Source organism: Microcoleus sp. w1-18aA5 (assembly GCF_036701705.1).
In the GTDB taxonomy this organism is placed as follows: Bacteria; Cyanobacteriota; Cyanobacteriia; order Cyanobacteriales; family Microcoleaceae; genus Microcoleus.
In genome coordinates, this window is the sequence record NZ_JAUPTE010000057.1 from 1 (window position 1) to 41,107 (window position 41,107).

Annotated in this window: 34 protein-coding genes and 1 tRNA gene; 16 read left to right on the forward strand and 19 right to left on the reverse strand. The window is 44.4% G+C overall.

Annotated features, from left to right (window positions below; genetic code table 11):
• Window positions 1–191: 191 nt before the first annotated feature.
• Window positions 192–422 carry a DUF4365 domain-containing protein gene (locus tag Q5691_RS27760; protein ID WP_445305839.1) on the forward strand — a complete coding sequence of 77 codons (231 nt, stop codon included), beginning with the start codon at window positions 192–194 and terminating at the stop codon, window positions 420–422.
• Entirely contained in the window at window positions 419–964 is a 546-nt protein-coding gene (locus Q5691_RS19230) for a hypothetical protein (protein WP_333346378.1), read from the forward strand. Before Q5691_RS27760 ends, Q5691_RS19230 begins: the two co-directional genes overlap by 4 nt.
• Window positions 965–991: 27 nt before the next feature.
• On the opposite strand, the gene Q5691_RS19235 is transcribed toward Q5691_RS19230, so the two are convergent.
• From Q5691_RS19235 to nuoB, 4 genes are all read right to left on the reverse strand, one after another.
• Window positions 992–1,807 (reverse strand): alpha/beta hydrolase, encoded by an 816-nt coding sequence (locus tag Q5691_RS19235; protein WP_333346381.1) that lies wholly within the window; start codon window positions 1,805–1,807, stop codon window positions 992–994.
• A gap of 32 nt (window positions 1,808–1,839) precedes the next feature.
• Entirely contained in the window at window positions 1,840–3,039 is a 1,200-nt protein-coding gene (locus tag Q5691_RS19240) for an FAD-dependent monooxygenase (protein ID WP_333346384.1), read from the reverse strand.
• An 81-nt stretch (window positions 3,040–3,120) separates the two neighbouring features.
• Window positions 3,121–3,537, reverse strand: coding sequence for a VOC family protein (locus tag Q5691_RS19245; protein ID WP_333214141.1), 417 nt, complete (start codon window positions 3,535–3,537; stop codon window positions 3,121–3,123).
• Window positions 3,530–4,243, reverse strand: coding sequence for an NADH-quinone oxidoreductase subunit NuoB (nuoB, locus tag Q5691_RS19250; protein WP_333214173.1), 714 nt, complete (start codon window positions 4,241–4,243; stop codon window positions 3,530–3,532). The genes Q5691_RS19245 and nuoB overlap by 8 nt, the downstream gene beginning before the upstream one ends.
• A gap of 497 nt (window positions 4,244–4,740) precedes the next feature.
• On the opposite strand from nuoB, the gene cax reads away from it, so the two are divergent.
• Both cax and Q5691_RS19260 read left to right on the forward strand, forming a co-directional pair.
• The gene (gene cax, locus Q5691_RS19255) at window positions 4,741–5,862 is read left to right on the forward strand and encodes a calcium/proton exchanger (RefSeq protein WP_333214138.1); all 1,122 of its coding nucleotides are present in this window, start codon (window positions 4,741–4,743) and stop codon (window positions 5,860–5,862) included.
• 1,109 nt (window positions 5,863–6,971) lie between these two features.
• Complete coding sequence (locus tag Q5691_RS19260) at window positions 6,972–9,047, forward strand: serine/threonine-protein kinase (protein ID WP_333214136.1); 2,076 nt, start codon at window positions 6,972–6,974, stop codon at window positions 9,045–9,047.
• Between the two features lie 286 nt (window positions 9,048–9,333).
• On the opposite strand, the gene Q5691_RS19265 is transcribed toward Q5691_RS19260, so the two are convergent.
• Window positions 9,334–9,972, reverse strand: a complete 639-nt coding sequence (locus Q5691_RS19265) for a transaldolase family protein (RefSeq protein ID WP_333214134.1) — start codon at window positions 9,970–9,972, stop codon at window positions 9,334–9,336.
• Between the two features lie 279 nt (window positions 9,973–10,251).
• On the opposite strand from Q5691_RS19265, the gene Q5691_RS19270 reads away from it, so the two are divergent.
• Complete coding sequence (locus Q5691_RS19270; RefSeq protein ID WP_333214133.1) at window positions 10,252–10,476, forward strand: hypothetical protein; 225 nt, start codon at window positions 10,252–10,254, stop codon at window positions 10,474–10,476.
• A gap of 379 nt (window positions 10,477–10,855) precedes the next feature.
• On the opposite strand, the gene Q5691_RS19275 is transcribed toward Q5691_RS19270, so the two are convergent.
• On the reverse strand, window positions 10,856–12,019 hold the full coding sequence (locus tag Q5691_RS19275) for a quinone-dependent dihydroorotate dehydrogenase (protein ID WP_333214131.1): 1,164 nt from the start codon (window positions 12,017–12,019) through the stop codon (window positions 10,856–10,858).
• A gap of 230 nt (window positions 12,020–12,249) precedes the next feature.
• Here Q5691_RS19275 and Q5691_RS19280 point away from each other — a divergent pair, with 230 nt between their 5' ends.
• Window positions 12,250–15,171, forward strand: a complete 2,922-nt coding sequence (locus Q5691_RS19280; protein WP_333346388.1) for a GAF domain-containing protein — start codon at window positions 12,250–12,252, stop codon at window positions 15,169–15,171.
• A 173-nt stretch (window positions 15,172–15,344) separates the two neighbouring features.
• On the opposite strand, the gene Q5691_RS19285 is transcribed toward Q5691_RS19280, so the two are convergent.
• Window positions 15,345–15,803 (reverse strand): ABA4-like family protein, encoded by a 459-nt coding sequence (locus Q5691_RS19285; RefSeq protein WP_333346390.1) that lies wholly within the window; start codon window positions 15,801–15,803, stop codon window positions 15,345–15,347.
• A gap of 178 nt (window positions 15,804–15,981) precedes the next feature.
• Here Q5691_RS19285 and Q5691_RS19290 point away from each other — a divergent pair, with 178 nt between their 5' ends.
• Window positions 15,982–16,992, forward strand: a complete 1,011-nt coding sequence (locus tag Q5691_RS19290) for a leucine-rich repeat domain-containing protein (protein ID WP_333272137.1) — start codon at window positions 15,982–15,984, stop codon at window positions 16,990–16,992.
• Between the two features lie 139 nt (window positions 16,993–17,131).
• On the opposite strand, the gene Q5691_RS19295 is transcribed toward Q5691_RS19290, so the two are convergent.
• Together Q5691_RS19295 and Q5691_RS19300 are read right to left on the reverse strand one after the other, a co-directional pair.
• Window positions 17,132–17,497 carry a hypothetical protein gene (locus Q5691_RS19295; RefSeq protein WP_333346393.1) on the reverse strand — a complete coding sequence of 122 codons (366 nt, stop codon included), beginning with the start codon at window positions 17,495–17,497 and terminating at the stop codon, window positions 17,132–17,134.
• Complete coding sequence (locus Q5691_RS19300) at window positions 17,449–18,948, reverse strand: NAD(P)/FAD-dependent oxidoreductase (protein ID WP_333214121.1); 1,500 nt, start codon at window positions 18,946–18,948, stop codon at window positions 17,449–17,451. Before Q5691_RS19300 ends, Q5691_RS19295 begins: the two co-directional genes overlap by 49 nt.
• 70 nt (window positions 18,949–19,018) lie before the next feature.
• Between Q5691_RS19300 and Q5691_RS19305 the strand changes: the two genes are divergently transcribed.
• The 3 genes from Q5691_RS19305 (at window position 19,019) to Q5691_RS19315 (ending at window position 23,326) form a co-directional block, all read left to right on the forward strand.
• Window positions 19,019–20,710, forward strand: coding sequence for a hypothetical protein (locus Q5691_RS19305; RefSeq protein ID WP_333311542.1), 1,692 nt, complete (start codon window positions 19,019–19,021; stop codon window positions 20,708–20,710).
• Between the two features lie 183 nt (window positions 20,711–20,893).
• Window positions 20,894–21,889, forward strand: a complete 996-nt coding sequence (locus Q5691_RS19310; protein ID WP_333214117.1) for a pentapeptide repeat-containing protein — start codon at window positions 20,894–20,896, stop codon at window positions 21,887–21,889.
• 90 nt (window positions 21,890–21,979) lie between these two features.
• Window positions 21,980–23,326 (forward strand): serine/threonine-protein kinase, encoded by a 1,347-nt coding sequence (locus tag Q5691_RS19315; RefSeq protein WP_333311541.1) that lies wholly within the window; start codon window positions 21,980–21,982, stop codon window positions 23,324–23,326.
• Window positions 23,327–23,604: 278 nt separating this feature from the next.
• Here the strand turns inward: Q5691_RS19315 and Q5691_RS19320 are convergent, their stop codons facing one another.
• From Q5691_RS19320 to ndhL, 6 genes are all read right to left on the reverse strand, one after another.
• Window positions 23,605–26,016, reverse strand: a complete 2,412-nt coding sequence (locus Q5691_RS19320; RefSeq protein WP_333346408.1) for an ATP-binding protein — start codon at window positions 26,014–26,016, stop codon at window positions 23,605–23,607.
• Between the two features lie 242 nt (window positions 26,017–26,258).
• Window positions 26,259–26,486: a hypothetical protein gene (locus Q5691_RS19325; protein WP_333215592.1), complete on the reverse strand. Its 228-nt coding sequence runs from the start codon at window positions 26,484–26,486 to the stop codon at window positions 26,259–26,261.
• Between the two features lie 866 nt (window positions 26,487–27,352).
• The gene (locus Q5691_RS19330; protein ID WP_333215591.1) at window positions 27,353–27,988 is read right to left on the reverse strand and encodes a DUF6658 family protein; all 636 of its coding nucleotides are present in this window, start codon (window positions 27,986–27,988) and stop codon (window positions 27,353–27,355) included.
• Between the two features lie 505 nt (window positions 27,989–28,493).
• Window positions 28,494–29,291, reverse strand: a complete 798-nt coding sequence (gene trpA / locus Q5691_RS19335) for a tryptophan synthase subunit alpha (RefSeq protein ID WP_333215590.1) — start codon at window positions 29,289–29,291, stop codon at window positions 28,494–28,496.
• Between the two features lie 319 nt (window positions 29,292–29,610).
• Complete coding sequence (locus tag Q5691_RS19340) at window positions 29,611–29,916, reverse strand: DUF3007 family protein (RefSeq protein WP_333104690.1); 306 nt, start codon at window positions 29,914–29,916, stop codon at window positions 29,611–29,613.
• Window positions 29,917–30,132: an NAD(P)H-quinone oxidoreductase subunit L gene (gene ndhL / locus Q5691_RS19345; RefSeq protein ID WP_193972727.1), complete on the reverse strand. Its 216-nt coding sequence runs from the start codon at window positions 30,130–30,132 to the stop codon at window positions 29,917–29,919. It lies immediately after the preceding gene.
• A gap of 198 nt (window positions 30,133–30,330) precedes the next feature.
• Between ndhL and Q5691_RS19350 the strand changes: the two genes are divergently transcribed.
• Window positions 30,331–30,415, forward strand: a tRNA-Leu gene (locus Q5691_RS19350).
• A 284-nt stretch (window positions 30,416–30,699) separates the two neighbouring features.
• Here the strand turns inward: Q5691_RS19350 and Q5691_RS19355 are convergent.
• From Q5691_RS19355 to Q5691_RS19370, 4 genes are all read right to left on the reverse strand, one after another.
• Window positions 30,700–32,607 (reverse strand): ATP-binding protein, encoded by a 1,908-nt coding sequence (locus Q5691_RS19355; protein WP_333312326.1) that lies wholly within the window; start codon window positions 32,605–32,607, stop codon window positions 30,700–30,702.
• 149 nt (window positions 32,608–32,756) lie between these two features.
• Window positions 32,757–33,647 carry a phosphate/phosphite/phosphonate ABC transporter substrate-binding protein gene (gene phnD / locus Q5691_RS19360; RefSeq protein WP_333215587.1) on the reverse strand — a complete coding sequence of 297 codons (891 nt, stop codon included), beginning with the start codon at window positions 33,645–33,647 and terminating at the stop codon, window positions 32,757–32,759.
• A gap of 991 nt (window positions 33,648–34,638) precedes the next feature.
• Window positions 34,639–36,414 (reverse strand): ATP-binding protein, encoded by a 1,776-nt coding sequence (locus Q5691_RS19365; protein WP_333215585.1) that lies wholly within the window; start codon window positions 36,412–36,414, stop codon window positions 34,639–34,641.
• A 236-nt stretch (window positions 36,415–36,650) separates the two neighbouring features.
• Window positions 36,651–36,833, reverse strand: a complete 183-nt coding sequence (locus Q5691_RS19370) for a hypothetical protein (RefSeq protein ID WP_333215583.1) — start codon at window positions 36,831–36,833, stop codon at window positions 36,651–36,653.
• Window positions 36,834–36,975: 142 nt separating this feature from the next.
• Here Q5691_RS19370 and Q5691_RS19375 point away from each other — a divergent pair, with 142 nt between their 5' ends.
• From Q5691_RS19375 to Q5691_RS19395, 5 genes are all read left to right on the forward strand, one after another.
• Window positions 36,976–37,899 carry a radical SAM protein gene (locus tag Q5691_RS19375; protein WP_333230298.1) on the forward strand — a complete coding sequence of 308 codons (924 nt, stop codon included), beginning with the start codon at window positions 36,976–36,978 and terminating at the stop codon, window positions 37,897–37,899.
• Window positions 37,892–39,205: a photosystem II assembly protein gene (locus Q5691_RS19380; protein ID WP_333346401.1), complete on the forward strand. Its 1,314-nt coding sequence runs from the start codon at window positions 37,892–37,894 to the stop codon at window positions 39,203–39,205. The genes Q5691_RS19375 and Q5691_RS19380 overlap by 8 nt, the downstream gene beginning before the upstream one ends.
• A 62-nt stretch (window positions 39,206–39,267) precedes the next feature.
• Window positions 39,268–40,143: an urease accessory protein UreD gene (locus tag Q5691_RS19385; protein ID WP_333346404.1), complete on the forward strand. Its 876-nt coding sequence runs from the start codon at window positions 39,268–39,270 to the stop codon at window positions 40,141–40,143.
• A gap of 162 nt (window positions 40,144–40,305) precedes the next feature.
• Complete coding sequence (gene ureA, locus Q5691_RS19390; protein WP_006635319.1) at window positions 40,306–40,608, forward strand: urease subunit gamma; 303 nt, start codon at window positions 40,306–40,308, stop codon at window positions 40,606–40,608.
• 33 nt (window positions 40,609–40,641) lie between these two features.
• The gene (locus Q5691_RS19395; RefSeq protein WP_333158442.1) at window positions 40,642–40,959 is read left to right on the forward strand and encodes an urease subunit beta; all 318 of its coding nucleotides are present in this window, start codon (window positions 40,642–40,644) and stop codon (window positions 40,957–40,959) included.
• The last annotated feature ends 148 nt before the right edge of the window (window positions 40,960–41,107 follow it).

Here is a 41,107-nt window from a genome sequence, read left to right on the forward strand (position 1 = left end):
TCTGGTTGCTGGGGGCTTTTTCATTGGTTTATTTTACCAGCTTTTGTCACCGAAGTTTTTTTGACCTGAATCCTTACCTAACGCTCACCTTTTACAAAAAAACATTTTTAAAGAGGGATTGATTAAAATGTTCGCGATAATATTTTATTGACAAGTAGCTTCAAGTCATCTTAAGAAGGGATAACTTCGCCATTCCCCGAATTTTAGTTGTCGTTTTAATCCCCGAAACACCCGAAGAATGGTTAACCCAGTCGGAAACAGAACTCTGCATCAGAGGCTGCGGATATTGGATATCGCTGCGGGGAAAGCCAAAAACACCAAACACAAACGCTGTCACCGTCCCCATCCCCAGAACCCACAAATTTACAGTCGCCGCCCTTCAGTCAATTATGGAGGGAATTAGCCAAGGAGTTCAACCATGAAAGTCACCGTAAAAGATAGCCAAACTCTCGAAACAATCAAGCTAAATCAACTGAGAAATTACTTACAAACTCATGGCTGGCATGAAGACCAACCTTTCTTAGATAATGCCACACTTTGGCACAAACCAACAGCCGATGCAGAAGAATTTGAAATATTGCTACCTAAGCGGGAAAACCTGGGAGATTATGCCGCCCGCATCCGCGAGGCAATTCAAACCCTAGAAAACGCAGAAAATCGCCCTCAAATTGAAATTTTAAGCGAACTACTTACCCGCATTCCCAACACGACTATTCAGGGAATTGTTATGCAAATTCACAACACCCCAAATCCCAAAAAATTAAGTGGCGAAATTACTCTCCTCGGCCTTGTAGTTGCCAAATTGCGGAAAATTCAAACTTCACTCGCAGACAAAGATTATATCCTGGCGATTAAAGCTTACCAAGAACGCTTACCGATTCTCTGTAGCGGTGACTTAATCAAAGACAACAACGCCTTCATCCTCCAAAATCCCCACAACTTAACTCTCGATGAATTGTGGTAAAACTAACAGATTTTGTCGAAATCTATATTAAACACCTTCCAAACAAATATCCAGTTCTCTAGCAAAGGCCTCTGGCGCATCCAGCATCAGCCAGTGTCCAGTATCGGCGATCGTAGTTGTCGTCAGTGTGGGACGGAGGATGTGGAGGCTAAACGGAAAAGTGTTTGAGGGAGCAATAATGGCGTGGGCCCGTGTTCCAGGGGCTGCTAGGTAGCGATCGAGAGGATCAACTGCTTCAAAGGCAAACATCCCGCGAGACATTCCAGACAGACAATCCTGTGGAGTCGCCGCCAAGCAAGCGAGTATCCGATCGCACGTCTGGGCCCTGCTTCCTGTCAGCGCCTCGTTGAAGCTGGTTTCCACAGCAGCCCGCCAATCCTCCGTCTCCAGAGCTCTCTGGTAGGGGACGATCCGTGCCTCGTGCACATCTGGAGGCACCTTGGTAAAGTCTCCAGGTGGATCTACCAGGATTAACTGCGCGATGCGGTGTGGTGCTGTGGCTGCTGTGGCGAGGGCAATACAAGCACCGAAACTGTGCCCGACGATCGCCACTCGATCGAGTCCTAGCCCATCCAGTACCGCCAAAACATCCGCTGCACAGGAGGCGGGCGCATAGTTGCCGTCTTCCGGCGGTGCAGAATCGCCGTGTCCCCGCATATCAAGGGCGATCGCGCGTCGGGTACGGGCGACATGGGCAAGCTGCGCCTCCCAGATGCTCGCGGAAACCGTCATACCGTGCACAAACACCACCGGCAGCGCCTCGGATTCCGCAGCGGTGACAGGGGGGCTGGCTTCGATGATGTGAATAGTGCCGATCGGTCCTTTGATATTTGTCGATCGCATACAATTTTCTCCTAACTTTGAATTTCCTCTTTTCACACAACCAATTTTACATCTGTTACTCCTTGGCGCAATTCATACTGTCCTTTCACCCAAAATTGTTTAATATTTTCACCCAAAAAGGGAGCAGTTTGCATCATCAATAAACGCAATAATCCATTTTTTCGCAGTTGTTCGCCTTTCCACGCTTCTTGTGCTTGCAGTTGTTGGGCGCGAATAATTTCTGGTTCGCGTTCTGCCTGAATCCCCGATAATGCTAAGTCAATATCCTCGTAATTAGCCCCTGCTTTCAATAAAGGTACAAGGTGATTGGCCGCAACAATGACATCGCGGAACGCCATGTTAATTCCTTGAGCGCGAACCGGAGACATGGGATGTGCAGCATCCCCCAAAAGTATGATTCCTGGTCGATGCCAGCACGGACAGCGACCAACCACAACAGATAATCGCATCGGAGATTCGATCGTATCGGCACAGTTGCGGAAATGTTCTGCCATCCACGCAGGCGATAGCGATGCGAAAGTTTCTGCCCAGTCTGTGTGTTTCCAATCGGTTTTGTCATCGGCAGATAAAACCCAAGCCAGATGAAGTTTTCCTGATTCTGCCCCATGAAAAACACTAAATCCGCTACCGCCATTCAGGATGGAATAAAATACATTATCCGCCACAAACCGAGGATGAGCGGCAAGTTTAAACCACAGAACATCTACACTATTCTGCTGTTTTACTAACTCTAATTCTGCACGCTGTCGTACAACCGAGTTTCTACCATCTGTACCAATCACAAGTGCAGCAGGAATCTCTCGCCCATCTCCTAGCTTTACACCCGCAATGCGATCGTTGCTGTACAGTAAATCTTTTACGGGAACACCTGGGATAAATTCAAACTCTGGATGCAATTGAGCTTCTGCAATTAGTGCTTCAAGGAATGGCGGTTGAGAAACTAGCGTACAAGGTCGATTTGACCCCATTGGCTCATCAACTCGAAATAGTTGCCGATCGCCCACAATGAACTCCCAGGCATCAATTTGTCGGTGTGGAACACCTTCTAGCATTGTGGATAAGCCCATTTGGGCGATCGCATCCAATCCGCTGGGCATTAACCCTTCACCGCGAAACACTCGGTAGGAATCTTTTGCCGCCTCAACCAAAGTTATGGCAATACCTCGTTTCACCAGCAGTAAGGCAAGTGCCGCACCAGTTGGCCCCGATCCCACAATTACAACTTGCCTCATTGCCATTCCCCATTGCTTTTTAATGTATTCCCCAGCTTAATTTACATCCTCAGAGATAAAGCACTGCCGCAGCTCTATACATCAAGTAGCATTCTCCACTGTAAATCCGATTTCTTGCCCGTAGGATAGTTCCAGCGTGTGACCGTCCGGATCTCGCAAAAAAGCCCAGTAGCCGATCGGATATCCATCATCTTTTGGTTCCTCAAGCAATAGGCCTTCTTGACGTGCTTTGTCGCAGAGATCGTCCATATATTCGCGGCTTTTGCAGCCAACTCCGAGGTGTGCCCAGGGAGACAGAACGGGATGTACGGAGTCTGTTTGAATTAGCACAATTACAAAAGGGCGAGTGCGGTCAGAAAGCCAGACCACAGCAACACCAGTTTCTGCATCGATGCGGCGGTGAACTACTTGCATTCCAGCATACTTGAAGTAAAATTCGATACTGCGATCAACATTTGAAACCGGAAGGGCTATATGAGTCAGTCCAATATCAATCATGAGAGGTATAAGAAGTTAATTGAAACTGTTGGACTGTTGGCAATCCCGATGATGTAATTTCTTTTGGCGCCATCTGTCGCGCTGAAGTCTCCAGGTATTTTCCCTCGTGGGTTGGTGAGACGATTTTCATCCCGTGAGGGCGACTGTAATAGCGGTGGGTTGGTTCCCTCAGTGCCTGTTCTTGGAAGCTTTCGTTGGCAATTTTTTTGCGGAGTTTGACGATCGCATCCATAATCGCTTCGGGGCGGGGCGGGCATCCTGGCACATAGACATCCACGGGAATTAACTTGTCTACACCGCGGACAGCAGTCGGAGAATCTGCACTGAACATTCCGCCTGTAATCGTGCAAGCACCCATTGCAATCACGTATTTGGGTTCTGGCATTTGTTCGTACAGGCGCACCAAAACTGGAGCATACTTCATCGTGATGGTGCCAGCGGTAATCATCAAATCTGCCTGTCGGGGAGACATCCGGGGAAATACACCTAATCGATCCAAATCGAAACGGGCTGCCAGCATGGCGCTAAATTCAATGAAGCAACAGGCAGTCCCAAACATCAGCGGATACAAGCTGGACATTTTTGCCCAGTTATAAAGGTCATCGACTGTTGTGAGGATGATGTTTCCAGATAGCTGATGCGTGACTTCAGGAGCAGCGATCGAATTGGCGATCGGCAAATCTTCAGAAGGAATATGCAGTGTCATGTCAGGTAAGTTCATTTTGACAAACTCCTTAATTAATCTAGCGGTTGGTTATCGGTAGTTGCGTGTTTATTTGTATCTGAATACTAAAAATTTTATAAAAAATTGAATAAAAAACAACTGATAAATACAGTTTTTCTTTGATTATGGTATGGCATTTTAGATGTGGCAACCAACTGTAATATACTGTAAAATATCGGATAAAAATAGCGATTTTGGAAGTTATGCTTCAACTGCGTGGGATTCGCGATTGCGCTGTACAAAAGCTCGATCAATCGGCGACCAACAGCTAGCGGGCCAAAGAGGGCGATCGTCTCAGAGTATCAGCCTCCGAATTTATCGGTGCGGGTCGCTTTCATCAATCTAAAACTTGTGCTAAGCGAAGTCGAAGTATCTAAAATCTAAAATCGATTGACGGAACGCTTAATTCCAGAACCCAAGCTTTTTTTTTTATTTGCCCGCAGGCTATCATTGTCAGTTGACAGCTTTTGAGAATCTAAATGCTAAACACAAATACAATAATTTCCAGCCTGCTGTTATTTATCCCGGTTTCCATCGCCGGACACTTTCTCGGCTGGGAATCCTCCACAATCTTCGTCACCTCGGCTTTAGCCATCATCCCCCTAGCCGCCTGGATGGGGACAGCCACCGAAGAAATCGCCGTCGTCCTCGGCGCCAACTTGGGGGGTTTGCTGAACGCTACCTTCGGAAATGCCACGGAACTGATTATCGGCATCGTCGCCCTCAACGCCGGACTAATAGATGTTGTCAAGGCCAGCATCACCGGTTCAATTATGAGCAACCTGCTGCTGGTGATGGGATTTGCGATGCTGCTGGGCGGCTTGCGCTACAAAGAACAAGAATTTCAGCCGACAGTCGCCCGGTTGAACGCTTCAGCGATGAACTTAGCGGTGATTGCCATTTTGGTGCCGACGGCAGTTAATGCCACCTCTATTGGCATCCCTCCCGAAACTATGCAGAACCTCTCTAGCGCTGTTGCTGTAGTCCTGATTATCGTCTACGTGCTGACGCTGCTGTTTTCGATGAAAACCCACAGTTATCTGTACGATGCAGGGGTGGCAGAAATAGGAATGCTTGAAGAATTAGCCGAAAGTAACTTAGCACCAGACAGTCCTGACCACAAAGTCAATCTGCCACTGTGGATTGGGGTGCTATTGGCCTGTACCCTGATGGTAGCTGTCGAGTCGGAACTGTTGGTGGGTACTCTCGAAGAAGCGACAGCGCGTTTGGGGCTGACATCACTGTTTACCGGGGTGATTTTAGTGCCGATTATTGGCAATGCTGCCGAACATACGACGGCGGTGACGGTAGCGATGAAAAATAAAATGGATTTGTCGGTTTCTGTGGCCGTGGGTTCCAGTTTGCAAATTGCTTTGTTTGTTGCGCCCGTGTTGGTTTTGGCAGGTTTTGTCTTGGGCAAACCGATGGACTTGAATTTCAACCCGTTTGAACTTGTAGCGGTTGCGGTGTCGGTGCTGATCGCCAATTCTATCAGTTCTGACGGCAACTCTAACTGGCTAGAAGGTACTTTGCTGTTGGCAGCTTATACGGTTTTGGCGCTGGCGTTCTACTTCCATCCGGTAATTGAGGGACTTGTTTAAAAGGCTTTCTTCTGCTGAAGGAAGAGGGAAGAGGGAAGAAGGCCGATTTTTTCACTCCCTCACTCGCCCACTCTCCCACTCTCACTTCTTTCTTCGAGAGTGGTGGCTGCGATCGTACAATTGAAATGTGGCTGTTCTCTCGTTATTAGTTCTGGTCTGTTTGTACATTATGTGCTCTGATCAGGGATTTGTGACCTCGATCGGCTATGACAAACAACAAAAGCTTTGACCTCAACCCGATCGTTAGATCGCAGTGCTCCCGGTTATAAAAAACACGGAATGCTGAAGTCAAGCGAGACTAAAACCTCCCTTGACTTCAGAGACGGTGCAAGATTTAAATCAAGGGTGCTGATGAGTCTTTTACTAGGTGTGCTACGATCGTCATAAGTTGAAAACTGAGTTGGACTTGCCTAGCCAAAAAGTTCACCAAAGTTAGTCATACTTAACTTGACTGATTAACATTCTGGGCGATATGATTAAATCAATTCCGAAAAAAAGGCTTAATTATCTGGGAGAGTAAACCGAGCGTGCAAGTCAAAAATGACCAGCCTGTCACAAGGTAGAACGGGAGCCCGCGTTTCGTTAAATTGGTGGAAAATAGTTGATGAATAATGGCTACAAGCTTCAACTAAAATTAATTCAATGAGGGCGTTGCTCCGCCCGAATTAACGCCTGTGGACAAGAAAGAGCCGACTCCCTTGGGTGAAGCAGGAAACAGACCCTTCAGGAGTAATTCTGATTGAATGGTGAGGCTTAAATAAGTTTGGCCAAGTTTGGTGTAGCAGTAAACGACGGTCGATTTAAAACTGACCAGCCTATAAAAAGGTCGAACGGGATACCACGATTCGTTAAATTGGTTGAAAATAATGGTTAAACAATGGCTAAAAGCTTCCACAATAATAAATAGTTGTATAGACTTCAAAAATAGGGTGCTGCTCCACCCGAATTTACGCCTGTGGACAAGTAAGAGCCGACTCTCTTGGCAGAAGCAGGAATCAGACCCTCTAGAAAATACTTCTAGTTGAATGGTAAAGCTTAGATAAGTTTAACCAAGTTTTGTATAGCAGTGTCAAAGTAAAACTTGATAGAGCAACCTCAATCAGGGTTATGTGGCTTCTGTGAGTTATTGCCTCAATCCCAAATGCCCGAATCCCTCCGATCCAGCCAACTCTGGCAAATCCGTGTGTATCCACTGCGGGTCTGAACTGTTGTTGCAAGGTCGATATCGGCTAGTCGCGCCTCTCGGAGGCGGTGGCTTTGGCCGAACATTTGAAGTGGACGACAACGGCGCCCGAAGAGTGCTTAAAGTCCTGCTCAAAGACCATCCCAAAGCTGTAGAACTTTTTAAGCAAGAAGCCGACGTATTGGTCAGGCTGAGACATCCAGGTATTCCTAAAGTCGATCGCGACGGTTATTTTACATTTACGCCAGCTCACAGCACAGAGTCTTTTCACTGTCTGGTGATGGAGAAAATTGCTGGGGCCAATTTGCAAGACTGGCTGAAACATCGGGGTCGCCCCATCAGTCAAGAACAAGCTCTGAATTGGCTCAAACAACTGTCGGAAATTTTAGACCAAGTTCACCGACTCAACTATTTTCATCGAGATATCAAGCCGCACAATATTATGTGCAAGCCCAACGGGCAGTTAGTGCTGATAGACTTCGGAACTGCTCGGGAAGTGTCGGGGACTTATTTCGCTAAGGTTGGCCAGGGGCAAAATGTGACTGGTATTGTTTCTCCTGGCTACACGCCGCCGGAACAAACTAATGGCAAGGCTGTTCCCCAGTCGGATTTTTTTGCTCTGGGGCGCACTTTTGTTTATTTGCTGACTGGGAAGCCGCCGACTGCGTTTCCAGAGAACCCGCGCACGGGCAGATTAATGTGGCGCAAAGGAGCTCCTCAAGTTTCCGACGCCGTGGCTAATGTGATCGATTACCTGATGGCGCCTTTTCCGGGCAATCGACCTCAAAGTCCCCAGATGGTTTTGCAGTGCTTGGAGGAAATTAATCTCGACGACGCAGAAACTCAGGTGCCGACTCAGTTGCCGACGACGGGGCAAACTAAAATTCGCGGAACTTCCGGGCCGTCTGGGGCGAAGAAGCAGAGTTCAATGAACCGCCTCAGACCTCTGAATTCGGGATTGAACAAGACCGATAAAGAAGTTTTTGATTGGAAAAAGAAGCTGCTGGCCGGCACGGCTGTTTTGATGCTGGGTATTGGCGCGTCTCAAATTTACGGTTCGCTGCGTTATGGGGTGTTCCCGGCAAACCCGGTGTGGCTGCTTTCTAGTTTACCTAGCAGTCAGTTTTTGCAAAGAAGTTTGGATAATAAAGGGAGTGTAAATGCGATCGCCCTGTCGCCTGACGGTCAAACTTTGGTGAGCGCAAGCTTTGGGACGATTAGAATTTGGAATCTGAGGACGGGACGCCTCCTGGTGCCGCCTCTCTATTCGGTGCATTCTAAAAAATCGGTCAAGACGTTGGCGGTGAGCCCGGACGGCTCGATTTTGGCCAGCGGGGGCGGCGATAATAATGTGATTCTCTGGGATTTGAAGACGGGGCGACGGATGCGGACGATTGCTGCTCACAAAGCCGCCGTCAACGCCATCGCTTTTAGCAGGGACGGTCAAACTCTCGCTAGCGGCAGCGATGACAAAACTGTTCGTTTGTGGAATGTCAAAACCGGCAGCAGGTTGCGGACTTTGAGCGGCCACGCCGGAGGAGTAAACGCGATCGCCTTGAGCAGGGACGGTAAAACTCTCGCTAGCGGCAGCCAGGACAAGACTGTGCGTTTGTGGAATCTCGATACCGGAGAAGTCAGAAGAATTATCACAGGTCACGGGGGCCCGGTTAATGCTGTGGCTTTTAGCCCGAACGGGCAAATTGTGGCTAGTGCTAGCAACGACAATACGATCCGTTTGTCGAACGTACAAGACGGGAAGCGCACCCGCACTTTTAAAGGGCATTCGAGCTGGGTGAGGACGATCGCCTTTAGCCCGGACAGCCGCACTTTGATCAGCGGGGGCGGAGATATTATAGTTTGGGATTTGAAGACGGGAAAAGAAAGAAGCACTCTTTCTGGTCACAGTCAGTTTGTGAGTTCTGTTGCTATTTCCTCCAAAGATAGCAAGACTTTTGTGAGCGGCAGTCCCGATCGCACTATTAAGATTTGGCGAATGCCATAGTCATACTATTTTAGATTTTAGATTTTAGATCTAAGAATTGGTAATGACTGCTTTTGTATAGGTTTGGAGTACGGGTCTACAGTTGCATTGTTTTTTTTTGCTGGCATCAGTAGTCATATCAATTTCGGTTGCATTAGAATGATTAAACCGCTCTTGACCCTCTCGGCGCAGAGGAATAGAACAGAGGGATGAATAATTCCGATGGTACCGGATTTAATATTATTCAAAACCCAGACCAATTACCCATTACCAATTCGTAATTTTCCAGTTTCACATAAATTGGGTATTATCCACAAATTCCGCGCCCGTTTTTCGCAAATTCATCCACAGTTTGCTGCGATAATTCATGAACTGTCATTGCTTGCAAAATGTCAAAAGGCAATGTCAAATGATGGGCGCCAGCTAACAAAGTTTTTACCGCTTCTTCCGGCGACTTAATGCTAGCTGCCAAAATCTCAGTATTACTTCTCTGCAACACATTGGCCATATCCCGCACTAAGGCAAAACCGTCTCCTAACAATCTGGTGGCGCGATTCACGTAGGCGATCGCATATTTGGCCCCCGCTTCTGCTGAGACAACTGCTTGTGATGCGTTGTAAATAGCTGTCACCGCGCAAGGAATTTCTGGTGACAAATGCGCTACTGCTTGAAAACCAGCCGCCGTTGCTGGAACTTTCAACACTGTTTGCTGTCCAATTAATTCAAAAGCCGCTTTTCCTTCTGCTACCATGCCATCAAAATCAGATGCAGTTAGCTGATAATACACTTCCCCCGGAATAAGTTTCGCCAGTTGTGTGAGCGTCACATCGGGAGCTAAATCGCTTTTTCCCAGGAGGGTTGGATTAGTAGTAATTCCCGAAAGCCAGCCGAACTTGCTCGCCTCTTTTGCTTCGGCTACAATTGCAGTATCGAGATATATTCCCATCAGCTCTACACCTTTATTTTCTTAGTTTATTCTGAGTTGTCCGATGTTTAGTTTCAATTTGATGTCACTGAGCGTCAAATTGATTGTTAGGTATTAACTGTAGCAGATTTGCAAAAACATCGCTAGTAAGTAAAAATAACAATTAAGTGATGGGTATCACCTCATTGGCTGATTACGATCGCCATGTAAGAAAACTTCGATCGCCAAATGCCGGAAACAAACAATTTATATTTGTAGTATGGGTTATGTATGCAATAACTCAAGGAGGTGACTCATAAAATGAGAGAAAAAGAAAATCATCAGTCACAAGTCAGTCTTGAGGAATCTTGTGACAAAGCGGAGTTGAAAAAAACCGCAGCCACTCAAGACTTACCAGAAAATGATAATTCTCAAACCGAGTCTAAAGCATTTGAAAATCACGGTGAAGATGGTTTGAAGGCTCTAGCACGGTTAATGATGGTGAGTCTAACTTGGTCGCTGGCAGGACTTTCTAAACCTAAGTAAATTTTTGGGATATTGGTTATATCGTTTCCGGTTGGATGGGAATGATCAAGTCAAGGTTGCACAATTCCACATTCCCCCACTCCCCACGAACCACTCTCCATCATAGAAAGTGTAACCGGAATTGATATTATTGGTTATTGGTAATCAAGACTGGTATTCTGCCAGAGTGCCATGAATCTTTAAGTTTTAATATCCAATTCCTAATCTCTCGCCTGTGCTTTTTATAGTACAGGCTTGCCCATTTCCCAATCGGATGGGACTCAATGCCTCATCCCTGGGCTTCGCCCAATTCCCCATATCAAACTTTTATTTATATCAACCGTTTTGGCGGTTGTTATAAATCCGCCCCAAAGACACAATATTGTTGTGTCCTGATCTGCTACTTAATATTTTCCGAACCTACTGCCTCAGAAATCGAATTAAATCCTTTTTTGTCCAACTTTTGCAGCAAACCTTGGAGAATCCGACGCACCATCCAAGGCCCTTCGTAAACCCAACCGGTGTAAACTTGAATTAAACTCGCACCGGCGGCTATTTTTTCCCAAGCATCTTCGGCGGTGAAAATGCCGCCAACTCCAATTATCGGCAATTCGCCTTTTGTATATTGCCAAATAAATCGGATTACTTCTGTCGATCGCTCCCGCACTGGAAGCCCGCTAATTCCCCCGGCTTCTTCGGCGATTGGTTTGCCTGTTTCTCGCAATATTTGTGTTTTCAATCCGTCGCGGCGAATCGTGGTATTTGTGGCGATAATTCCTGCTAGTTGGTAGGTTTTTGCTAAGTCGAGAATTGATACGATCGCCTCGGACTCCAAATCCGGCGCAATCTTGACTAAAATTGGCTTGGTTCCCTGATTTTCTTGTTGCAAAATTTCCAAAATTGTGCTAAGCCCAGCAGCATCTTGGAGCGATCGCAACCCCGGCGTATTCGGAGAGGAAACGTTCACTACAAAATAGTCGCCCCAATCTTTCAGCAGCTTAAAACTCTCCAAATAGTCGGCTGCTGCTTGCTCTAACGGTGTTACCTTAGATTTACCGAGATTGATGCCCAAGGGGAATGAGGACTGAGGCATGGGGCGCTGGGCATCAAATTTTGACTGTTTCTGTCCTGCCTGAAACCGGGCTGCCATTGCCGCGGCTCCTTGATTGTTAAATCCCATGCGGTTGAGGGCTGCACTGTCCTCCGTCAAGCGAAACAAGCGAGGTTGGGGGTTTCCCGGCTGTGGTTGACAAGTGACAGTGCCAAGTTCGGCAAAGCCAAAGCCAAAATTTGCCCAAATGTCAGCAGCTACGCCGTTTTTATCAAATCCGGCGGCCAAGCCGACAGGATTGTTAAAGCTCAGTCCCCACAAAGATTGTTCGAGGCGAGAATCTTGGACTCCCAAAGATTTCTGCAATCGCCAGAGCATTTGGCTGGTTGCGGGGTTTGACTGGGTTCTGGCTGCGAGTTCGAGAACTTGAAGAGTGCGGTTGTGCAGCCACTCGGCATCGGTTTTCAATATGGAAAACAACAACGGGCGTACACTTGATTGATAAATATCCAATGATTTGTACTGGGGCAATTTACAAATTAGAAATGAGAAGGAAAATAAAAATATTCACGAGCAGACAGTGAAGGTGAGGTTGTTACTTCAACTTCGATCGACTTTATCCAATGTTTGAGATTGAAGCATAAGTGAGACGATTATATTATAAGTTGACTCTTTGGCATTTTATTTTTTTGAATATTTAAGTTAGTAATTTTAAATTAGACAAGGTGCGGGGAAGCTTGGAAATGGGGCAGCAGCAAAGACCAAAGGATTTAGACGAACAAATCGCGACCCTAGAGCGCGTTCTCCAGACTCTCCGAGAAGAGGAGAATGTTGAAGTGTTACTTTCGACCACACTCGGTTACTTGCAAGCGGAATTTGACTGGGGGTTGATTTGGATCGGGTTGTATGATCGACAGGCCCACAGATTGTTCGGGAAAGGCGGCATAACTCCTAACGGCGACCAGTCTTTTCTCAAACAGCGGTTTGCTCTCAGTCCAGGGGATTTGCTCGAACAAGTGGTGATTCAGCTTCGGCCTGTGGGAGTCCCGGATTTGCGATCGGAAAGTAGAGCCGGAGAATGGCGCAAAGCAGCTCAAACTTTCAATATTCAAGGCACGACTCTGTTTCCGCTCCGCTACAAAGACCGCTGCTACGGCGTGATTTTGCTCGGCACTGAGGTATGGGGAGCGTCGCCCAAGTCGGGGGAAAAAACGCAGTTGGCGATCGTATTTGGAGCGCTGGCAACTGCTCTTTACCAAATAGAAAAAGACTGGCAGCGACAACAAGTTAAACACCCAGATGAGTCTCTTTTAGCGCTGATTTCGCAGTTGGGGGAATTGCGATCGCTCGACCAATACTTGCAAGCGGTTGTCGAACAAACTCATGAATTTACTGAGCCGACACGCACCAATGTTTATTGGTTCGAGCGAGAGCGGCGCTATTTTTGGCGCCGAGTCAGCAACCGCGAAGTTGCTCCGGGTTTGGGCGGGCCCGGCCGAGCGGCTTCGGGCATCACCGTTCAAGACTTGGGCGAATTTTATCAGGCTTTGGGCAGGGAAGAAATGGTTTGGATCGGTGAATCTCAAAGTTCTCTGAAAACTGAGCTGACGGGGCGGTTGATGCAGCAAATCCGGGCTCGCTCTCTGTTGGCTGCGCCGATTGTTTCAGAAGGGGAATTGTTGGGATTTTTGGCAGTCGAAGCCAGCGAACCCCGGATTTGGCAAGACAATGAAAAGCATTATCTGCGGGGGGTGGCGCAGTTAGTGGCTCTGACGGCTCCTGTGTCGGAGATGGAGGAGAAAATTCAACAAACTGAGATCGATCGAGATTTAACTGCCGGAATAGCTCACGCCATCTACAGCGATGCTGACTGGGAGGCGACTTTGAAAAATACCGCCGAACAGTTGTGCGATCGGCTCAAATGCGAATACTTTTTGCTGCTGCTGTACGGCGAAGAACAAAATCGCTTTGAAATTGTCTGCCAAAATCAGCCCCGCAATCGCAGGCCAGTGCCGTCGCCACTCAATGCCCTCGATGTGGCTGACGTGGGGCTGTTGCAAGAAAGCGAACCTCTGGCTATTGAAAATTGGGAGGAAGATGGGCGGTTGGGCGCTTGGCGGGATGTGTTGGGGGAGGCGGGGGTGCGATCGCTTTTGGCATCGAGCACGAGGGGGAAAAAGAAAGAGGGAGAAAACCCGAATCTAAAATCTAAAATCGCTAATCGAAAATCGATCGAGGGTTTGCTGGTTGTCGGGCACAGTGCCACTCGCACTTGGAGGCGATCTGAACAAGAATTAGTTCGGCTAGTAAGCCAACAACTCGGATTGATCCTGCATTCGTGGCAGCAGAGTTCGGCAATTGACAAATATCAGCAATTTGAGCGATCGCTCAAATCGGGTTTGGCGGTTTTGCACCATTCTCCTGATGAGCAATCTGAGCAAGAGATATCTGCTGCTTCACCGACGATGTTCCCAGAGTTGCCGCTACAAAAGCTCGATCGTAACTTTGCTCAACACGTTTCCCAAACACTTTCCTGTCCTTTAGTAGCCGTAATTACTTGGAATCCCGGTGAGGAGGAAGGTTCAATTGCGACGGCGCTAGCTGCCAACCCCGTATTTGCGCTCAATCCCGAGGCGGTGATTCCTGTCAAAACAGATGCCTTGATCCAACAAACGCTGGCTGCTAGCGGGGTGCTGCAACAGAGCACGAGCCAACTGCAACTGGCGACGAAGCGGTGGCTCCGCAGTCCGGGAATTGGCGAGATTCTGACGGTGGCACTGCGGACGGCCCCAGAACACGCTCCGGCGGGCATTGTGGTGGCAGCAGACGCTCCGGGCCGCCAGTGGTCGGAGTTGTCGGTGAGTTTACTCAGCTCGATGGCGTCTCAGTTGGCTTGGTGGCGCAGGTATTTGGCGGTGCAATCGATCCAGGAGTCGCAGCGATTGGATCTGGAGTTGCTCAACTGGTACAAACAGCGCCGTTTTGAGGACTTTTACCGCACTGTGGGAGCGGGGGTGAAGGAGTTGGGGGAGTTGAGTCAGTCGATTTTGCAGTCGGCGAAGGAACAAAAGGATGCTCTGAAAACTTTGCGCTACCAACAGGTTTTGCGACACATTGGCAATGCTGTGGGGTCAACTCATTTGCTGCTGAAACAGGAACAGTGGCGGCTGCAATTCGGACAAGATGCGGTGCCTGTGAGCGCTTGGCTGAGGCGCTCGCTCGATCGAACGGCCCCCATGGTCAAACAGTCTCAAGTCTTGCTGGAAGTGCACAGAGAAACTGCTGTGTCGATGCCTGCGGGTCAGACTTTGAGCGTTCGCGGGGACAGCATCAAGCTGGATTTGATCCTGTGCGAATTGCTGGCGACGGCTTGCAGGCGCTCTGCTGTTGGCGCCAAAATTGAGATTCGCTCTGAGTTGTTGGGGGAAGATTTGTTAGAATTATCTGTGATCGATAGCGGCGCGTGCGATCGACACTTCATTGCAGCTTTCAACGGGGATTCCGAACCCGATATATTAGCGGTTTCTAATTCCCATAGGTCGATCGTGCAAAATCTTTTAATTTGTCAGCGAGCAGTACGCTTAATGGGGGGAAACTTTTCTTTAGAAATCTTAGAAAACAATTTAATTGTGGCTCGTTTAGTGCTGCCCCTAGCCAATTCTTAAAATTCTGTAGCCGCGAGTTCACCCCTACCTGTAATTCACATACTATAACCATCGTAAATCATTTGTGAATTTCTTACTCCCTCCCCTTGATAAGGGGAGGGTTGCGGTGGGGTCAAAAATTTCCGACTCCTGCAAGGATTGCTATAACATCCAAGGTATTAAAAACCTTTTCCCTAAACCGATGAAGTAGCAGTTTCCGCCGCATCAGAACTTGGGAAAAACCTTTGAGTAATCCAAGCAGTTACAATATGAGAAAGCAATCCCATCGGGCCCGCAAAAAAGCACAAAGCCAAAGAATGAACCGTCCAAACTCCTGTCCGCTGTCCTTCCCAATAAATCCAGCGCCCGACAAATAAGTCCATCACTAAAAAATGTATCCATCCCGTAGCCGCCGCCGTTTCTTCCCCCAGAAACTTAGCAATATCTGCTAACTTAGGATTGGATAAAGCAGCCGCATTTTCCGCAGTCAGACTGCTACCAAACAAATATATGTACAAAACAGCGAGCATCGCAAACGGAATAAAGGAATTCATCACTTTTCTGGTAATTCCCCAGTTGGGTAATAAAATCATAATTGCCCAGAAAGGCACAACGAACAGATTACCGAAATTAAAAATTAGTTCTGGTGTCATAGTTGGCTCTTGGCTCCTGCGAATGCAATGCAATTAAGGATGTTAAGATTACTTTACACAATTTTTGCGGAAATTTCTCAAAATCCGAAAAAAATCTCATTCACAAATGAAATAGAATTGCTATACTTATCTAAAATTTCAAATCTCGCATCTAAAATCGATTAAGGCAGCACAGCCCATGACAAATTATAATAACTTTGCCGAGTGGTGCAAGCACAAAGAAAATATCTCTCCCGGCGCCAAAGATACGGTAGAAATACTGTTGCAAATATCAGATACTTCAGATTGCGATCGAGCCAACGAACTGCTTTCTAATACAACAGAACTTAACCTCAAAAACCTTCAACTTACTGATATCAGCCCCCTCTCATCTTTCACTCAACTTACTAATCTCATCCTCGGTAGTAATCAAATATCTGACATCGCTCCCCTGCAAGCTTTAACTAACCTGAAAACTCTGGTTATAGATGTCAATCAAATATCAGATATCAGCCCGCTTTCATATCTAATAAATCTGACTCAACTCGTTCTCGATACCAATCAAATCTCAGATATCAGTCCCCTAGCAGGTCTAACTAATATTACCGCACTTGTCTTGTTTGACAACAAAATTTCCGACATCACTCCGGTGAAAAATTTAACTAACTTAAATGCGCTGATTCTCTACAAAAATCAAATCTCCGATCTCGCTCCTCTGGCAAATTTAACTGAACTCCAGACACTCTACCTTTACAATAATAAAATATCGGATATCACCCCGCTGGCTTCCTTGAAAAATCTCAAAACGCTGTTTCTCTTCGGAAATGAAATATCTGACCTTACTCCGCTGGAATCTCTAACAAACTTAAATAAATTGGTTTTATTCCAAAATCAAATATCCGATATTAGTCCTTTGAAATCGCTCACTAATTTAATTGAACTAAACCTGGGTAACAATCAAATATCAGATATCAGTCCGTTGAAATCGTTAACTAATTTGACTGAACTTTATTTGTTCAACAATCCGATTTCGGATAGCAGCGCGCTACAAGCTTTAAATAATTTATTTTTACTAGACTTGTACAACAATCAAATCTCTGATATCAGTTCCCTGCAATCTTTGCAAAAGTTAACTACGCTGGACTTGCGCGGGAATCCCATTGTTAATAAAATTTGTCCTGTCAATCCTGAATCTATATGTAGGTTTTAATTAATTATTAAGGTCGAGGCAAGATTGCGGTTTATAGAGTATAATGTCAAAGGTCAATATCAGGAGAAAGTGATGAGCGGACACGATGCTTTAATGTTAGGATTGCTACTGTTGCCAGGTTTGGCTTTATCGATCGCAATTATGGGCGCTTTTGCCGCTGGTGGATAATCAGTTTTGGCAGCAGGCAGATTTTGTAAAAAGTAGTCTTTTCCTCGTGCCCTGGCTCTGGCTGGGAACGCATTTCACTATTGCTTTGCCTCCTGTTTTTTTGCCAGCGAGGCAGAGCCTCTGGATCTCGGTTCCCCGCCAGAGGCAGGGAACCACTTAATTTCCCTTCTTCCTTCTTCCTTTTTCCTTCTCCCTTCTTCCTTCTTCCTTCTTCCTTCTTCCTGACATCCGTTACATCCGTTACATCCGTTACATCCGTTACATAATCCGTTGCCGAACTTCCTTTGCTTACAAAAATTGTGCTGTAACATTGGAATTTACCAAAGTATTCGCGCACAAAATACCCGATGCTGCGACGGCGGGCACGCCAATTCCGGGCATGGTGCTGTCTCCCACGCGATACAAGCCTTTGACTGGTGTTTGCGGGCCGGGAAATGTGCCTTTTCCGGCGGCAATTGCAGGCCCGTAAGTTCCTTGATATCGGCGCAAAAATCGGGCGTGGGTTAGCGGTGTGCCGATCGACTCTAAGACTATCCGCGATCGCAAATCCGGTATAATTTTTTCTAAAGCTTGAAACAGAGATTGCGATCGCTCTTGCTTTTTCTGCTGATACAATTCGCCATATTCCCAACCTTCGTAAGGTTCCAATGTATAAGCGTGAATGGCGTGATGTCCGGGCGGCGCGAGAGTTGCATCCCACACTGTAGGAATCGAAATCATGCAAGTATTTCCGGGCACTGTAATGTCAATTTTGCTGTCGTGAACGACGACGTGGTGACCGGTCAAACCTTCGAGTCCTTCGGCTTTAATTCCTAAATGCAGGTGCATGAAACTGTCTACGGCGGGCATCGATAAAGCGTTTTTTCGGTAGCTTTCCGGCAAATCTTCAGGCCGCAGTAATTTTGTATAAGTATCCCAGATTGTGGCATTTGAAATAACAATTGGGGCGCGGATAACTTCGCCATTTTTCAAGCGAACACCGGTGGTTTTGCCCGCTTCAACTAATATTTGCTCGACGGGAGCTCCCAAGCGCAATTTTCCTCCCCAGCGCTGCAAACCTCTGACTAAAGCATCGACGATCGCACCGCTGCCACCTACAGGATATTCGATCGCACAGCGCGATCGTTCGCCAATCATAAAAGCTATTTCCGGGGCGACAGTTCCGTGCGCTTTCAAACCCGACAGCAAAAAGCACTCCAAATCTATCAAACGCCGCACCCAAGGGTCACGCACGTCCCGATCCATCAAGGAACCTGCTGAACCAGCGATCGCACCTACTAGCGGCAACAGCTTCAGCAAAGCAGGCGAGTACCGAGACAGCAAAACAGGTATTAACTGCCAGTCGGATCTCAGCGCTAAAGCCGGAATTCCACGCAAAGCTTCATACAAAAGTAATAAATTTTGTTGAAATTGCTGTAATTCTACAGCACCTTGCGGTGCGAACTTAGCTACAGCATCTAAGTAACTTCTCGCATTAGCATAAATCGGTAAACTTCCCTCTGGAAAATGGTAATGCCCCAGCGGATCGTAGGAAATTGCTGCGATCGATTCCTCCAAAACATCAAAAACTTGCCGCAAAGGATTAAACGACCGGGGGTCAGTCAAACCGCAATAAAAAGAAGGCCCCGAATCAAAGTGAAATCCCCGGCGGGAAAAGCTGTGAGCCGCCCCGCCCGCTATGATGTGGCTCTCGCAGACGAGTACCCGCTTGCCGTAGCGAGCTAGCATTGAGCCAGCGACTAAGCCCCCAATACCGCTGCCAATTACGATCGCATCAAAGTCTTGCATTTATCAAATGTGGTATAATTGTATTATTTCTTGCTGAGTGTTGACAGGGTATTTTTATGGGAGGAAAACTATGAAAGCTTTATCTATTTTAGATGAAGTTGTTCGCGAATTAGAACAAGACGTGAATCTTTCGCGCATTAAAAAAATAATATTTTTTGCTTGTAGAGACTTCTGGGAAAACGACCCTGCCCAACTCACCAGCGCAGATGTAAGGATATTAATCGAAGAACTGTGCGCCAAATACAGCAGGTTAGAAGATATTGAAGCTGTTTTAAATAGTATAGTCTCTAAGGTTAATAAAAAAACCGAATATGCTTTAGTAACAGATCTTATAGTCTGTCAACTTAGCAGGCTGTATGAATTTGAAGACTTCACTAAATTAGAAATAAACATATCTAGTTTTGGCGGTCAGGAAGCTCCCGCATTTGAAGAGCACTTTAGTTCGGAAGTACCCAGCAGCGAAGAAAGGGGCAGAAACCCCGGCAGTTTATTTGATGTCAGACAAAAAATTTTGCAACAAACAAATCCGCTGAGGGCGAAAATCCTAATTTTTTCTACTCTTTATCACCAGTTTACTTTTAGCGATCGCGACTGGCTACTGCTGAAAACTCAAGAACTTGACACTCTGCTGCGACAACTGTTTAATGTCTGTGGTAGCCTAGCTGAACTGGAATCTCAGTTGTACAGAACTGCTAGCAATCTCGACAACAGGGATGAAAACGACCAAGCTGCGAGCGTAATCATCAAAGCGATGAATCCTTGTTACGCAAAAATGCAACAGGAAGAATCCTATGAAGCTGAATCTTCGGGTAGTGAAGATTACGATCAGACACATTTAAACAACAGTGTTTATGAAGAGATCGAGCTGGTGGACAAACGCAGCGATTATTTTGATCCAGGCGAGATTACTCACATCCTTCAAGCTGCTCCACCTCATTATCATTATGACCCTCAAAAGAGTTACTTAGTGCCTGACACGGCAGAAAATCTACCGTTTAAAGAACCCGAAACCAGCAATAATTATGCTACCGAGTTCAGACAGGAAATCGTAGAAACATTCCCAGTTGCAGAAATGCCGACTATTATCGAAATTTTAGAACCTGCGGCTCCTGTTATTATAAATATTAGCGATTCCATTAAACGAAAATTGGAATTGGAAGAAGAAATGACAGGATTAGTCAGTCAAAGTGCTAACTCCGCAACGGCGCAAATAGAAAATATATTTACCCAGTTAGAAGCTGCTTTGAACAGAAAATTTTCTACGGCAAGTGTAGAGGAGCGTTTGTACTGGAAATATAAAAATCTCAGAGAGTATGTAGCCAAAGTTCAGAAGTTTACAGATAAATTGCTGGAAATTTTGATTGAACTGGAGTCAAAAGAAAGCGGAAAATATCCTTCTGAAATACCAGAAAACATGGCAGACAATATTTCCGAAATACCGCCGGAAAACTCTAGCCATAAAGCAAATCAGTATCAGCTTCTGGAAATGGCAAAGCAAGGCAAACCAAAGGCGATCGCCCAATTGATTAATCAATTACTACAGCCTAAAGGAATTGCTGCTACAGCGGGATTTAAAGATGGTTGGCTCCATGTAATTCTGGAGTCTGCTGAAGTACCAAACCAACAGGCTACAGCTACATACATTCACAAAAAACTCTGTACTTTAAAATCACAATATCTTACTCATGTGAAAATTCACGGGCGACAGTTAGGCAGCAAAACAGTTTTTTGGACTCAAGAATTTGTCCATCAAACTCATTAAATGCCCCGACTCAAGTCTGAGGATACACAAACTAACTCGGCCTGCGTCAACTGAAATTCAAGAAATTTCATCAATTTTCTCAGACTTAAGTCTGGCGCTACAAAAATTAAGTCCACCTGCGCGAACAGAAACTTAAGCAGTCTAGAAATAGCAGATTCTACCTAATTCACAACAAAAACAAATATGAATGCCAGCGAAATTTTAAGGCGATATACATCAGGAGAACTAGATTTTCAAGGTATGAATCTCAGAGGAGTATACCTGAGCGGTGCCGATTTAATTGGCGTTAATTTAAGCAGTGCTGACCTCTGGGGTGCAAACTTAGCGATGTCGTACCTGAGCAGAATTAACCTTCAGCGCGCAAATTTAACTAATGCAAAGTTGTGCGGTGCTAACTTAAATCAAGCAAACTTGAGCGGAGCCAATTTATCCGATGCAGACTTCCACGGAGCGACTTTGCAAGGTGCCGACTTTCGCAGAGCCAATATCTCTTTGGCAGTTTTTATCGATGCAAATTTGAGCGATGCAGATATGCGAGGTGTCAATTTGCAAGGTGCAGATTTGCGCGGTGCGTGCTTGCGGGGTGCAAATTTGCGGAAGGAGCCGCGGATTTTTGAGGGTGCAAATTTGCGGGGTACAAATTTGCAAGGTGCAGATTTGCGGGGCGTCAATTTGCAAGGTGCAGATTTGACTAAAGCTAATCTCAGTCACGCGAATTTGACAGAAGCATCTCTGGGGGAAGCAAATCTGACTCAGGCAAATTTGAGCGAAGCGATTTTAGATGGCGTATTTTTGACTGAAGCAACTTTGGTAGAAACAAATTTTTCCTGGGCTGTAATGGCAAATGCTAAGTTGGAAAGAGCTGTGTTAATTGATGCTGAATTGGCTGGCGCTAACTTGCGGGGTGCATTTATGACTGATGTTAAGTTGAGCAATGCTAATTTAATTATGGCTGACTTGAGTCGAGCTAATTTGGTGCGGGCTGATTTGAGTCGAGCTAATTTTAATCAGGCAAATTTGAGTGAAGCTAATCTGACTGATGCTTATCTGGCTAGAACAGATTTGCGGGAGGCAATTTTGCACCGCACAACTTTGATTAGGGCAGATTTGAGCACTGCTAATTTATCAGGTGCTCAGTGGCGCGGTACAATTATGCCGAATGGAGAAATGCACGGGTAATTACTTCTACTAGCAATTTAACGCTCTCGGCCAAATAGTTAATTTAATAGTGAAGAAGATTTCCTGTAAGTAAAAAAATAGGACAAGGCTGTGTTAAATCCAGGAACAATTTTACAAGAACGTTATCAACTGCAACAGCGTTTAGGACGCACAGCGGCCGGTCATCAAACTTGGCTAACAGTAGATTTAGAGTCTCAAGAACAGGTGACACTGAAAATGTTAGCTTTTAGCCCGGAAATGCAGTGGGAAGAGCTCAAGCTTTTTGAAAGAGAAGCACAAGTTTTGCAGGCCCTAAATCATCCCCGCATTCCTTGCTATCGAGATTATTTTTCCCTGGAGCGGGAAGCCGGATCAGGATTGCCTTGGTTTGGGTTAGTGCAAGATTATATTCCGGGATTTTCACTTCAGGAATTGTTAGAAAAAGGCAAGAAATTTCCAGAAAAACAAGTACGAAAAATTGCCAGTGAAGTGCTGGAAATTTTAATTTATTTGCATGAATTAAGCCCCCCAGTTTTGCACCGAGATATTAAGCCTAGTAATTTAATTTTGGGGGAAGATCAGCACGTTTATCTAGTAGATTTTGGTGCGGTACAAGCTCAAGCGGCGGTGACAGGCGTAACGTTTACAGTGGTAGGAACGAGTGGCTATGCACCCTTAGAACAGTTTTGGGGGCGGGCGGTGGTGGCTTCGGATTTGTATGCTTTGGGAGCTACTTTAATTCATTTGTTAACGGGGATGACTCCTGCGGATTTACCACAGAAAGATTCTCGGATTCAGTTTAGCGATCGCGTGAGTGTGAATCCCAGTTTGGTAAGCTGGATTGAGAAGATGACGGAAATCGCCTTAGAAAAGCGTTTCAGCAAGGCTAGAGACGCTTTAGCAGCTTTGAAATCGGGCAACATACAAGGGGCTAATCTTCAAATTCCGACTGTTTGGAAAATTGCTAAACCACCTCACAGTCGCATTCAATTTAGCAAATCAGCGACGGAGTTAAACATTAAAATTCCGTCTACTTTAGTCAGAAAGCCTTTTTTCTGTGCTTTTTTAATAGGAATATTAATTATACTGTTATGGAGGCCAATTACCTTAGTATTTGGGGAACCAAATTTTTATACTGGATTAGGATTGTTTACGATTATAGCAAGTACAAGTATCTTACTTAAGATTGTGGGCAATGGTAATAAAATTACATTTAACCGGAACTCCTTTAAACTAGAACATCAGATATTTGGTTGGAGTTATTTAGGACAAAGAGGGGAATTTTCTGAGATTTTGGGTGCTTTTATATACAATACTTCTTTTTTTGGGGGTAATCAAATCAGAATCCGTTCAGGCAACTATACAGGAACTTACTTTTATGTCTTAGGGAACCATTTGAAAGAGGTTGAGGCAGCTTGGTTAGCGCAAGAAATTCAAGATTGGTTAAATTTAAGATAAATTTTTGTAGGGCGAAGCCTTGGTGATTAATTTTTTTTGTATAATAGATATCCCCCAACTAAAAATGGGTGACGCACTCACTTATAGGGCGTCTAAAATACAGCAGATTTCAGGTTCATTAAGTACAGTAGCAACAGCTTGTAAACCACAGACTGCTTGATTTAAAAAATGATGCTATTTTAAAAGAGTTATGTCAAGGCTTTCAAAAAAAGACCCGAATGAAAGTCAGTATATCTTATTACCCGATCGCCCAAAAAACATTGAATTTTAATTCAAATTTATCCCTTCACAGGCAAAACGATCGCAAACTCAGTGCCAACTTCAGGCTCGCCATTCACCTCGATGCTTCCGCCATGTTTCTCTACCGCAATCTGGTGGACAATTGTCAACCCCAATCCAGTTCCTTTGCCGACACCTTTCGTCGTGAACAAATGGTCGAATATCTGCTGTTTAATTTCCTCTTTGATCCCAGTGCCGTTATCAGCAATTTTAATTTTAATGTACCCTTCGCCGACTATATCCGTGCAAATCGTGATGCGGTTGGGATTGGCGGTAATTTCGCTAAAATTGCGTCCTATATTTGACTCTTCTAAGGCATCGATCGCATTGGCAAGCAGGTTCATGAAAACTTGATTCAATTGACCGGGAAAACATTCGATTTTAGGGAGATTGCCGTATTTAGTTATCACTTCGATCTGCGGCCGGTGTTCGTTTGCTTTGAGACGGTGTTTCAAAATTAAAATAGCGCTATCAATGCCTTCGTGAATATTAAAAGGAACTTTGTAGTCTTTGTCACCTCTGGAGAAGGTACGCAAACTGTTGCTGATACTGCAAATGCGCTCGCACCCAAGTTGCATTGAGTCAATCATTTTCGGTAAATCTTCCAAAAGATAATCGAGGTCTATCTCTTCGGCGTGGTCGGCTATTTCCGATTGCGATGCACCGGAGCGATACAATTCTAAGTGTTCTATAACATCTTCCAAACTTCTTTTACCTTCGATTAAATTGCCAGAAATAAACCCAATCGGATTGTTGATTTCGTGGGCGACTCCGGCGACCAAATTACCCAAGGCAGACATTTTCTCACTTTGCACGATTTGCAGTTGTGCTTGTTGTAAATTTTTTAAAGTTCGTTCTAGCTGTTGGTTTTGCTCTTGCAAAAGTTCTGCTGCTTGCTTGCGATCGGTGGCATCAACACCCAAACCAATAATCCCGATCGTCTCGCCCTGGGAATTTTTTAACTGCACTTTCGTGATTTCTAAATCGTGTAGTTTGCCGTCCACAAGTCTGAGAATTTCGCTGGAGTAATGCGGCAAATCTTGAGCAAGGCAGGCGGCATCTGAAACCAGACAGCCCGCTGCATTCTCCCCTAGTATATCTTTATAATGATCGACAGCTAGGAAATCGCTCAGGGGAACGCCCACATCTTGAGAAAATGTCTTGTTCAAAAACTGTACTTTACCACTGGGATTAACCATCCAAATCCAAATCGGAGCGACATCAAGAATCGCTTGGAGCATTTTTTTCTGATCGGCAAGCTGAGCTTCGGTTCGGCTAATTGTTACTAGCGATCGCTCTAATTGTTGGTTGTAATCCTGATATTTTTTATAGAGAAGAGCATTTTGCAAACAGATGGCTGCCTGGGAAGAAAGAAGATTGAGAAGTTGCAGGCGATCGCGGGTAAAAACTCTTGCGGTTAAGCGATTTTCCAGATACAAAATGCCGACTAAGCTGCCTTGATCGAGAATCGGCCAACACAGCAGGCTCTGCGGTTGGTATTTGAGGATGTAGGAGTCGGAATCCCAATCACTTTGTTGAGCGAGATCCCGAACAATCACAGGTTTCAATAAATTTTTAACGCAGTCAACAATTTTAAGGGGCAAGATATCGCTGTTTTCATCGAGTTTTGCGGATGATAAGTCGATCGCCCACTCGACTCCCGAATTGTCGAGCGTGCTGGTAGCCGCGATTTCCCATTGATTGCCGTTTGGCAAAATCAGCGCTCCTTTGTCAGCTCCTGTATTTTTCATCGCCAGTTGCATCAGTTTGGCAATCAGTCGATCGAGTTCTCTTTCACTAGAGAGCGCTTGACAAGCTTTTAGCAGTGTTGAAAAATTCCCGAAATCTGAGACACTCGCCGAAACAGACGGATGAATGGATGGATGAATGGATGGATGAAGCGATGGATTTTGCCCCGCAGGTGTTGGAAAATTTGCTAATGGATTTGCAGGGAGTTTGGCTGGTTCTAAAATCGGTTTTAATAATTGAGGATAACGTTTTTCTAAGTCGTCTATTTTTGCTCTATCTCCCCAGCGGACATAGCAATCATAGGCATCTATCATGTAGAGTCTGGCAATTTTTTCCCTTCCTAATGACAGGTAAAATTTAGCAGCGAGTTCGCAGGCAAGAGCTTCTTCATTGACATATTCGTTAGCTTTAGCTCCGGTAATAGCTCGATCATACAGTTCCATTGCTTCTGCTGTCTGTCCCAAAACGCCCAGCAATTCTGCCTCAAGCAGATCGAACTTGTGTTGGTAATTTATCGGCGTATGATGCGCGAATTCTTTGAGTTTTTTCTGACTAGCCCCAACGCGCTTCAGGATTTGTTGGCGCTCCGCCGGTGCGGCATCTGCATAGATTGCCAAATGTGCCAGTGCATCATAAAAGTCGTGCATCATCGTTACTAGCATCAAAACACAATTCCCAAGATAAGGTTTGCCTCCATTTTGCCTGTCGATTGGCTGCGGATTACGGCTCGAATCTATCCCGAATCCCTGGCCTCTGTTTGCTAAAATTTATACACCTCAATCTAGCAGGTAACAGGTAAAATCAATTGAAAGATTGGAATGTTTAATGTATTTGTAAATAATCGGTCTGCGTTCGAGTTCGTCGAGAATGTCTGTTCGGGTGAGGACTATTTCTACCGATGCAATTAACGGTCGCTAATGCAACTTTTTGGGATTGTGGCAGCACCACCTCCCGCAAATCCTCCGCCACAATGACGTAGGTTTGAGAATTTTAGCTGCCAATTGTTGGTCTTTCTCACGCCTGCACCGATCGATAGCCGATCGAGAATCTGTGTAAGATTGCGCGATTTCGCGATCGAGCGATACCCCGGTATTACGCTAGTCAAATATACTGCATTTATTATTGTGTCCATATTGGCTGACCTCAACCCAGACATTAACTTGACAAAACTTAGTCTATCTATCTTAGGGCATAAACAGCATAATTTTCGAGCTGTCGATCAAAAAATCAAATTATCTATTAAAGAACAATATTTTATACTTGGGCGATCGCGATTAAAGCTTTTTACTTACGTATAAGTTTCTACTGTTAATCTCAAATGCGATTCAATGAACGCGAAATACCGTATAAACACTGCCTTATCATGTCTTCAAACATACAATTGCTAATTAATTAAATTTAATATAGCTCGATCGCCAAAATTTCCGCAAAGCAGATCAAAAAGTTATTACCTTAAAAAGTCCAAGTATAATCTATAGAAATTATAAAGAATCCGTCGTGAAAGCAGTGGCACTCCAGTCCCCCCTAGAAAAGGACAGGGCCGTTGGATTGTGGTGAAACCCCCCTGCACTCTACTTCCGGCCTCATAGCCCTCCCTGCGGTTAAAACCCAATCAAATATTAATAGGCAGTAGTCTTCAAATGACCGAAAGCACTCAGGATACAAGCCCCCGGATTCCTCCGTGGAATCAATGCTTCAATCTAAAATCTATAGCGTTTCTCAGTCAAATGAGGTACATTTTTAGAGCTAAAAGCCTTAATGGATAAGGATTGGTTGTACCTGATCAGCTAAGGAAACGCTATAAAATCTAAAATCTAAAATCGATTGACTTTACCTACATTCCGACAGGGGTTTTAACCCCTGTCGGAATGTAGCTTCCAGAAAAGGAAACAGCGTTATTTGAGATTAGTCGTCTGTCGCTCTTTCGGCTGCTCGTTGAGTTCAGTCAATATCTCCATTCACTTTCTAGCAAATATTGTCTGAGGCATCTTGAGCCTTCTATCTTGCATCTCGTGCTGCATCATTGATATTTTCTTGGCCACCGGCGGTATTATATCTCAGAGACTCAGTACCTTCTGATACTCTTTCTTTTGCTCCCTCGGTGGCTTCTTTAACAATATCTTTTGCTCCCTTCAAGCCTTCGCGAGTGTTTTCTTTAAGATTAGCAAAGCCTTGTTTGGTTTTGTCGCCAAAGTCATCAGCTTTGCGCTGGGCGGTGCGAGCATCGTCCTTGACCTTTTGGCCGATTTGGTCTAGTTTTTCAGGCGCATCATCCGCTACCCGCCGCACATTTTCACCTACATTGTTGCTAGATTTCGTGTCAATGCGGTGCTGCGCTTGCTCTTTGAGAAGCTGAGCTTTTGCTTCTGTTGTTGTCACCTTTTTGTTTCTAGGATCGACATCGCTGTAATCGTTCATGCCGCCTTTGAATTCCGACGTTACAGCCCCGGTCGGCACTTCTTCTCTAATTTGGTCGGCAGTTTTTCCTTTTCCTGTCATCACATCAGTTTTTCCTGCCATAATATCAGGGGCGCTGCTGCAAGCCGTACTCACAAATACTAAAATGCCAGCCAGAAAAACTGTTAAAATTTGTACAGCTCGAATTTTTTTCAGAAATGCAGTTAGTCTCTTCATAAAAATGCTCCTTTCTATTGTGAGATGTTCAAATGCCTTGTGGCTTTGTCGATGTCTAGCCTTACCAAATTAGGTACTTAAACACTTTTTTAAGTATAGGAATAGAAACCGTAGTTTTTCATCTATCCCAAGTTACATTCCTTAAGTTATAGTAGAAGGAAGAAGGAAGAAGGAAGAAATAAGAAGGCTCTTCGGCTTGGAGATCGGATAGAAATCAGCAATCAGGAAGAAGGAATGAATAATCCTCAATCTTCTACCAATTATTAAAAGTCGCAGCACCCTGCGCCGGACAAGGCAATGCCGTTTCCCTACATAGCTGTTTTGATCTCCAGACGCGCACTATGTTGAAATGTTGTGCGTGTTCGTCCCAAAAAAAACCTTCTAGTCAGGAACTAGAAGGAATGTGGTGTATTATCTCAAGTACAACAAGGTCTTTAATCGCAATTGTGATGGCACATCCCGATCGCACACATCTGTCTAATGGCTGAAAGTATCTGTACAGTTGCTAAGGATTTTGAATCGCTGTTTTTAGACTTTTGCAGAATTCGCCGATCGCCTCTAAGCCCTGTTCTGGAGTACCTTCTGCCAAGCGTTTGACAAAAGCACTGCCAACAATCGCAGCATCTGCACCCCATTCTTTAACTTGACGAGCGTGTTCGGGTTTCGATATACCAAACCCGACGCCGATGGGTTTGTCGGTGACGGCGCGAAGTTCTTGCAGCAACTCTTTTGCTCTCGTTTCTAAGCCTTCGCGTACTCCCGTCACCCCCGTCACGCTGACTAAGTAAATAAATCCTTGAGACTGACGAGCGATCGCCTCTATACGACTTTTGGGACTGGTGGGAGCAACTAATAATGTTAGTTCAATCCCTAACTTGTTGGCAGGTTGGATGAGACTGTCGGCTTCTTCTAAGGGCAAGTCTGGTACAACCAATCCCTGAACTCCAGCACTTTTGATTTGCTGCAAGAAGGTTTCTATACCTCGGTACAAAATCGGGTTGTAGTATGTGAAGAGAATGATGGGCGATCGCAAATTTGGACTAACTTTCGCTACCATTTCCAGCACCGCATCTAACCGCGTTCCCCGCTGTAGAGCCCTTGTAGCAGCGGCTTGAATCACCGGCCCGTCAGCTAGCGGGTCAGAATAGGGAACGCCAAGCTCGATCGCGTCTGCACCGTTATCATCCAAAATTTGCAGTGCTTTAGCCGTTGTCTCCAAGTCTGGGTCGCCAGCAGTAATAAAAGGAATCAATGCACATTGGTGGTTCTTGCGTAACGTTTCAAAACAATTAGAAATAGTCATTAGTTATTAGTCATCAGTCATTGGTTGTTGGCAGTTGGTTGTTGGCAGTTGGTTGTTGGCAGTTGGTTGTTGGCAGTTGGTTGTTGGCAGTTGGCAGTTGGTTGTTGGCAGTTGGTATTAGCTAATAACAACTAATATCATGTCCGATGAATTAACCATAATAGCCCGGTGGGGGCGGGTTTTTGAGATTGTCAATTATGGGCGGTATTGTTGGTGAACCCGCCCCTACAAAAATCGCGATCGCTCGACCGGACATGATATAACCACTAACCACTGACAACTAACCACTGACAACTGACAACTGACCACTAACCACTGACTAATTATCTTTTTCCTGCTCAATTTCGGCTTGAAGTTTGGCTAATTCTTCAGGAGTGAGTGCATCTAGCTGCTTCTGCAAGACAGCTTCTTTGTAGTCTTGCAATTGCTGGCTGTAGGTCATATTTTGAGTCAGTGCTCGAAATAAATAAGTCACCAGCCAGCCAATCAAGCCGGCGACCAAAAATAACTGACTCCAAATCCCTGCATTCATACTGTCGAGTCCGGCAAATTGCAGTAGCAAGTAGACAAACCCACCTGCTACAAAAAAGCCGACACTGATTCCAATTACGTCAATACGTCGCATTTAGGCTTCTATCTGCCGCCGTTTGGGCCGAAAATTCAAAAAAGGAGCTAGGAGAAACATACCTGGGAAGAAGAAGAACATCAAGAAGTACATGAAGCCGCGCTCAAAAGAGGTAGCGACGTACCAGCGGCTGTTCAGGTAAGCGTAGGTGGCCGCGGGTACTACCAGGAGGTAGGCTCCTGCCAAGACGGCGTAAAGCAGTAAGGTAATATACATAGATTTGCTTTAGGGGATTAATAACACGGGTAAGTCAGTTGACACGCTCCGTTAGCTGGTTAACTATTGTACCGCTTGGGGAGATCCAGCGCGACTTTTGAGAATTTTTTGATTAGGGGTTGCGTAAATTGGGGTTTTGCCTGTAGAATAAAAGGCTGTTGCTGTTAGTGGCTCAAAACCACAGCAGTTAGACCAAAGGGGGGCGTGGCGGAATGGTAGACGCTACGGACTTAAAATCCGTTGACCCGAAACGGTCGTGTGGGTTCAAGTCCCTCCGCCCCCATCCATTTCCATCATTTGTGATTCAACGGTTTCAGATTTCTTGTCACCAAGATTTCTGTTTGCCGCTCAATTTTCGCGCTAATGGTTTTTTACTAAGTCCAAAAGGGCCTCTATATTTGCCTGCCAAGTTCGCGCCGGATTTTTTACGTCCGGTCTTCAACTCGTTGAGCAAATCGGCTGGTTTGGGAAATTGGGCGGCTGTGGGAACTGAGTTTCAATAGTCGAATAACAAATTATGTGCCGTCGTTAACATATTAATGTCCTCAAAATAGACAATATCTAGCTTCAAGTTTGAGATGAGACGGGAAGTGCGATCGCAAACTCTGCTCCCCCTCCCAAAGATGAAATTATCTCTATTTTCCCCCGATGTTTTTCCACAATCTGGTAGCAAATTGCGAGTCCGATACCAGTGCCTTTTCCTGGTTCTTTAGTTGTAAAAAATGGGTCAAATAGCTTACTGTGGATGGCGGATGGAATGCCAGGGCCGTTATCGCAAATTCGCACCAGAATTTGGCTATTATCCAACTTTTGCGTCTGAATTAAAATCTGAGGACTTTTCCCTTTCTTAGAGTCCTGGGATGACCCTTCTAGTGCATCTATCGCATTGGCTATAATATTCATAAATACTTGATTTAGCTGCGCTGGATAACACTCTACTTCTGGCAATTCTCCATAGTTTTTGACAACTTCAATTCCCTGCTTGAGCCGACTGTTCAAAATCAATAGTGTATTGTCAATACCTTCATGGATATCAACTAATTTCATTTGAGCTTCATCTAAGCGAGAGAAGTTTCGCAAAGACAAAACTATTTGCCGGATGCGTTCTGAACCTATTTTCATAGATTCAAGCAGTTTTAGTAAATCTTCTGTGATAAAGTCTAGTTCTATTTCTGCGATTTCTTCTGCGATCGCCTCTGTGGGTTGCGGGTATTCCTGCTGATAGAGACGAAGTAAATGCAGCAAGTTTATAACATACTCGTTGGCGTATTCTAGGTTGCCGTGAATAAAGTTAATAGGGTTGTTTATTTCATGGGCGACGCCTGCCACCATCTGCCCTAAACTGGACATTTTTTCGGTTTGAATTAACTGGGTTTGGGTGTGTTTAAGTTGGTGAAGCGCTGCTGTAAGCTCTTCTGTTCTTTCTTCTACTCGCTCTTCCAAAGTTTGGCGACCCAGCTCTAATTCATCGGTGTATTCTGCTACCCATTGAACTAATTGATTGATGGATTTTGCTAAGGTTCCTACTTCATCTTCTGTGGTGACAGGTGCTTGCAAATCAAAATTTGCTTGTTGAGTAATAGTTTTAGCAACGCTGGTTACAGCTTGGATAGGGATGGCGATCGCGCGGCTGGTACAGATGGCTAGAAAAGTAGCGATCACAACTGACACTAACATACTCGCTACGATGATTTGCACTCGCAATTTCTCAGCCACCTTAAAATTAATGTAGGCTTGTATTTGCTGTGCCTTAGCTACTTCTGTCATCAAGCTTAAACTCTCTGACAGTCGCTCAAACTTAACATCGAGCTTAACTGCTCTATCCCCTCTAATTAAATCCAATACCTGCTGCTGTGCCTCTTTAACTTCTTCTGGTTTTAGCGAGGAGGAAGCTATTTCTTGCCAAAAAAATGTGAGCAATTGAGAATACGAATCTGTCGCAGTTGTGTAACCATCTAACAATTTCTTTAATTCAGCATAATTTACTGCTAATTCTGTGGAATGTTTTTCACTAAAAGTGTCTATTTCTGCAATAAGTTTTTTAACGACCTTAACATCTTTCGAGAACTTAGCAGTTTCATATTCAAACCAGATTGAATCTCCCAAGATAGATATTAGTCGTTTGGGATGTGACTGCACTACCTGCACGGAATATTCTAAATCCCTGAGCAAATCCTGTTGCTGGTCGGCGAAAGTTAGAGCTTGGAAAGCTTGGTCTTGGTAATAGTCTCCACAGATCATTCCCCCTGTGGCTCCTAGTACGGCTATTCCAATTGCTAGTGAGTAGCCATAATTAATTTTTTTGGCAATGCTTAACCGAGAAATGAAGCGGTTAATTGCAGTCAAGGGAGTTTTTTTGAGAGGATTTTTGAGGTCGCGAGATCCTTCAGTGACAGCGATATTATTTTTTCGTCTATTTAGGATAATGTTTTTGAACCTCACAGCCCTATTCTCTCCCTGTTCAAACTTGTGCATACTGGCAACCTGAGCTAAATTTTAACAACTTTATTAGTAAATGCACATAAATAAAGTCTCTTATTCATAGTAGGCAATCTTCCCTAGATTTTATGGAGGATTAAGGGCTAAAGCCCTACTACAAAGTAGGCATTAGATAAAATTTAACCTTAAAAGACATTCCCCTGACCAATAGCCTTATAAACTTCACGAATCATGTTATAATCACGGTCGTTAGCTGGCATCAGTTTAGCTCCTTGATACTTATCATTATCTTTCCCAACTAAAATTGCTTCAATTAGCTGATCTTGATTTTCTACCAGGCGATTGCGAATTTTTTCAACAAGAGTATTAGGCAGGTTACTACTAGCAACAAACAAATCACTAGGTAAGGGTTGCCCTGTGGCAATAATCCGAAAATTATTGGTTGATAAACCGTCTGTTTTGAGTAAATCTTTGTATCTATTCACACCAATTGCTAAGGCATCAACTTGGTCTTGTTTGAGAGCCTGCAAGCCCTTTCTTTCCAACATTGAGATTTTGAAGTCGGATTGGGGATTTAAGCCAGCATCCAGGAGAATTTTAATCGGGCCTAGATGACCACCAGTTGCACCTATTTTCCACATAGCTATTGTTTTACCTTTCAATTGTGCTGCTGACTTAATCTCACTATTGGCACGAACAACAATAATTGAGTGATAGTCCGGGCGGGTGATGGCAATGATGGGAACAGCATTTGTCCGGGCCCGCATAATCACATATTCAGATGGCCCTGTTAGAGCTAATTTTAGGCGATCCGACTGGAGAGCTACGGCTGCTGCTATATAGTTATCTACGGGGAACAATTCAATTTTTTTCTCCAAAACTTCCCCAAGAACAGTCCGAAAGGTTTGATAATTTTGCTGCAAATCTTCTGCACCCTGAACATCAGTTACAGCAAATTCAAGGGTTTCAGGTTCACTTACGACCAAACTGGAAGAACTGCGATTAGATTGATTTACTGTTGTAGAACAGCTTGCTACAGACAATAGCGATAACCCAACAAAATGCCGCCGCTTCATGATTTTTAAGAGTTTGAGTGGCAGTTGAAAATTGCATAACTATTATAAGCTATTTGGAAGAAACTGTCATTAAAATAGATTATCCGTTGGTTAAGCTTCAGTCAACTGTTGTGACCAAATTATTAAGAAATTTTTTATCTATAGGTTTTATGGTTGGGAGGATAAGGCAGCGGATCTTGTAAACCTAACTCCTTAAACGCTGGCAGACTTAACTCACAGGAATCGCAAACGCCACCAGCAACTTCATTGCCGTAACAAAACCAAGTTTTTTTCGCAAGGCACTCCCCCATTATTGCCTAATTGATTTAATTATTTATGTCTTCTTTAGCTCAATCAGAAGTATTAAGATAGAGAGTGCATCACGTTCTTTCCCCTATTGTGTCCCTATCCGAAATACTTCTTGAATGGCTTAAATATAATGGGGGTGACAGTCCCGATAGCCGGAATAATCTCAAGTGTTGATAATAATGTAAACGCGCTCGGCGTTGAGAGTTTCGGCCCCGGCGATGCCAAAAGTTAGAAACATTGTATTGCGATCGAGAACGTAGGTGATGGGGAGGCTTTAGGACATTCGATCGAGGGTACAATCCCGTATCACCAGGACGCCTCAAGAGGACTTTGATTGTCTAATTTTTACAAGTTTCGTTTTTTAAGAAGCGACACAAAATTTGTCAAAAGTTTAAATAGCGACAACAAACCTGTTAAAGTCACTGCTGTACTTTGGTGGTCAAAAAAGCTGTTAGAATCTTTATAGAGCGAGCGCTTCAGTTAATGTTAGGGAGACGAGATTAATTTTTAAAAGCGACGAATAATATGTTATTCGGCACTAATCGCCATCTCATGTCCGGTAAAAAAACCATGATGTCTGTAGGCGCTGGTTCACCAATATCTGTAATATAAGAATATAAGTTATATATCCCGTAAACCGGCCTAATCGAGACTTCACAACCTTGACTCCCGACACACAAAAACGAAGTCGCCCCGCGTGATATTACGCAGCAACTGGCAAAGTAATCACAAATTCCGTACCCTGTCCTATTTGAGAATTTACCTCAATTTTGCCTTGATGCTTGGCAAGGATTTGATAGGAAATAGCCAATCCTAATCCAGTACCTTTACCGATCGACTTTGTAGTAAAAAATGGGTCAAATATCTGTTGGGTACTTGCGGACGCAATTCCCGGCCCGTTATCCCGAATCTTGACTATGACAGTATTGTCTGCCGTGATTTCCGTGCTAATCCAAATGGTTGGCGAATAGCATTTGTCTGCCTTTTTCACTTCCTCCAGCGCATCTATTGCATTGCTAATAATATTCATAAATACTTGATTCAGTTGCGCGGGATAGCACTCAACCGCAGGCAACTTGCCGTATTGTTTAATAACTTGAATACCTTGTTTGAGTCGGTGATTGAGAATGACGAGGGTGCTATCTATTCCTTCGTGAATGTCGGCTGATTTCATTTTTCCGTCGTCGCATCGCGAAAAATTACGCATGGATACGACAATTTCGCGAATGCGATCGGCTCCCATTTTCATCGAAGATAGGGTTTTTGGTAAATCTTCTCTGAGAAATTCGAGTTCAATGTCTTCAATGCGCTCTACAATGGCATCTGGTGGGTTAGGATAATATTCTTGATAGAGAGTTACCAAACCTGCCAAATCTTCGATGTATTGGTTGGCATAGTCAATGTTTCCGCCGATGAAGTTGACGGGATTGTTGATTTCGTGGGCTATCCCTGCCACCATTTGACCGAGAGATGACATTTTTTCGGTTTGAATTAATTGGGATTGAGTTTCTTTGAGTTCTTTTGTATACTCGCTAACTCGCTGAATTAATTGATTGAAAGAGGCAGCTAAAACTCCGATTTCGTCGTCGGTTGTGACTGGTACTTGCAGGTTAAAATTCGATTCGCGAGCGACTTGCTGAGCGACATTAGTGACGGTTTCGAGGGGTTGGGCGATCCCGCGGCTGGTTTTGTCCGCTAGGGCGGCGGCGATGAGTGCTGAAATTAGCATACTTCCGAGAATAATTCGGTTTCGCAATTTTTCAGATTCTTCTAATGCTTGAGTTCCTTCCTGTTTATGAATTTCTACGGTAGAAATTAGGTCAGTTAAACTTTGAGCAAGGTTATCTAGTACGATCGCCTCTTGGCCGCTGCTAGTCCTCAACATTTGTAGCTGTGCGGACTCGATGCTGTTGGGCTGCAAATTCCAAACTTCCGCTTCTTTTAACTGCAATTTAATTAGCTGACCGTAGTAATCAATGACGAGGGCAGATTTCTTCAAGATAGCCTGCAATGTGGCCTCTTCTGTTGCTAGTCGATCGGGATGTTCTCGTGCGAAAGATTCAATTTCTGCAATCAGAATTTTTGCTTGATTGATTTGCCCGAAAAAGCGATCGTGTTCGTATTGCAGCCATACGGCATTTCCCAAAACGACTGGCAATCTCGCCGCGTGCGATCGGGCTTCAAATACGGTATTTTGCAAATTTTGCAGCAGTTGCTGCTGCTGTTGCGCCACATTTACCTGAACTAAAGCTTGCTTGCGAAAGTAGTCTCCGAATCTCATTCCCGCACCAGTTCCCAAAATCGCTATGCCGATAGCTAAAGCATAGCCATAGCTAATCTTTTGACCGATCCGCAAATGCTTGCATTCTGCCTTTAGCCCAGTTAGATTAATAGTTGAAGTTTGTAACAAATCTTTTTGAGCATAGTGCTTTTGCTCTACTTTGCTATTCTTGGACTGACTGTGGGTAAATAATAACATTGGAAGTTCCTCCCAAACTAATCAGGAGTAATTGAGCGAAGAAAAGCAGAATGCACTTATGCTGAAGGTCGAAAGCAGTTTTGAGTGTTGAACTTTGAATTTTGAATTATTTCACTCAAAACTCAACGCTTCCCCTAGTATCTCTCTTTTTAGACTAGAGTGTTTGTGATCTCAATCAACAATCTATGTGATTATACGCAAATTTAGAAAACTTAGGGCTACAGCGATTAGTATTTTTAGTCGGTTGGGAAACAAGGCCCAACTACCGCTTCTCCCCGTTTTTCTTTTTTGGCCAGTTCTAGGTTTAATTCCAGCACTTTTGCTAAAATATCGTCGCTGTCAGTAAATCCGTAAGCTTGCATTACATTCGCGATCGAGCTTAGCGTGGAGTTTAAAGAGCTGACTTGTTGGTTCTTCAAAAAAATTATTGTAAAGTTGACTAATTACCCACTTTTTTGCTAACATTTGTTGAGTGGGGTACAGTGAAGTAGCAAGATAGAAGCGCCCTTGCCTTTCTCATTTATAAACATTTTCCATTTTAATACTGTAGCAGGTTCAATCATGGTAAAGTCTCAGTATGAAGAATATTCCATCGGCAAGAAACACACTGTCGCACTCAAAGAAAACTTCGGAAGTTCTAAAGTGTATGCACAAAATGCACAGTCAGTGCTTAACAAAGCTACTGGATTTATCAGTGCTTACGATTTCACGCTAAATCCTTATCGCGGCTGTCAGTACGGATGCAGCTATTGTTATGCTGCTGCTTTTAGCCCTAATTCGCAGATGCGTCAGGATTGGGGAAATTGGGTTATCATCAAAGAAAATGCCACCGATATTTTAAAGAAAGAGTTGCATAGTTGGTACAAGAAAAACCCGGATCGACCACCTAGCATTTACATGAGTAGTGTCACCGATCCGTATCAGCCCATTGAAACTAAAAAACTATTAACTAGGTACTTGTTACAAGTAATGCTTTCCTATCAACCGACGCTAGTTATCCAAACTCGCAGTCCTATGATAACTAGAGATATCGATATTTTACAGAAATTTCAGCGGTTGCGAATTAACATGAGCATTCCCACTGGTAGCGAAAAAGTAAGGAAAGATTTTGAACCAAAGTCGCCGAGTATTCCTGCGAGACTCAAAGCTATGGCAAAACTGAAATACAGCTTTCCTTACCAAGAAAATTGCGAAGTCAGATTTTCTATAACTGTGACGCCACTACTCCCTACCTTACCGGAAGATGAAGCGGATTTTATTAGCAAGCTGGCAGTTGTAGATAGAGTGGTGATTCAGGATTTTCATGCCAGCAACGGGCGATCGCTAATTGCGTCAACTCGCGAGGAAGCATTAGCTCTTAAACACAAGTACGCTTGGTGGTACAATAGCGAACAACAGAGTTATCGCAAGTTTAAAAATAAATTAATTGCGCTGCTCCCCGATGTTGAAATTATGGAAGGCAAAGAGGGATTTGGCTATGAATAACTCGCTAGCTAACTGGTGGCGTTCCCATCAGTTTAACGAAGCCGTTAAGAGTCAAAATAATCGACTTGCCAAACAACTGTTAAAACAAATAGAAAATTCCGGGGCAAAACTCTCATGGCAGCAGAAGCTATTTAAAGAGCGCCTACAGCTTGAGAAGTTATTACAGAAAAAAAATGACCGCATCAAAGAAGCCGAGCGGCATTTAGAAGAATTAGAAATGCAACTAAGCTTCGGGCAACTTGACGATTCGCTGGCGCGGATTGATCAATTAACATTGTTTCCCGACACAAAGTTCATTGAACATATTTCAAAATATTTCAAATTGATAGACTGCGATGAGAGTATGATTCAATGCACTGGCATTGACGACAAAACATTTAATAATTTTGAACAACATTTGGCTGGATTTATTAAGAATGAGCTTAATAAGTTGAGCAGGGAAAAAAACAATATTGATTATTTACTTGAACAAGCTATTGACGATATACAGAAACTGAAAGAAGGACAAGATCCTAAATACAATTTTGAGCTAAGTCCTCACGTCTATTTAATTAGGTATTTCCTAGATAACGTCTACTGTACATATCTAGCTTGGTTCCTGATTTACAAGGCTGGATTATTACCGACTAAAGTTAATATCCTCGATATTGCTGCTGGGCCGGGTACTGTTGCTTACGGACTCGGTTTGTTGCTGCAAAGCAGTAGCGACTTTTTTTCAATGCCACCAATGCACATATCATACTACTCTCTGGAACAGCAAAAAGCTTTTCAATATCGCGGACTCCAGTTTTGGCGGCAGTACATGGAACCCCAGGCGATGAATGCTTACTTTCGTTTTGACACTTCTAGTATATTTGATGGGAAAAATCAATCTCAAAGACTGCCTCAAAAATTCTTTGATTTTATAGTGATTTCTCACTGTTTTTTTAACGATGAGGAGAGAAGAGAAAAATCCCTTCTAATTTACAAGGATATATTTACAAACAGCCTGAATGATTCGGGTTACGCTTTGCTAATTATTCAAGATAAGAAGTTGCTGATCCCATACAATGTTCGTCGAGTTGATGATTGCCAACATGAGCTAAGTGTAGTAAGACAATTTGTTGATGAACTGGGCTTAAACTTAGTTTGGTATAAATATTTAAATTCAATCGGTAGCAGGACATCCCATCCTAATTTTGGCAAGTTTGCTAGAGAAAATCTACCTGTACAGAAATTCATCAGTCCACTTTTCCGCCAGCACCTTAAATTACCTTACGAGCCGCATTATGGGCTTGATGACTATGTAATATTAGCAAAAAAATAATAAGTATACATCTCGAAAGAAATGAAAAAAGTTTCCAATTTAACATTTAATCGTAAAAATCTGTGATTCAAAAATCGACTGAAACACCTACCAAGAACATTCAAACTGGATGGCACGGCAGCCTGAATTTAGCCTACGCTAACCGATCCGGTGCAACTCAAATCATTCACAATCAAATGCAAGCACCCCTAAAGGTGCAGCGCCCGTTTTATCCTGAAGGGAAAGAGATTTGTCACAGCGTCATCTTGCACACGGGTGGGGGAGTTGTCGGGGGCGATCGACTTTCCAGCCATTTTCACCTCCAACCCAAGGCGAAAGCCTTGATTACCAGCGCCGCTGCTAGTAAAATCTATCGCAGCAGCGGACTAGAATCACAACAAAATATTGACATTCAGCTAGATACTGGTGCTAATTTAGAATGGCTGCCACAAGAAACTATAGTTTTTGACGGCGCAATATATCGGCAAAATTTGCGGGTAGAATTAGCACCAACAGCGAGGATTTTACTGTGGGAAATTACCAGATTTGGACGCAGTGCTAGGGGCGAAAAGTTCTTGTCTGGAGAATGGATCTCGCACACCGAAATTTGGCAACAAAACAGCCCTTTATGGATTGACAGACAATTGCTCAAAGGAGGAGAAAAAATGCTCGAAAGTCCTCACGGCCTCGCAGGAAAACCCGTAGTTGCCACCCTCGCTTGGGTAGGCGAACCCGTTACAGCCGAGCTCATGGAAAAAGTGCGAGATTTGCCATCTGAGGCAACAATTTCTCCTGGTAATTCCACCGTCGGCGTGACTCGTATTCCTAACGGTTTGCTGTGCCGATATCGCGGTACATCCACAGCCGCAGCGAGAGACTGGTTTGTCAGCATTTGGCACTTGCTGCGCTTATCTTTTTCAGAACGCCCTTGCTGTTTACCCAGAGTTTGGATAAAATAGGATGATCTTTGAGTTTCAATGTAGAGTTGCCCTGCTAACAAGATTATTCCTGTCTCTCTTTTCTGACTCTGCGCCCTCTGCGCCCTTTGCGGTTTAATCATTCAGAAACAACCGTAAACGATATCATCACCAAATAATGCGATCGCACTTACAAGAATAAAAATGCAACTCACCCCCCAAGAAAAAGACAAACTGCTGATTTTCACCGCCGCCCTGGTAGCAGAACGCCGCAAACAAAGAGGTTTAAAATTAAACTATCCAGAAGCACTCGCCTACATTTCCGCCGCCATTTTAGAAGGAGCGAGAGATGGCCTCACAGTCGCCGATTTAATGAGTTATGGAACAACTCTCCTGACGCGGGAAGATGTGATGGAAGGGATAGCAGAAATGGTGCATGAAGTCCAGGTTGAGGCGACTTTCCCCGACGGAACAAAGTTGGTAACAGTGCACGATCCGATCCGTTAAAAAATCAACCACCGATACTCAGAGGAGGAAAAAATGATTCCCGGAGAAATGATTGTTTCAGCAGGCGAAATAGAATTAAATGCCGATCGCCCAACGGTGCGGTTGCTGGTAGGAAATAAAGGCGATCGACCCATCCAAATTGGTTCACACTATCACTTTTATGAGGCAAACGAAGCCTTAGAATTTAATCGAGAACAAGCAAAAGGAATGCGGTTGGATATCCCCGCAGGTACAGCAGTCAGGTTTGAACCAGGAGATGAAAGGGAAGTTCAATTAGTGCCGTTTGTTGGTAGTCGTCAAGTCTACGGCTTTAATGGAAAAGTGAACGGTCATCTGGATGCTGAAGTATGAAGCCAGATGACCGTTCACGATTGTTGATTTGGGAATTTGAAGCTTTTTAACTTAAAAGTCCTACCAGTTTCACAGGGCTATTTCATTCTAGTGTAAGGCCTGATAGAATAACAGATTAATCTCACTGAGGGTTCAGGTCAAAATGTCC

What these genes read in the sequence shown, in the direction of transcription:
- ureA (WP_006635319.1), top strand. Translation starts at nt 40,306, where the DNA reads ATGCAACTCACCCCCCAAGAAAAAGACAAACTGCTGATTTTCACCGCC.
- Q5691_RS19340 (WP_333104690.1), bottom strand. Translation starts at nt 29,916, where the DNA reads ATGCGACGTATTGACGTAATTGGAATCAGTGTCGGCTTTTTTGTAGCA.
- Q5691_RS19265 (WP_333214134.1), bottom strand. Translation starts at nt 9,972, where the DNA reads ATGGGAATATATCTCGATACTGCAATTGTAGCCGAAGCAAAAGAGGCG.
- Q5691_RS19245 (WP_333214141.1), bottom strand. Translation starts at nt 3,537, where the DNA reads ATGATTGATATTGGACTGACTCATATAGCCCTTCCGGTTTCAAATGTT.
- Q5691_RS19380 (WP_333346401.1), top strand. Translation starts at nt 37,892, where the DNA reads ATGAATAACTCGCTAGCTAACTGGTGGCGTTCCCATCAGTTTAACGAA.
- Q5691_RS19310 (WP_333214117.1), top strand. Translation starts at nt 20,894, where the DNA reads ATGAATGCCAGCGAAATTTTAAGGCGATATACATCAGGAGAACTAGAT.
- Q5691_RS19240 (WP_333346384.1), bottom strand. Translation starts at nt 3,039, where the DNA reads ATGAGGCAAGTTGTAATTGTGGGATCGGGGCCAACTGGTGCGGCACTT.
- Q5691_RS19235 (WP_333346381.1), bottom strand. Translation starts at nt 1,807, where the DNA reads ATGCGATCGACAAATATCAAAGGACCGATCGGCACTATTCACATCATC.
- Q5691_RS19395 (WP_333158442.1), top strand. Translation starts at nt 40,642, where the DNA reads ATGATTCCCGGAGAAATGATTGTTTCAGCAGGCGAAATAGAATTAAAT.
- phnD (WP_333215587.1), bottom strand. Translation starts at nt 33,647, where the DNA reads ATGAAGCGGCGGCATTTTGTTGGGTTATCGCTATTGTCTGTAGCAAGC.
- Q5691_RS19285 (WP_333346390.1), bottom strand. Translation starts at nt 15,803, where the DNA reads ATGACACCAGAACTAATTTTTAATTTCGGTAATCTGTTCGTTGTGCCT.
- Q5691_RS19355 (WP_333312326.1), bottom strand. Translation starts at nt 32,607, where the DNA reads ATGCACAAGTTTGAACAGGGAGAGAATAGGGCTGTGAGGTTCAAAAAC.
- Q5691_RS19290 (WP_333272137.1), top strand. Translation starts at nt 15,982, where the DNA reads ATGACAAATTATAATAACTTTGCCGAGTGGTGCAAGCACAAAGAAAAT.
- Q5691_RS19280 (WP_333346388.1), top strand. Translation starts at nt 12,250, where the DNA reads ATGGGGCAGCAGCAAAGACCAAAGGATTTAGACGAACAAATCGCGACC.
- Q5691_RS19325 (WP_333215592.1), bottom strand. Translation starts at nt 26,486, where the DNA reads ATGGACACAATAATAAATGCAGTATATTTGACTAGCGTAATACCGGGG.
- Q5691_RS19270 (WP_333214133.1), top strand. Translation starts at nt 10,252, where the DNA reads ATGAGAGAAAAAGAAAATCATCAGTCACAAGTCAGTCTTGAGGAATCT.
- trpA (WP_333215590.1), bottom strand. Translation starts at nt 29,291, where the DNA reads ATGACTATTTCTAATTGTTTTGAAACGTTACGCAAGAACCACCAATGT.
- cax (WP_333214138.1), top strand. Translation starts at nt 4,741, where the DNA reads ATGCTAAACACAAATACAATAATTTCCAGCCTGCTGTTATTTATCCCG.
- Q5691_RS19365 (WP_333215585.1), bottom strand. Translation starts at nt 36,414, where the DNA reads ATGTTATTATTTACCCACAGTCAGTCCAAGAATAGCAAAGTAGAGCAA.
- Q5691_RS19300 (WP_333214121.1), bottom strand. Translation starts at nt 18,948, where the DNA reads ATGCAAGACTTTGATGCGATCGTAATTGGCAGCGGTATTGGGGGCTTA.
- Q5691_RS19375 (WP_333230298.1), top strand. Translation starts at nt 36,976, where the DNA reads ATGGTAAAGTCTCAGTATGAAGAATATTCCATCGGCAAGAAACACACT.
- Q5691_RS19320 (WP_333346408.1), bottom strand. Translation starts at nt 26,016, where the DNA reads ATGCTAGTAACGATGATGCACGACTTTTATGATGCACTGGCACATTTG.
- nuoB (WP_333214173.1), bottom strand. Translation starts at nt 4,243, where the DNA reads ATGACACTGCATATTCCTTCTGAAGATTTGCCGATCGCCAATTCGATC.
- Q5691_RS19230 (WP_333346378.1), top strand. Translation starts at nt 419, where the DNA reads ATGAAAGTCACCGTAAAAGATAGCCAAACTCTCGAAACAATCAAGCTA.
- Q5691_RS19330 (WP_333215591.1), bottom strand. Translation starts at nt 27,988, where the DNA reads ATGAAGAGACTAACTGCATTTCTGAAAAAAATTCGAGCTGTACAAATT.
- Q5691_RS19305 (WP_333311542.1), top strand. Translation starts at nt 19,019, where the DNA reads ATGAAAGCTTTATCTATTTTAGATGAAGTTGTTCGCGAATTAGAACAA.
- ndhL (WP_193972727.1), bottom strand. Translation starts at nt 30,132, where the DNA reads ATGTATATTACCTTACTGCTTTACGCCGTCTTGGCAGGAGCCTACCTC.